General features: G+C 47.4%; 56 protein-coding genes, 4 pseudogenes and 1 riboswitch (1 of these 61 running past the window's edge). Of the genes and pseudogenes, 45 read left to right on the forward strand and 15 right to left on the reverse strand.

Features of this window, described 5'->3' with window-relative positions:
• Positions 1 to 245 precede the first annotated feature (245 nt).
• From ACIFO6_RS03005 to ACIFO6_RS03050, 10 genes are all read left to right on the forward strand, one after another.
• Positions 246 to 818, forward strand: coding sequence for a TetR/AcrR family transcriptional regulator (locus ACIFO6_RS03005; RefSeq protein WP_430038017.1), 573 nt, complete (start codon positions 246 to 248; stop codon positions 816 to 818).
• 214 nt (positions 819 to 1,032) lie between these two features.
• The gene (locus ACIFO6_RS03010) at positions 1,033 to 1,584 is read left to right on the forward strand and encodes a TetR/AcrR family transcriptional regulator (RefSeq protein WP_430038241.1); all 552 of its coding nucleotides are present in this window, start codon (positions 1,033 to 1,035) and stop codon (positions 1,582 to 1,584) included.
• A gap of 159 nt (positions 1,585 to 1,743) precedes the next feature.
• A complete protein-coding gene (locus ACIFO6_RS03015) occupies positions 1,744 to 2,967 on the forward strand; it encodes an MFS transporter (RefSeq protein ID WP_430038020.1) in 1,224 nt (407 codons plus the stop codon).
• A gap of 130 nt (positions 2,968 to 3,097) precedes the next feature.
• Positions 3,098 to 3,409, forward strand: coding sequence for a LiaF transmembrane domain-containing protein (locus ACIFO6_RS03020; protein ID WP_430038023.1), 312 nt, complete (start codon positions 3,098 to 3,100; stop codon positions 3,407 to 3,409).
• Positions 3,410 to 3,493: 84 nt separating this feature from the next.
• On the forward strand, positions 3,494 to 4,165 hold the full coding sequence (locus ACIFO6_RS03025) for a PspA/IM30 family protein (RefSeq protein ID WP_430038026.1): 672 nt from the start codon (positions 3,494 to 3,496) through the stop codon (positions 4,163 to 4,165).
• A 7-nt stretch (positions 4,166 to 4,172) separates the two neighbouring features.
• The gene (locus ACIFO6_RS03030; protein WP_430038029.1) at positions 4,173 to 4,661 is read left to right on the forward strand and encodes a PspC domain-containing protein; all 489 of its coding nucleotides are present in this window, start codon (positions 4,173 to 4,175) and stop codon (positions 4,659 to 4,661) included.
• A complete protein-coding gene (locus ACIFO6_RS03035; RefSeq protein WP_430038032.1) occupies positions 4,661 to 5,365 on the forward strand; it encodes a PspA/IM30 family protein in 705 nt (234 codons plus the stop codon). Before ACIFO6_RS03030 ends, ACIFO6_RS03035 begins: the two co-directional genes overlap by 1 nt.
• Positions 5,366 to 5,510: 145 nt before the next feature.
• Positions 5,511 to 6,158, forward strand: a complete 648-nt coding sequence (gene liaF / locus ACIFO6_RS03040; RefSeq protein WP_430038035.1) for a cell wall-active antibiotics response protein LiaF — start codon at positions 5,511 to 5,513, stop codon at positions 6,156 to 6,158.
• 15 nt (positions 6,159 to 6,173) lie between these two features.
• The gene (locus ACIFO6_RS03045) at positions 6,174 to 7,253 is read left to right on the forward strand and encodes a histidine kinase (RefSeq protein WP_430038038.1); all 1,080 of its coding nucleotides are present in this window, start codon (positions 6,174 to 6,176) and stop codon (positions 7,251 to 7,253) included.
• Complete coding sequence (locus tag ACIFO6_RS03050; RefSeq protein ID WP_044648538.1) at positions 7,231 to 7,881, forward strand: response regulator; 651 nt, start codon at positions 7,231 to 7,233, stop codon at positions 7,879 to 7,881. The genes ACIFO6_RS03045 and ACIFO6_RS03050 overlap by 23 nt, the downstream gene beginning before the upstream one ends.
• Positions 7,882 to 8,023: 142 nt before the next feature.
• On the opposite strand, the gene ACIFO6_RS03055 is transcribed toward ACIFO6_RS03050, so the two are convergent.
• Complete coding sequence (locus tag ACIFO6_RS03055) at positions 8,024 to 8,425, reverse strand: hypothetical protein (protein WP_430038041.1); 402 nt, start codon at positions 8,423 to 8,425, stop codon at positions 8,024 to 8,026.
• 245 nt (positions 8,426 to 8,670) lie between these two features.
• On the opposite strand from ACIFO6_RS03055, the gene ACIFO6_RS03060 reads away from it, so the two are divergent.
• The 3 genes from ACIFO6_RS03060 to ACIFO6_RS03070 all read left to right on the forward strand — a co-directional run bounded on the left by ACIFO6_RS03060 (position 8,671) and on the right by ACIFO6_RS03070 (position 13,069).
• Positions 8,671 to 9,435: a YwmB family TATA-box binding protein gene (locus ACIFO6_RS03060; protein WP_430038044.1), complete on the forward strand. Its 765-nt coding sequence runs from the start codon at positions 8,671 to 8,673 to the stop codon at positions 9,433 to 9,435.
• 186 nt (positions 9,436 to 9,621) lie between these two features.
• Positions 9,622 to 11,178 carry a glucose-6-phosphate dehydrogenase gene (gene zwf, locus ACIFO6_RS03065; RefSeq protein ID WP_430038047.1) on the forward strand — a complete coding sequence of 519 codons (1,557 nt, stop codon included), beginning with the start codon at positions 9,622 to 9,624 and terminating at the stop codon, positions 11,176 to 11,178.
• Positions 11,179 to 11,488: 310 nt separating this feature from the next.
• The gene (locus tag ACIFO6_RS03070; RefSeq protein ID WP_430038050.1) at positions 11,489 to 13,069 is read left to right on the forward strand and encodes a peptide chain release factor 3; all 1,581 of its coding nucleotides are present in this window, start codon (positions 11,489 to 11,491) and stop codon (positions 13,067 to 13,069) included.
• A 146-nt stretch (positions 13,070 to 13,215) separates the two neighbouring features.
• Here the strand turns inward: ACIFO6_RS03070 and ACIFO6_RS03075 are convergent, their stop codons facing one another.
• Positions 13,216 to 13,449 carry a small acid-soluble spore protein SspI gene (locus tag ACIFO6_RS03075; RefSeq protein WP_044648543.1) on the reverse strand — a complete coding sequence of 78 codons (234 nt, stop codon included), beginning with the start codon at positions 13,447 to 13,449 and terminating at the stop codon, positions 13,216 to 13,218.
• A gap of 160 nt (positions 13,450 to 13,609) precedes the next feature.
• On the opposite strand from ACIFO6_RS03075, the pseudogene ACIFO6_RS03080 reads away from it, so the two are divergent.
• The 11 genes and pseudogenes from ACIFO6_RS03080 to yunB form a co-directional block, all read left to right on the forward strand.
• A pseudogene (locus tag ACIFO6_RS03080) lies at positions 13,610 to 14,275 on the forward strand (potassium channel family protein); the annotation flags it as partial.
• Between the two features lie 40 nt (positions 14,276 to 14,315).
• The gene (locus ACIFO6_RS03085; protein WP_430038052.1) at positions 14,316 to 15,104 is read left to right on the forward strand and encodes a TrmH family RNA methyltransferase; all 789 of its coding nucleotides are present in this window, start codon (positions 14,316 to 14,318) and stop codon (positions 15,102 to 15,104) included.
• 231 nt (positions 15,105 to 15,335) lie between these two features.
• Positions 15,336 to 16,775, forward strand: coding sequence for a 6-phospho-beta-glucosidase (locus tag ACIFO6_RS03090; protein WP_430038055.1), 1,440 nt, complete (start codon positions 15,336 to 15,338; stop codon positions 16,773 to 16,775).
• A 271-nt stretch (positions 16,776 to 17,046) separates the two neighbouring features.
• Positions 17,047 to 17,877 carry a BglG family transcription antiterminator LicT gene (licT, locus tag ACIFO6_RS03095; RefSeq protein ID WP_149094648.1) on the forward strand — a complete coding sequence of 277 codons (831 nt, stop codon included), beginning with the start codon at positions 17,047 to 17,049 and terminating at the stop codon, positions 17,875 to 17,877.
• Positions 17,878 to 18,128: 251 nt separating this feature from the next.
• Positions 18,129 to 20,003 carry a beta-glucoside-specific PTS transporter subunit IIABC gene (locus tag ACIFO6_RS03100; protein ID WP_430038059.1) on the forward strand — a complete coding sequence of 625 codons (1,875 nt, stop codon included), beginning with the start codon at positions 18,129 to 18,131 and terminating at the stop codon, positions 20,001 to 20,003.
• A gap of 394 nt (positions 20,004 to 20,397) precedes the next feature.
• A pseudogene (locus ACIFO6_RS03105) lies at positions 20,398 to 20,784 on the forward strand (methylated-DNA--[protein]-cysteine S-methyltransferase).
• Positions 20,785 to 20,897: 113 nt separating this feature from the next.
• Positions 20,898 to 21,179 (forward strand): annotated as a pseudogene (locus ACIFO6_RS03110) (radical SAM protein); the annotation flags it as partial.
• A 25-nt stretch (positions 21,180 to 21,204) separates the two neighbouring features.
• Positions 21,205 to 21,822 carry a DNA-3-methyladenine glycosylase family protein gene (locus ACIFO6_RS03115; RefSeq protein ID WP_430038062.1) on the forward strand — a complete coding sequence of 206 codons (618 nt, stop codon included), beginning with the start codon at positions 21,205 to 21,207 and terminating at the stop codon, positions 21,820 to 21,822.
• Between the two features lie 19 nt (positions 21,823 to 21,841).
• Positions 21,842 to 22,027, forward strand: a pseudogene (locus tag ACIFO6_RS03120) (DNA alkylation repair protein); the annotation flags it as partial.
• A gap of 66 nt (positions 22,028 to 22,093) precedes the next feature.
• A complete protein-coding gene (locus ACIFO6_RS03125; RefSeq protein ID WP_430038065.1) occupies positions 22,094 to 23,026 on the forward strand; it encodes an aldo/keto reductase in 933 nt (310 codons plus the stop codon).
• 164 nt (positions 23,027 to 23,190) lie between these two features.
• Positions 23,191 to 23,997 carry a sporulation protein YunB gene (gene yunB, locus ACIFO6_RS03130; protein ID WP_430038068.1) on the forward strand — a complete coding sequence of 269 codons (807 nt, stop codon included), beginning with the start codon at positions 23,191 to 23,193 and terminating at the stop codon, positions 23,995 to 23,997.
• A gap of 55 nt (positions 23,998 to 24,052) precedes the next feature.
• Here yunB and ACIFO6_RS03135 read toward each other — a convergent pair whose 3' ends face one another.
• On the reverse strand, positions 24,053 to 25,156 hold the full coding sequence (locus tag ACIFO6_RS03135) for a M23 family metallopeptidase (RefSeq protein ID WP_430038071.1): 1,104 nt from the start codon (positions 25,154 to 25,156) through the stop codon (positions 24,053 to 24,055).
• A gap of 249 nt (positions 25,157 to 25,405) precedes the next feature.
• Here ACIFO6_RS03135 and lipA point away from each other — a divergent pair, with 249 nt between their 5' ends.
• On the forward strand, positions 25,406 to 26,308 hold the full coding sequence (lipA, locus tag ACIFO6_RS03140) for a lipoyl synthase (protein WP_430038074.1): 903 nt from the start codon (positions 25,406 to 25,408) through the stop codon (positions 26,306 to 26,308).
• A 24-nt stretch (positions 26,309 to 26,332) separates the two neighbouring features.
• A complete protein-coding gene (locus ACIFO6_RS03145) occupies positions 26,333 to 27,259 on the forward strand; it encodes a YutD-like domain-containing protein (RefSeq protein ID WP_430038077.1) in 927 nt (308 codons plus the stop codon).
• A gap of 109 nt (positions 27,260 to 27,368) precedes the next feature.
• Here the strand turns inward: ACIFO6_RS03145 and ACIFO6_RS03150 are convergent, their stop codons facing one another.
• Complete coding sequence (locus ACIFO6_RS03150) at positions 27,369 to 28,172, reverse strand: NAD kinase (RefSeq protein WP_430038080.1); 804 nt, start codon at positions 28,170 to 28,172, stop codon at positions 27,369 to 27,371.
• Between the two features lie 66 nt (positions 28,173 to 28,238).
• A complete protein-coding gene (gene ylbJ / locus ACIFO6_RS03155) occupies positions 28,239 to 29,573 on the reverse strand; it encodes a sporulation integral membrane protein YlbJ (RefSeq protein ID WP_430038083.1) in 1,335 nt (444 codons plus the stop codon).
• Between the two features lie 414 nt (positions 29,574 to 29,987).
• Here ylbJ and ACIFO6_RS03160 point away from each other — a divergent pair, with 414 nt between their 5' ends.
• Both ACIFO6_RS03160 and ACIFO6_RS03165 read left to right on the forward strand, forming a co-directional pair.
• A complete protein-coding gene (locus ACIFO6_RS03160; protein WP_044645421.1) occupies positions 29,988 to 30,365 on the forward strand; it encodes a globin in 378 nt (125 codons plus the stop codon).
• Positions 30,366 to 30,407: 42 nt separating this feature from the next.
• Entirely contained in the window at positions 30,408 to 31,118 is a 711-nt protein-coding gene (locus tag ACIFO6_RS03165) for a DUF2225 domain-containing protein (protein ID WP_430038087.1), read from the forward strand.
• Between the two features lie 89 nt (positions 31,119 to 31,207).
• Here the strand turns inward: ACIFO6_RS03165 and ACIFO6_RS03170 are convergent, their stop codons facing one another.
• Together ACIFO6_RS03170 and ACIFO6_RS03175 are read right to left on the reverse strand one after the other, a co-directional pair.
• Complete coding sequence (locus ACIFO6_RS03170) at positions 31,208 to 31,444, reverse strand: hypothetical protein (protein ID WP_430038090.1); 237 nt, start codon at positions 31,442 to 31,444, stop codon at positions 31,208 to 31,210.
• Positions 31,441 to 31,611, reverse strand: a complete 171-nt coding sequence (locus ACIFO6_RS03175; RefSeq protein WP_014277894.1) for a YycC family protein — start codon at positions 31,609 to 31,611, stop codon at positions 31,441 to 31,443. The genes ACIFO6_RS03170 and ACIFO6_RS03175 overlap by 4 nt, the downstream gene beginning before the upstream one ends.
• Positions 31,612 to 31,707: 96 nt before the next feature.
• Between ACIFO6_RS03175 and ACIFO6_RS03180 the strand changes: the two genes are divergently transcribed.
• Positions 31,708 to 33,495 carry a M3 family oligoendopeptidase gene (locus tag ACIFO6_RS03180; RefSeq protein WP_430038093.1) on the forward strand — a complete coding sequence of 596 codons (1,788 nt, stop codon included), beginning with the start codon at positions 31,708 to 31,710 and terminating at the stop codon, positions 33,493 to 33,495.
• 260 nt (positions 33,496 to 33,755) lie between these two features.
• Complete coding sequence (locus ACIFO6_RS03185) at positions 33,756 to 34,157, forward strand: O-methyltransferase (protein ID WP_430038096.1); 402 nt, start codon at positions 33,756 to 33,758, stop codon at positions 34,155 to 34,157.
• A gap of 123 nt (positions 34,158 to 34,280) precedes the next feature.
• On the opposite strand, the gene ACIFO6_RS03190 is transcribed toward ACIFO6_RS03185, so the two are convergent.
• Together ACIFO6_RS03190 and ACIFO6_RS03195 are read right to left on the reverse strand one after the other, a co-directional pair.
• Positions 34,281 to 34,517 carry an alpha/beta-type small acid-soluble spore protein gene (locus ACIFO6_RS03190; RefSeq protein ID WP_137060162.1) on the reverse strand — a complete coding sequence of 79 codons (237 nt, stop codon included), beginning with the start codon at positions 34,515 to 34,517 and terminating at the stop codon, positions 34,281 to 34,283.
• A gap of 90 nt (positions 34,518 to 34,607) precedes the next feature.
• A complete protein-coding gene (locus tag ACIFO6_RS03195; protein WP_430038099.1) occupies positions 34,608 to 35,573 on the reverse strand; it encodes an aldose 1-epimerase in 966 nt (321 codons plus the stop codon).
• A 458-nt stretch (positions 35,574 to 36,031) separates the two neighbouring features.
• Here ACIFO6_RS03195 and trpS point away from each other — a divergent pair, with 458 nt between their 5' ends.
• Positions 36,032 to 37,021: a tryptophan--tRNA ligase gene (gene trpS, locus ACIFO6_RS03200; RefSeq protein WP_430038102.1), complete on the forward strand. Its 990-nt coding sequence runs from the start codon at positions 36,032 to 36,034 to the stop codon at positions 37,019 to 37,021.
• A 50-nt stretch (positions 37,022 to 37,071) separates the two neighbouring features.
• Here trpS and ACIFO6_RS03205 read toward each other — a convergent pair whose 3' ends face one another.
• A complete protein-coding gene (locus ACIFO6_RS03205; RefSeq protein ID WP_016324694.1) occupies positions 37,072 to 37,239 on the reverse strand; it encodes a hypothetical protein in 168 nt (55 codons plus the stop codon).
• 121 nt (positions 37,240 to 37,360) lie between these two features.
• Between ACIFO6_RS03205 and ACIFO6_RS03210 the strand changes: the two genes are divergently transcribed.
• A complete protein-coding gene (locus tag ACIFO6_RS03210; protein WP_025686385.1) occupies positions 37,361 to 37,582 on the forward strand; it encodes an alpha/beta-type small acid-soluble spore protein in 222 nt (73 codons plus the stop codon).
• A gap of 262 nt (positions 37,583 to 37,844) precedes the next feature.
• On the opposite strand, the gene ACIFO6_RS03215 is transcribed toward ACIFO6_RS03210, so the two are convergent.
• Positions 37,845 to 38,828, reverse strand: a complete 984-nt coding sequence (locus tag ACIFO6_RS03215; protein ID WP_430038105.1) for a metal-dependent hydrolase — start codon at positions 38,826 to 38,828, stop codon at positions 37,845 to 37,847.
• A gap of 204 nt (positions 38,829 to 39,032) precedes the next feature.
• On the opposite strand from ACIFO6_RS03215, the gene cyoE reads away from it, so the two are divergent.
• Positions 39,033 to 39,977 (forward strand): heme o synthase, encoded by a 945-nt coding sequence (gene cyoE, locus ACIFO6_RS03220; RefSeq protein ID WP_430038108.1) that lies wholly within the window; start codon positions 39,033 to 39,035, stop codon positions 39,975 to 39,977.
• Positions 39,978 to 40,094: 117 nt separating this feature from the next.
• Here cyoE and ACIFO6_RS03225 read toward each other — a convergent pair whose 3' ends face one another.
• The 3 genes from ACIFO6_RS03225 to ACIFO6_RS03235 form a co-directional block, all read right to left on the reverse strand.
• A complete protein-coding gene (locus ACIFO6_RS03225) occupies positions 40,095 to 40,436 on the reverse strand; it encodes a toprim domain-containing protein (protein ID WP_430038111.1) in 342 nt (113 codons plus the stop codon).
• Between the two features lie 171 nt (positions 40,437 to 40,607).
• Positions 40,608 to 40,697: a YjcZ family sporulation protein gene (locus tag ACIFO6_RS03230; protein ID WP_430038243.1), complete on the reverse strand. Its 90-nt coding sequence runs from the start codon at positions 40,695 to 40,697 to the stop codon at positions 40,608 to 40,610.
• Positions 40,698 to 40,851: 154 nt separating this feature from the next.
• Positions 40,852 to 42,021 carry an MFS transporter gene (locus ACIFO6_RS03235; protein WP_430038114.1) on the reverse strand — a complete coding sequence of 390 codons (1,170 nt, stop codon included), beginning with the start codon at positions 42,019 to 42,021 and terminating at the stop codon, positions 40,852 to 40,854.
• A gap of 213 nt (positions 42,022 to 42,234) precedes the next feature.
• Between ACIFO6_RS03235 and ACIFO6_RS03240 the strand changes: the two genes are divergently transcribed.
• From ACIFO6_RS03240 to ACIFO6_RS03270, 7 genes are all read left to right on the forward strand, one after another.
• The gene (locus ACIFO6_RS03240; protein ID WP_430038117.1) at positions 42,235 to 42,711 is read left to right on the forward strand and encodes a hypothetical protein; all 477 of its coding nucleotides are present in this window, start codon (positions 42,235 to 42,237) and stop codon (positions 42,709 to 42,711) included.
• Positions 42,712 to 42,727: 16 nt separating this feature from the next.
• Positions 42,728 to 43,879: a transglutaminase domain-containing protein gene (locus ACIFO6_RS03245; protein ID WP_430038119.1), complete on the forward strand. Its 1,152-nt coding sequence runs from the start codon at positions 42,728 to 42,730 to the stop codon at positions 43,877 to 43,879.
• 21 nt (positions 43,880 to 43,900) lie between these two features.
• Entirely contained in the window at positions 43,901 to 45,985 is a 2,085-nt protein-coding gene (locus tag ACIFO6_RS03250) for a peptidoglycan D,D-transpeptidase FtsI family protein (RefSeq protein WP_430038122.1), read from the forward strand.
• 180 nt (positions 45,986 to 46,165) lie between these two features.
• Positions 46,166 to 48,244, forward strand: coding sequence for a peptidoglycan D,D-transpeptidase FtsI family protein (locus ACIFO6_RS03255; RefSeq protein ID WP_430038125.1), 2,079 nt, complete (start codon positions 46,166 to 46,168; stop codon positions 48,242 to 48,244).
• A gap of 81 nt (positions 48,245 to 48,325) precedes the next feature.
• A complete protein-coding gene (locus ACIFO6_RS03260; protein ID WP_404519533.1) occupies positions 48,326 to 49,075 on the forward strand; it encodes a Cof-type HAD-IIB family hydrolase in 750 nt (249 codons plus the stop codon).
• A gap of 54 nt (positions 49,076 to 49,129) precedes the next feature.
• Entirely contained in the window at positions 49,130 to 49,609 is a 480-nt protein-coding gene (locus ACIFO6_RS03265) for a DUF456 domain-containing protein (RefSeq protein ID WP_430038128.1), read from the forward strand.
• Positions 49,610 to 49,740: 131 nt separating this feature from the next.
• On the forward strand, positions 49,741 to 51,366 hold the full coding sequence (locus tag ACIFO6_RS03270) for a putative polysaccharide biosynthesis protein (RefSeq protein ID WP_430038130.1): 1,626 nt from the start codon (positions 49,741 to 49,743) through the stop codon (positions 51,364 to 51,366).
• A 28-nt stretch (positions 51,367 to 51,394) separates the two neighbouring features.
• Here the strand turns inward: ACIFO6_RS03270 and ACIFO6_RS03275 are convergent, their stop codons facing one another.
• Positions 51,395 to 52,684: a DUF2515 family protein gene (locus ACIFO6_RS03275; RefSeq protein ID WP_430038131.1), complete on the reverse strand. Its 1,290-nt coding sequence runs from the start codon at positions 52,682 to 52,684 to the stop codon at positions 51,395 to 51,397.
• A gap of 219 nt (positions 52,685 to 52,903) precedes the next feature.
• Between ACIFO6_RS03275 and ACIFO6_RS03280 the strand changes: the two genes are divergently transcribed.
• The 5 genes from ACIFO6_RS03280 to ACIFO6_RS03300 form a co-directional block, all read left to right on the forward strand.
• A complete protein-coding gene (locus ACIFO6_RS03280; RefSeq protein ID WP_430038134.1) occupies positions 52,904 to 53,248 on the forward strand; it encodes a thioredoxin family protein in 345 nt (114 codons plus the stop codon).
• A 218-nt stretch (positions 53,249 to 53,466) separates the two neighbouring features.
• Complete coding sequence (locus ACIFO6_RS03285; RefSeq protein ID WP_430038245.1) at positions 53,467 to 54,399, forward strand: COX15/CtaA family protein; 933 nt, start codon at positions 53,467 to 53,469, stop codon at positions 54,397 to 54,399.
• Positions 54,400 to 54,568: 169 nt separating this feature from the next.
• Complete coding sequence (locus ACIFO6_RS03290) at positions 54,569 to 56,335, forward strand: UbiD family decarboxylase (RefSeq protein WP_430038137.1); 1,767 nt, start codon at positions 54,569 to 54,571, stop codon at positions 56,333 to 56,335.
• Between the two features lie 55 nt (positions 56,336 to 56,390).
• Positions 56,391 to 57,110 (forward strand): Cthe_2314 family HEPN domain-containing protein, encoded by a 720-nt coding sequence (locus tag ACIFO6_RS03295; protein ID WP_430038139.1) that lies wholly within the window; start codon positions 56,391 to 56,393, stop codon positions 57,108 to 57,110.
• A gap of 131 nt (positions 57,111 to 57,241) precedes the next feature.
• Positions 57,242 to 57,381, forward strand: a riboswitch (SAM riboswitch).
• Between the two features lie 112 nt (positions 57,382 to 57,493).
• On the forward strand, positions 57,494 to 57,671 hold the beginning of the coding sequence (locus ACIFO6_RS03300) for a methionine ABC transporter ATP-binding protein (protein ID WP_430038142.1). Its footprint extends 845 nt past the window's final position; only the first 178 of its 1,023 coding nucleotides appear in the window; it begins with the start codon at positions 57,494 to 57,496; its stop codon lies beyond the right edge, outside the window.

Below are 57,671 nucleotides of genomic sequence, written 5' to 3' on the forward strand. Positions count from 1 at the left end.
CGTCCTCTTTCTGAATCGCTTGTTGGTACAAACGATTCTACAGAAAAGACGGTCTTTTTTCTACTATTTTTTGGTTATTCAACAGGCGTGGGTCAAAACATATAAAGTTGATAAATCGAACTGTTTTTCGGTTGTTCTAATATGCTTCAAGGCTTCAAAAGCACACGCTTTGATTTTTTTGCGTTTTACCCTCAAGTTTGCTGATCATCTACTTAAATGTATAATGAATGCATGAGGTGATGGAAATGGCAAGATATAAAGAATTTGAAGTTAATGAAGTATTAGATAAAGCGATACAACTCTTTTGGATGCAAGGGTACGAGAAAACCTCGATGCAAGAATTAGTCGACTTTATGGGAATTCACAGAAAAAGCATCTATGATACTTTTGGGGATAAGCATGCTTTGTTTATAAATGCACTCAAACGATACGAGGCTATTCAAAACAACAAAATGAGATTATTGGTTGACAAGCAAGAACCGGTTAAGGAATTAATTCGACAATTTTTTGAGACCACTCTACAGAAAAAAGGAGACCCCCAAGGGTGTTTCATCGTTAATTCGGGTGTGGAGTTGGGATTATTAGATCCAGAAGTTGCCTCCTTAGTTGAAGATAGCTATTCAAAAACGGAGAAGTTGTTATATAATCTCATTCTTATTGGTCAACAAACAGGTGAATTCGAAGCTCAGCTTGACCCTGAAGCCCTTTCTCATTACTTCATGAATGCTTGGTTAGGGTTACGTACGTTGGTCAAAACAGCAACCAATCAAGAGAAGTTATCGGGTATTATTAATACCACACTGAGCATTTTAGATTGAAAAGGAAAAAATATGAATCTTAAAGCCGCTGATCTGAGTAGCGAAGATCAGTGGTACTTTAACAAGGTCTTATCATACGCTTAACTACGAGGTGATGGTTATATTTATATTTTTATAGAAATGTAAATTTGACCGGTACTTTAATTGTGTAGTAGGATATTGGTACTGAAAAAACGTTTATAGTTTAATTTGGTATAAAGGATGGGGGATGAATATGAAGGAAAGGATTCTAGAAGCTTTTGTGGAGGAGACGCATGAAAGTGGATTGAAATTTACCATGGATGATCTTGCAAAAAGACTCGCTATTAGTAAGCGTACCTTATATGAGCATTTTTCGTCCAAAACACTCATTTTAGAAACGCTTATAGAGCGTACGAATGATGATATGATTCGAAAAACCAAGCAAATTGTCGAAAACGATCAATTAACCTTGCTAGAGAAGATTAAGCAGTCGATCAGGGTCATACCGCAATACAATGATTTTTATGATTTACGAATCCTGGATCAAATGAAAAAATATTATCCTGAGCATTGGAAAAGGGTGCATACCGATTTGAATGATTGGCCCCAGATCAGAGCATTAATCCAGCAGGGCATCCAGGAAGGGATTATTGTAAATAAAAACGAGGCTCTCATCATGAGACTTATTATTGATTCTATAAATTTAACGCTTGATCAGCGATTTTTTCTGGATAACAGTGTGACAGTAGAGGAGGCTATTTATTCTATTGTAGATATTTTGTTATTTGGACTGGTCAAAAAATAGAAAATAGCCTCAACAATATGTTACATATTTGAAGAGGTTATTTTTTTATAAGAAAACTGATAAAACTATTTAAGTTTTATTGTTTCCGAAAGATAAGGTAAGCAAGTTTAAGAAATGATAAATAATAAAAAGATACACAGGAAAAGGAAGGATTGAAACATGTCTATGCTGACACGAAATCGAGGAGCTATGCTGTTACTGATGCTTAACATCTTTTTGGCATTCATGGGGATTGGATTGGTTGTTCCCGTATTACCTAAATTTATAAGCGAGCTGGGAATGAATGGTTCCTCGATGGGACTGATGGTCGCGTCTTTTGCCCTGACGCAACTTTTGTTATCACCATTGGCGGGCAAGTGGTCTGATCGTTATGGACGTAAAAAATTGATCGTTTCGGGTATGTTTATTTTTATGTTGTCCGAGCTTGTTTTTGGACTGGCTAGTTCGGTACCTACCTTGTTTGTAGCTCGAATCATGGGCGGAGCGGGGGCCGCACTGCTTACTCCTTCTATTATGGCGTATGTCGCTGACGTGACCTCATTCGAGGAAAGAGGCCGGGGAATGGGGATGATTAACGCAGCGATTAACACTGGGTTTATTATCGGACCAGGCATTGGTGGTTTGCTGGCCACTTACGGAATACGTATTCCCTTTTTTGCAGCCGCGGGAGCTGCGGGGATAGCCGCTATCTTGTCTTTGCTAGTGCTGCCCGAATCCTTAAGCAAGGAAAAGCAACGGTATAATACAGAGCTTCCACGGCAAAAGGAAAACCTTTTGCAGCAATTTGCCAAGTCGTATCGTTCTCCTTATTTCATGGGATTGGTCATTGTGTTTGTGGTTGCTTTTGGGCTGGCTAACTTTGAAACGGTGTTCGGATTGTTTGTAGATCATAAATATGGTTTTACGCCAGTGGATATTGCCATCATTATAACCACAGGTTCCATTCTGGGTGCAGTTGTCCAAGCGACTATATTTGGCTGGATTATTAATCGTTTTGGCGAGAAAAAGATCATTCATATCTGTCTGGCTGTTGCGGGATTATTCATTTTTTTGACACTGTTTGCCGAGCAGTACGCCATGATTATGTTGACGACTTTTATCATTTTTCTGGCCATGGACATTCTTCGTCCAGCCGTAAGCACATCCTTATCACGGCAGGCAGGGGATGAGCAGGGGTTCGTGGCTGGAATGAACTCATCTTATACAAGTTTGGGTAATGTGATCGGACCACTGATTGCAGGATTGCTGTTCGATGTTCATATTAACCTGCCTTATATGGTTGCAGCTATAGCGTTACTGGCTTGTCTCGTCCTTTCACTACGCTCTAAGCAAGCGGGTGAGCAACACCCAGCAGCCCGTGCGTCAGAACAACATAGAGGGTGATAGCCGCAGGTCTGTATGCACCCCCGACTTAGGTCTAGGTTCAAAAACCGTCTGGGGTCCGTTTTGGCGAACTGCGGATCAGCGTACAATAAGGACATAAGCAAGACACAGTGAAAGGCGGTGAGAGATGATGAGAGTTAACAAAGGCAATGGGTTGGCTATTGTACTGATTGTATTGGGTTCGATTATGCTGCTCGGTAAGTTTACTCCATTTTTCGGTTACTTTGTAGGACACTTGATCGGTTACTTAATCCCGATAGTGATGATCATGCTAGGTTACTACGGTGTGAAAAGAGGAAATGTGGTCTTCGGATGGATTGTGCTTGTAATCGGGGTACTGGTTTTACTAGGCAAGCTGTCATGGCTTCTGGGGCCACTGCTGGCAATTGGGTTAATCATATTCGGTGTTTCACTGCTGAGTGACCGCAGAAGACGTTACTGAGATTGATGGATTCACGGGTAATGTGAATTACAGAAACGAAGTATGAAGATATGAAAATACGAAATGTGAAAGGAGAAGACGCAAATGAGTGTGTTTCGTAGAATGCGTGATATTACCGTAGCGACCTTCAATGAGCATTTGGAACAAAGCCAAGATCCGATACAACTGATTGACCAGTTCTTATATAACACCCGCGAGGATATTGCCGAAGCGGAAAAGCTTCATCAGCAATACGCAGTGCACACAAGACAGATGAAGCAACAACTGGATCACGCAGTGTCCATGCAGATTAAACGGGAGGAACAGGCGCTGCTGGCTTTAAAGGCAGATGAAGAACACATTGCAAAGCTGGCCCTTCAGGAAAAAATGCTGTACGCAGAAAAAGAAGAGCAGTATGGAGAACTGTGGGAGCAGAGCCGTGAATCGCTACGTGAATTGGAGCATCAGCTAAATACCTTAAAAACGGAATATCAAACGGTAAACAGTAAACGCCAGTATTATGCGGCACGTGTACAAACGTTGAGACTCCAGCAGCAGATGAACGAACGGGCAGGTACATACGGTGGACGAAATGTTCCCCGAATGTTCAACCGCTTGGAAGATCGGGTAGCCGATATGGAAGCAGAAACGCTGAGCTTGCGTGATTTGCGGCGGGGAGAAGGCGGTCACACGCAGGATGCCCATGGCGGCGAATCGCTGCTCGAACAAGAGTGGGCGAGACTGAAGAGCAAGCTGAACAACAGCGGGAAGGAGTAAGTTGATTATGACCCGAATTTACCGATCAAACCGGGATAGAGTATTAACAGGTGTATGCGGCGGTCTTTCTGATGCAACAGGGATGGACTCAACTTGGATTCGTATTCTGGTTGTGATCAGTTTCTTTATTACAGCAGGAACCACGTTTATGATTTATGTGATTGCGGCGCTGGTTATCTCCAAGGAGCCGAGATCCCCTTATGATGGAGGATTTGGTCCCAACAGCGGGCCTTACAATCAACAGGATTCACGCTATTATGGCGGGAACAGCACCGGTTCACAGTATGGACCGGGAACTGGTTACAATCAGGGCGGAGCATACGGTAATCCGAACCAATCTTTTGGTCAAGATGCCCGTCATTCATCCAAATTTAACACAGGTCCTAACAGTGATCTAGATTCCATGATGGAAGATATCGAGAAAAAAGCAATGAAAAAAGAGTTGGCAGAGTTACGCAAAAAATTAGAGCAATTCGAGAAGGGAGATCGTAAATAATGGGAATCTTTAAAAGAATGAAGGATATGACAAGAGCATCGGTGAATGAAGTGCTGGATAAAGTGGAAGACCCGATTATTATGCTAAACCAATATCTGCGTGATATGGAGGCGGAAATTCACGAGGCAGAAGTAACGGTTGCCAAGCAAATGGCAAATGAAAGTCGCATGAAACAGCGCTTGGAGGAAGCAGTAAGAGTATCTAATGAGCGTGAACAACAAGCAGAATCCGCATTGCGGAACGGCCAGGAGGAAGTAGCACGCAAGCTGCTAGGCGAAAAGATCTATTTTACACAAAAACAAGATGAATACCGCGACCTGCACTCGCAAGCCGAGCTTCAAGCCAAAGAATTGGTGCAGCAGCTTCACGACATGAAGGATGAGTTCTACAAAATGCGCAACAAGCGCAATGAGCTGGTATCTCGCGCTCAAATGGCAAAAGCCAAAAAACAAATGTCGCAAATCAACAGTCTGCACACGATTGAAAGCGGATCTGCTTCGCTGGGCTTTCACCGCATGGAAGAAAAAATCATGCAAATGGAAGCAGAAGCTGACGTACTGCGTGCCCCTTACCGTCAAGCTCCGGGAGAAGCGTATGTCAATCCGGCAGAGGCTGAAAAACAGTTTAAAGTGGATGAGCAGCTTCAACAGCTCAAATCCAAAATTCAAACGGGTGCTAAACCAGTAGATATAAAGAAGGACTGACTACTCGAAAATAAGACATTATGATATGCTTTATGGAATGGACACTGGTCAATTATAGTGCTCAATCTGTATGGCTCGGAAAAGCCATTTGGCGGCTTGTCGCGCCACTATGGCTTTTCCTTCCTGTATATAAAGGGGGTGCAGCATGGAGAAAAGGAAATCAGTCTTGGCACTGGCAGGTATCGCAATCGGGATTATCATTTTATTCGGTCAGTGGATTGGCTTCCTCTCCGTGATTGCACTGATCCTGATGTTGGCAGGAATATATAAGATTCGTAATTCCAAAATCAAAAAGGGCTATAGAATGCTCGCAATCGGGGCAGGGCTACTCGTACTGGATCATCTATTCCTTTTTGTGCTAGTAACTATAGGGTCGCTAGCTGTATTTTATTCACGTTCAAGAAAGCTGCATAAGGGTCAAAGCTCGATATTCAAGCACAATTTTATATCCAATCATAAATGGGACGAAGTGCCGTGGAGCTTGCGCAGCACAAGTATATGGCATGTAGTTGGGGATGTGGATGCTGATTTGACGTTGGCACTTCCGGAAGAACGTGAGTCCGTTATATTTTTGCAGGGGATCTTCGGTGATATTGACATCACGCTACCGGATAATTACGGTGTAGAGGTGGAAATGTTCGTGTTGTTCGGGCAGATTCAATTTGACCGTGATCATGAGGCGGGTATGCTCAATCGTCTGGTTTGGAAGTCACCCAATTATGCGCAGAGTGAATATAAAGTGAAGTTTGTCATTTCGTATTTGGCGGGCGATGTGCGTGTCCGATTTTATTGATCAGGAGGAGCCGGGATGAATCATAAAAAAACGTCCAACATGGTAACCCGCAGTATGGGTGAAGGTATCCTCCTGTGTGTTGTTGTGGGCGTAGTTGTTTTTTATATGCTGTATACATATGGATATGTGAAGTCGTTCCCAACCTGGGGAATGATATTGAAATTTGTGGGAGCCGTCGTCATGGTACTGATTGGCACCGGGGCAATATACGGTTTTTATGAGAGCTATCGCTTCAAAAGCAGGCTGGAAAAGCTGCGGGAGACGCTGCTGATGTGGGAAAAGGGGACCCCTGCCCGGGAGCTGCCGCCACTGGGTCATGATGAGTTGGGCAGGCTGGGTGAGCAACTGGAGCGAATCGGGCACAAATGGCAAGAGCAGGTTACTTCTTTGCAACGCCTGTCCACCAACAATGCACAGCTGGCAGAGCAGGCCAGAGTGACCGCGATTGTCGAGGAAAGGCAGCGATTGGCGAGGGAGCTACATGATGCAGTGTCGCAGCAATTGTTCGCCATTTCGATGACGGCGACGGCTGTAGGCAGGACGCTGGATAAGGATTTTGACAAGGCGCAGCGTCAGGTTGCATTGATTGAAGAAATGTCCTCGGTGGCGCAATCCGAAATGAGGGCGTTACTGCTTCATTTACGACCTGTTTATTTGGAGGGCAAGCAGCTGGAACAAGGATTGCGTGATTTGATACAGGAATTGCAGGCCAAGGTTCCCATGGAGATTGATTTTGAGATGGAGAGCGGAGTGCAGTTGGTTAAAGGTATTGAGAACCATTTGTTTCGCATCGTTCAGGAAGCTATGTCTAATACGTTGCGTCATGCCAAAGCAAGCCGCATGGAGATTCGTATCGTGCAACGCCCGGATTCCGTTCGGTTAACGATTAGGGATAACGGAATTGGATTCGAGCTGGATGATAAAAAGCAGACTTCGTATGGATTGTCCACGATGCAGGAGCGGGTCAGCGAGATTGGGGGAGCTATCCAGTATATAACGGCTCCGGGGAAAGGAACACGAATTGAGGTATCGGTGCCGGTTATAAATGATGAAAGCGGAAGGAACGATGATCATGGAAACGGAATTGCCGATTAGCGTACTGCTGGTAGACGACCATGAAATGGTGCGGATTGGTCTGGCGGCGGTGTTGGGCACGGAAGAAGGCATTGAAGTGGTAGGCGAGGCCGGAAGCGGGGAAGAAGGCATACGACTGGCTACGGAATACAAGCCGGATGTGATTTTAATGGATCTGGTTATGGACGGCATGGATGGAATTGAGACGACTCGCCAAGTGACACGCCTGCTTCCAGAGACGAAGGTCATCGTACTGACGAGTTATTTGGACGATGAGAAAATGTATCCTGTTATTGAAGCAGGCGCGTTCAGCTATCTGCTCAAAACCTCCCGTGCATCCGAGGTTGCGGATGCGATCCGTGCAGCGGCACGCGGACAGTCTGTGCTGGAATCACAGGTGGCTTCCAAGATGATGAACCGATTTCGCCAGCCGCAGGCTGAAGCGCCTGCGCATGCGGAACTGACGGATCGTGAAATGGAAGTGCTCCGGCTGTTGGCACAGGGTAAATCCAATCAGGATATTGCAGATGAGCTGATCATCGGGATCAAGACAGTGAAATTTCATGTCACGAACCTTCTGGCCAAGCTGGGGGTAGAGGACCGCACACAGGCGGCAATCTATGCCTACAAAAACGGATTAGCGGAGTAACGTGTAGAACGGACTGATACTATGAAATACCAAAGAATGGAGCCATTTTACGCTGCTGAACAGGTTCCAAATTAAATAGGTGAATACAACGAACCGGAGACTGCGGCAGCTCTCCGGTTTTTTTCGAACCTTAAAACGGTATTTAAATAAGTAAGAACAGAAAGGCGATTAAGGCCAAATCCAGCGCAAGTCCGGCTCCGTATCCATATCCACGATATCCACCATAGGGAGGGGATGGACTCAGCGGCTCCCTGGGGGGATTGATTAAGCTGCTTATTTTGGCAGAGGAATTTGCTTTGTTTTTAGGATTTCTTTTTTTCTTTTTGGAGCATATCTTCTTGGCTTCTTGTTTTCCCTTGTTAATATAGTTTCCGGCATAGAGACTATTAGAAAAGGAGGATGGATATCCGTTCAGCATCAGCTTACCTTTGCTACACCCGCTGAGAATGCCAATATGTCGTGTACCGTCATGCAGAACAGCACAGACCAGACGTCCACCGTGAGGTGCCACCTTGGCTTCATTTACAGGATATATGGGAAACATGATTTCACCTCTTTCTGAATAAGGTACGTTGTGATCATAGTCTATTCTCATGGTGCCTATAATGTATGGTCAAACACCCAGCAGGTGAACGAATATTTTTAAAAGATGTGCTTTTGCTTCTTGCGTGTATAAAACCTCTTGCAACGGGAAAGCTATTGATAGATTAATAGAATCCAAGCCAGCCGAAAAAAACACCCAGAATGTGCCTCCAGGAATCGGATGCTAGTGGAGCGGGAGGAACCATGATGTTAAAAGCAGAGGTCATCCAAAAAGGGCTTGTCGCTATCGCGGTGTTCGGAATGTTGCTGTTACTGGTAGGCTGGCGTTACGGGACGTTTCAGGCTACCGGATATGATTCCCTTAAGGCAGAAACGGACTTGCGCTCTGTATTGACCGTCTCGGATCAGGCTCCTGGTACACTGGATAAGCTGGTTGTGAAATGGCAAGGTAATTGGACTTCTTACGGTGATGATCCGGCAGCCATGGCGGACCGGATAGCCGATCAACTGAATATTCCCGCCGTAAGCAAGGTTGAGGAAAATGGACACACGGTGTATCGATCTGTTGGCAGAAGTGGAGAACTGAAAATCCGCTTAAACGTGATGGAGCAGCTAGCTGGTCAATGGTATACGGTCGTTCAGCTGGAGAGTAGCCATGCAGGACGTGAGCAGTTAATCCGGCTGCATAAGCTTTGTGCTGAACAATTGGCGGCTGTGGGAGTACAAGCAGTATGGAATACATCCATTCAGCATTCGCTGAAATCAAATGAGCCCGTGGACCAACTGATGAAGCTGACAGAGACACGTTTAGCAGGAAGCTTGTCCATAAAGGCAAAAGAAAGATATACAGATGCGACGACGGTGGCTGTATCCTATGAAGCACCGAAGCTACCTCTGGCAGTTCAAAGTGGTGAGCATCAGGTGCATATGCAGATGGCTGTGCATGAAGATGAGGAGCATCAGGATACTCGTATTACGATCGGTTTTCCGCTGATTACGATAGAATACTGACTTATAAGGTAAATTTATGATTCATCGGATAGCTTATCCATGCCGAATATGCTAAAATGTCATCAAATCTTCAGTTCCATGTTTGTCGAAAATCAAGTATGATCTTGAATAAGTATACACAATACTACATGCGGATTTCGAGGGCTGTGGAAGCGGAATCTTGTCATGGGAAGAATGAGGTACTTCATGGCTGACATACCTAATAATGAATCTGTTGTGATGCAAGGCGCTGTGTTATTTATTTTTGGTGCTACGGGCGATTTGGCCCGCCGCAAGCTTTTTCCTGCGATCTACAGCTTGTACCGCGAAGGGAAGCTGAGTGAGGATTTTGCCGTTATTGGCGTAGCGAGACGCCCTCGCACAGAGGAAGAATTCCGTAATGACCTGTACGCTTCGATACAGGAGTTTAGCCGTTACAAGGCAGAAAACGATCAAGAATGGCAGGCATTTGCCGAGCATTTTGAATATAAATCACTGGATATCAACAATGTCGAAGGGTTTCATGAACTGAAACAGCAGACAGAGACCATAGAGAAGAAATTCAGCATTCCGGGGAACCGCTTGTTTTATTTGGCCTTGGCCCCTGAACTGTTTGGAAGCGTATCGAAGAGCCTCAAAGAAGGCGGTATGATGGATGGCAAGGGCTGGAATCGTCTTGTCATTGAGAAGCCGTTTGGTTATAATCTGGAATCTGCGCAAGAACTGAATGTTGAAATACGCGAAGTATTTGAAGAGGAAGAAGTTTATCGGATTGATCACTATCTTGGTAAGGAAATGGTGCAAAATATCGAAGTGATCCGCTTCGCAAACGCCTTCTTTGAACCATTGTGGAATAATAAGCATATTTCCAATGTGCAAATTACGCTTAGTGAAACCGTGGGCGTAGAGGAACGCGGGGGTTATTACGATCATTCCGGCGCTCTGCGGGATATGGGACAGAACCATATGCTGCAAATGCTGACGATGATTGCAATGGAGCCACCGAGTCGTTTGCTCCCTGAGGATATCCGTGATGAAAAGGTGAAAGTGCTGCGTTCGCTGCGTCCTTTTGAATCCGCAGAGGATGTGTTGACTAATGTGGTACGTGGTCAATACACGGAAGGAAGCTATCGCGGTCAGCAGTTGCCGGGGTATCGTGAAGAGGACAAGGTTGATCCACAGTCGAGCACAGAGACTTATTTTGCTTCACGCGTATTTGTGGATAATTTCCGTTGGGCAGGGGTTCCTTTCTACATTCGTACCGGCAAACGTCTTCCTGTAAAGACAACCGAAATCGTTGTGGAATTTAAGAGCATGCCTACGAACGTATATCTTGGTCAAAAGCATAAGCTGGAACCGAACTTACTCGTGATCCGGGTGAATCCGATGGAGGGCATTTACATCAAGATTAATGCCAAGAAGCCGGGTTCGGAATCGGATATTGAACCGCTGGCTATGGATTTCTGCCAAAGCTGTATGGTCGGCATCAACTCACCTGAGGCTTATGAACGGTTGTTGATGGACGCGATTGAAGGGGACTCTACGTACTTTACGCGTTGGGATGAGGTTGCGACAGCATGGAGATTCGTGGATCGGATCGCCAAAGCATGGCAACAAGCCCCTGATACGCTGGAAACTTATGCTGCAGGCTCATGGGGACCGGAAGGAGCTCATAAGCTGCTGGAGCAAGATGGCTTCAAATGGTGGCCGGTCAGCGGCCAGGATGAAGATAATGTCATCTGGCGGGTAGGCGGCACTCAGTAATCCAGATAATTGTTCAGCATCCCCCTACGTCCTGTTCAGGATGTAAGGGGATGCTTTGCGTTCGGAGTGTGCTATAATAACTTAGTCTCAGGTTTTCGGTTTGCAACTGATTATACGTTAAAGGCAGGCTAAAACATGTAAATAGATCGAATTTATAATGAATATGGTAACGGAGTACGCCGAATACTGGATCTAACGGTAAAGAAACCAATAGCACCAATGAATTTACGATAACAGGCGTGCATCATGGCCTTTTTATGAATAGCTTGAGCAGGAACGCAATGGATTTGATCATGAAGGGATATGTGAAATGAGTAAAACACTGGATATACTTCAACAGGAAGTCGACAAACGACGCACGTTTGCGATTATTTCTCACCCGGATGCGGGGAAAACGACACTGACGGAGAAGCTGCTGCTGTTCGGGGGCGCGATTCGTCTTGCCGGTTCAGTTAAAGCGCGTAAGGCAAGCAAGCACGCCACGAGTGACTGGATGGAAATTGAAAAGCAGCGGGGAATTTCGGTCACATCCTCAGTTATGCAATTTGATTATAATGGACATCGCATTAACATTCTGGACACCCCAGGTCACCAGGATTTTAGTGAAGACACTTATCGTACATTAACAGCAGCGGATAGCGCAGTCATGCTGATTGATGTAGCGAAGGGTGTGGAAGCGCAAACGATTAAGCTGTTTCAGGTTTGTGCCAAGCGTGGCATTCCGATTTTCACCTTCATTAACAAGCTGGACCGTGAGGGACGCAGTCCTTTTGATCTGATGGAGGAGCTGGAGCAGGTGCTCGGCATCCGTTCAGTGCCTATGAACTGGCCAATTGGTACAGGACGTGAGCTGTGTGGTGTCTATGACCGTGTCAAAAATCAGGTCGAGCTGTTTCAGGGAGACGACCATTCCACGATCAGGGTACAAAAAGTGGAGGATTACAATGATCCAATCATTCGCGAAATGGCGGGTGAGTATTTGCATGACCAATTGTGTCAGGATCTGGAGTTGCTTGATGTTGCGGGTGACCCTTTTGACATGGAGAAAGTACAGCGCGGGGAATTAACGCCTGTATTCTTCGGTAGTGCGATTAATAACTTTGGAGTTCAAACGTTTTTGGAAAACTTTCTTCAGCTTGCTCCCAAGCCGGAGCCGCGTCACAGTACAGCGGGGGAAATCGAGCCGACGAACGAGAAATTTACCGGCTATGTATTTAAAATCCAAGCCAATATGAACCCGGCTCACCGTGACCGCATCGCATTCCTGCGTATTGTGTCTGGTAAGTTCCAACGGGGGATGAGTGTTAAGCATGTACGGATGGGCAAGGAGATTAAGTTGTCCCAACCACAGCAGTTTCTCGCGCAGGACCGCGATATTGTCGAGGAAGCTTTCCCGGGCGATATTATCGGCTTGTTTGATCCGGGTATTTTCCGTATTGGGGATTCACTCAGTCAAGGTGGAGAGGTTGTATTTGATGAGTTGCCGACCTTCTCACCTGAGATTTTTGCCAAGGTAACGGTGAAAAATGCCTTGAAGCACAAGCAGTATCTGAAGGGTATTGACCAGTTGACCGAGGAAGGTATGATTCAGGTGTTCCGTACGGTAAGCTTTGACGATACGCTGCTGGGCGTTGTTGGTCAATTGCAATTTGAAGTATTTGAGTACCGCATGAAGGGTGAATATGGAGTTGATGTACATCTTCAGCGTATGCCATTCCAGTTTGCACGCTGGATTGTGGATGATCAGATTGATCCAAGCAAATTCCGTATTAACTCTACGCTGGTGAAGGACAAGAAGGGCAATTATGTTGCCTTGTTCGAAAATGAGTATGCAATGCGGACAGCTATAGAGAAAAATCCTACAGCCAAGTTTTTGGAGATGGCTCCATAAGATTTGGATTTGAGAAGCAGGACAGGAATGAAAGCTGTTATTTGATCTGTACAACGAATAGTCCACTCGGTGTTACGGCGAGTGGACTATTCTCGTATACGGTCAGTAGGATGAAGCAGGATTGAACAAAAGCTTGAAGATAGGACTCAGGTTAGCGGGACGGGCTTGATTTTATCAAGCTGCTCATGTGCTAGGTGGACAAACTCTTGTTGCTGAGTCTGGTTCATGTGCTTCCATGCCACCTCAAGAATGACACCCAATCCGGGCAAAGCGGCCTCTGGTCCATCCACTGACCCGATAATCATATCGGTAAGATCAGCTTCTGATTTGCCGTGAACTTTGTGAACAATGGCTTGTCGTAAATCCAGTGTAATGGGCATGTGTACCTCCCGTATGTTTGTAATTGTTGTCGGGTGTATTATGGCTTGGGCTGCTGCCCGGTATACATGAAGAAGCATTTGGCATAAGCATGTCAAATTTATGTTTTTGGCGCGTTATGCTATACTATGACGGACAGTATGGTGATCGGGAGGTAAGGAAGGAATGGCTAAGAAGCAGTATGCGGTAATCGGCATGGGTCGTTTTGGCTCCAGTGTTGCCACTGCATTGAGCGAAATGGGCTTTGACGTGCTGGCGATTGATTCGGACGAACAGCGCACACAGGAAATGTCGAATATTGTGACACATGCGGTATCTGCCGATTCGACGGATGAAGAAGCGTTACGAGCACTTGGTATCCGTAATTTTGATGTCATCGTGGTGGCGATTGGCGAAGATATACAGGCAAGTATATTGACGACATTAATCCTCAAGGATATGGGAGTGCCAGCTCTGATCGTAAAAGCGCAAAATGAATTGCACGGGAAAGTGCTGCAAAAGATAGGCGCGGATAAGGTGGTTTATCCCGAGCGGGACATGGGGTTACGAGTAGCCCATCATTTGACGTCCCCGAATATTCTGGATTATATTGAGCTGTCCAAGGATTATAGTATTCTGGAGATAAAAGCCGCAGATTCCATGATAGGAAAAAATTTGAAGGAACTTGATATACGCGCTCGTTTTGGCTGTAACGTGATGGCGATTCGCCGAGATCAGGAAATGAATATCTCCCCTTATGCTGAAGATCGGCTGGAGACGGGGGATGTGCTTGTTATTGTAGGCCACAAGGATGATTTAACCAAGCTAGAGCTGGCTTTTGCAATGTAATGATACATCATTTATTTATTAAGGAACGGACGGATAACGAATGGAAATCATTTCACCGAACAATACACGTGTAAAGGAATGGGCACAGCTGCTGGAAAAAAAACATCGCACCCGGCAGCATAAATATATCGTCGAGGGCATTCATCTGGTGCAGGAAGCGTTGCGTTCTAGCGTGGCTGTGGAAAGCGTTGCCTATGATTTGGACAAGGGCATTCCTGCCGAGCTGAATGGCCTAGACCAAGCAGACCAGCCGGTGGAATGGGTTCCCGTGTCGGCGGCGGTCATTGCCAAATGCACCGATACGAAGACACCGCAGTCCGTCTTTGCTATCGTGCGCAAGGAGGAGCGCGGCGCATTCCCGGTGTTGCTGGAGCAACCGAATGCGCTGGTGATGGTGCTGGACGGGGTACAGGACCCCGGCAATGTAGGCACCATCATCCGTAGTGCGGACGCCGCAGGAGCCGCAGGCGTCATTCTGGGTCACGGCTGCGCCGACCTGTACAACCCGAAGACGATCCGCTCTACGATGGGATCGCTTTTTCACCTGCCCGTGATTGAGGGCAGTCTGGAGGAGCTTTTGCCACAGGCCAAAAGCAAAGGTGCCCGACTGATCAGCACCTCGCTGGACGCAAGCCTGTCGTGTTATGCCGTTGATTTGCGTGTTTCCGCTTGGCTTGTTATTGGCAACGAGGGGCAGGGTATTTCCGCATCCACCGCACGTATGGTGGATGAATCGGTGTTCATTCCGATGCAGGGACAGGCGGAATCGCTGAACGCGGCGATGGCTTCTACGGTGCTGCTTTTTGAGGCGATGAGACAGCGAAGCTAGTGGAAATAACTAAATATTTGTCGATTGTAGCATCAAATGAATTTGACAGGCTTCCAAATCTTTGTTAGAGTTTCAATCAAATACGTATAATCTTTTCATGGGATGTTACCGTTAGGGCATAACCTGAACCGGCTTGTCTACACTACACGTGTATCTGGGCTAGTTTGGGTTTTTTTATTTCTCCAAACCCTTTCGGCTTTCCCCCATCACACATTTGGAAGGAGAACGTTTATGTCCAGCTTTGTTTTTCCGAAAGACTTTTTATGGGGTGGCGCTCTTGCTGCCAATCAGGCCGAGGGTGCTTATCTGGAAGACGGCAAAGGATTGAGTCTGGTGGATCTGTTGCCGACTGGAGAGAAGAGAAGAAGTATCATGCAGGGGAATGTTCCCTTGCTCACTCCGCTCGAAGGCGAATTCTATCCTTCCCACGAAGCGATTGATTTTTACCATCGCTATCGTGAGGATATTGCGTTATTTGCGGAAATGGGTTTCAAGGCGCTGCGTGTTTCCATTGCATGGGCCCGTATTTTCCCAACGGGAGAAGACGCCACGCCGAATGAAGCCGGGCTACAATTTTACGATGACCTGTTCGACGAATTGCTTAAACATGGCATCCAGCCAGTGGTTACTCTCGCTCACTTTGACGTACCGGTCAATCTGATTGATAAATACGGAAGCTGGCGAAGCCGAAAACTGGTTGCTTTGTTTGAAACATATGCCAAAACAGTATTCGCCCGTTACAAAGATAAAGTGAAATATTGGATGACGTTCAACGAAATTAACATGCTGCTCCATTTGCCGTTTATTGGTGCCGGGCTTGTATTTCAAGAAGGTGAAAACGTCAAACAAATTCAGTACCAGGCTGCACATCACCAGCTTGTTGCAAGTGCATTGGCTGTAAAAGCGTGCCACGAGATCATTCCAGACGCCAAGATTGGCTGTATGCTGGCTGCCGGCAGCTTTTATCCGTATACGTGTAATCCCGAAGATGTTTATCAAGGAATGGAAAAAGACCGCGAGTCCTACTTCTTCATTGACGTGCAGTCACGCGGGGAATATCCTGGTTATGCGAAGCGCTTCTTCAAGGATCATGGACTCTCCATCGAGATGGAACCAGACGACTCGGATATTTTGAAGCATCATACCGTTGACTATATCGGATTCAGTTATTATTCCAGCCGGACGACCAGCACAGACCCGGAAGTTGTCAAAAACATGACGAGCGGCAATGTGTTTGGCTCCGTATCCAACCCGTATCTGGACAAGTCCGATTGGGGCTGGACGATTGATCCGAAGGGGTTCCGTATCACGGCAAACCAATTGCATGACCGCTACCAAAAGCCCCTGTTTGTGGTGGAAAACGGCTTTGGTGCCAACGACGTGGTCTCTCCTGAAGGAGAAGTCAATGACGATTACCGGATCGACTATTTGAAGCGGCATATTGCGGAAATGGGCGAGGCTCTTCAGGATGGGGTTGAGATTATCGGTTATACGAGTTGGGGCCCTATTGACATCGTCAGCGCTTCCTCGGGAGAGATGAAAAAACGCTACGGCTATATTTATGTGGACCGGGACAACGAAGGCAACGGCTCGCTGAACCGGATTAAAAAGAAAAGCTTCCACTGGTACAAAAACGTAATTCATTCCGATGGCGAGAATCTGGGAGAGTAACGTCCCACAAGAAAATAGATCGGACATCCCGAAAATAATGGGGATTTCCGGTCTTCGTTTCTTGGGTGAAAGCGTTGACAATCTCCCGTCTTCGGGCTATACTTGACGCAATTCCATCATTTTTAGGATTGTTACTGCAAAGGCAGGCAAAACCTAAGCCATCAATAAGCGGATTTTACAGTCTTGTTTATTTGTTGAGCTTCGGTTTTTTTTGTTTGCCAGAAACAGGATGGAACAGGAGTGGCTCTTGCTGGCATATGGGGGGATTTAGATGAAAATAGCAAAGGTCATCAACAACAATGTAATCAGTGTCTACCAGACAGACGGTACAGAACTCGTGGTGATGGGTCGAGGGGTTGCTTTTAAGAAAAAGCCTGGAGATAAAGTAGACGAAACCAGAATTCAGAAAGTATTTGCCCTGAAAAACAAGCAAACGTCCGACAACTTCAAAATGCTGCTGCGTGAGGTTCCGCTAGAACTGATTGTGATTGTGGAAGAGATTATCAATGACGCCAAGCACAATTTGAATAAAAAGCTGAACGAAAATATTTATGTTTCCTTGACTGACCACATCAATTTCGCCGTTGAAAGATACCAGGAAGGATTGGAGATCAAAAACGCGTTATTGTGGGAAGTCAAGCAGCTGTACAAAGAAGAATTTGCGATCGGTCTGAAAACGCTGGAACAAATTAAACAAAAGCTCGATATTGAATTGCCTGTGGACGAAGCGGCTTTTATTGCGATTCACATCGTGAATGCCGAAATGAACGAGGAAGTTATCACCACTATGAGTATTACAAAATTTATGCAGCAAATTATCAATATTGCAAAATATCATTTTAAGGTCGATTTTGACGAGGACTCTCTGAGTTATTTCCGCTTTATTACGCATCTGAAATTTTTCGCCCAGCGTGTGTTTAAGGGGAACCACTACGAAAACAACTACGATCATTTGTATGACATGATCAAGGAAAAGCACAGAGACGCGGCTGCTTGCACGGAGAAAATCGGAGCTTTTGTGGAAAAAGAATACAACCACGAATTGACGAACGAAGAAAAGCTGTATCTGACCGTGCATATTGAGCGGGTGGTCAACAGATAAGCTGGACTTTTCCTGCAAACAGGATATAGAAATATATGACTAAATATTTTTATTGACAGATAAGGTTGATTAATTATATTATGAGAACAACAGGAATTAAATAAATTTTAACTGGGATTGTTACTGGTTATGCAGGCAAAACCTAAGTCATGAAAAATTGCGGGACAAAAAGCGCCCACCATTTTTCAAGGCTTAGGTTTTTTGTGCGCCTAAATACGTAAAATGCCCATTAGAACATGGAGGTGTCTAGCATGAGTTATGAAAAATTGGCTAAGGAAATTGTTGACCTGGTAGGTGGTGAAAAAAATGTGGTATCCCTCGTACACTGTGCCACCCGCTTGCGTTTTGTGCTAAAGGACGAGGCGAAAGCGGACAAAGAAAAACTGGAGAAAACTGATGGAATCATCACGGTTAAGCAGAGCGGTGGTCAGTTTCAGGTCGTAGTCGGTAACAAAGTACCAGAAGTATACAGTGCTATCAGCAAGGTATCCAACATTTTGGACGAGTCCAAAAAAGATGAAAAACCTGCTAAAGCCAACAAAGGCTTCGGTGCCATTATAGACGTTGTTTCCAGCATTTTTGCACCGCTACTCGGAGTCATGGCGGGAGCCGGTATTCTGAAGGGCCTGCTGCTTATTGCCAGCAACGCTGGATGGCTGACACCAAAGGACACTACCTACATTATTCTGCTGGCTGCCGCGGATAGTCTGTTTTATTTTCTGCCCCTCCTGTTAGCGGTTACAACGGCCCGGAAATTTGAAGGTAACATCTTCGTTGCCCTGACGATTGCCGGAGGATTGCTTTACCCGTCCATCGTCACGTTGAAAACGGAAGGTACACCTACTGACTTTTTCGGTATTCCCATTGTCATGATGAGTTATTCGTCTACGGTTATTCCCATTATTATTGCTATCATTGTCATGAGCAAGCTGGAAAAATGGTGTAACCGGTTGATCCATGAAAGCGTCAAAAATTTTATTACGCCATTGATCCTGCTCGTGATTATGCTTCCTCTGACATTGATCGTGTTTGGTCCATTCGGGGTCTACGTGGGCAACGGCATCGCAACTGGACTCATTGCCGCGTTCGGCTTCAGCCCGTTGTTGGCTGGCGCAATCATGGGGGCTTGCTGGCAAATTCTCGTTATTTTCGGCGTCCATTGGGGTCTCGTACCTGTATTCATTAATAACATTGCTGTGAACGGAAGAGACGGAATCAAGCCTTCCGCTGCGGCCTCCATCTTCGCCCAAACCGGTGCTGCGTTTGGTGTCATGCTGAAAACAAAAAATAAAAAGTTGAAGACCTTGGCGGGTTCCGCTACGCTTACCGCATTGTTCGGTATCACAGAACCAGCCGTCTATGGAGTCACACTTCCGCTGAAACGTCCGTTTATTGCAGGTATTATCGGCGGTGCTATCGGTGGTGCAATTATCGGCCAAGCGGGAACGCAAGCATTCGCTTCCGGCGCGCCGGGACTGCTGACATTGCCCATCTTCTACGGCCCCGGCGGACAAGGCTTCCCGGGACTGATTTTAGGAATTTCGGTATCGTTTCTGGTTTCGGCCATTTTGACCTATATTTTAGGATTTGAAGATCCGATAGAAGAGGAGGAAACCACTGACAATTCGGCTAAAGAATCCACTCCTAAAGCTGCTGTTTCTAATGAAGAAGTACTTAGCCCGATTGAAGGAACTGTGGTTGCTCTGTCGGAGGTTCCCGATCCTGCATTTGCTTCGGAAGCTATGGGTAAAGGTATCGCCATCCAACCGACAACGGGCAGAGTTGTAGCCCCGTTCGACGGAACCATAACTGTGGCGTTCAAGAAAAAGCATGCGCTTGCGATTGTTTCGCACCATGGTGCAGAAGTTCTGGTTCACGTCGGAGTAGATACGGTTAAGCTGGACGGTAAACATTTTACTTCCCATATCAAAGAAGGCGATCAGGTAAAAGCAGGGGATCTGCTGCTCGAGTTTGATGTTGAGCAAATCAGGGCAGAGGGGTATCCTACAATTACGCCAGTTATCATTACGAATTCTTCCGAATATACTGAAATTTTTCCAATCCCTCAAGGGCAGGTAACGGAGCAGGCCCCGCTGTTGAAATTGTTCGGAGGTACAAATGAGTAAGAGGGAATTGCCTGAATACGTCTGTTGAATAACCAGAATAAGTGATTTGTGAGTTGAACAAGCCGCTCTTTTCGGGATTAGTAGGATACGAACCTATAACCGAAGAGGCGGCTGTTTTATGCTGAAAAACGATAAAACATCATGACGTATCCGCTGGCTGGCACGCGTAAAGGAGACATTCCAGAGGAGGACTAGGTGATGTGTAAGATCAAGGTGGCTCCGATGGAGTCATCTTTTTTCGTTATCTTGCCTCTACATTCCAAGAGGGGTACATATGTTCACTGTTTGGTTTATAATTTAAACATTGATATGTGGAGGCTGCATCGCAAATGAGAGGTGAATACAGGCTACACGCCTTTGCAATATCGCCACCTTAAATCAGAACAATTACAAAATGGAGGTATACATCATGTTAACCCACGAGGATTGGAATTTATATATTGCAGCTATACCGGATGGAGTATGTTACGTAGGTTCACCCGATAAACCTTTAGAGGAATTGACTTTGTGGGCAGGAAGCCGATTTCCTGGCAGTCCATTGGTTGAAGATGATGAGGTCTTGCAGCCCTATGCCACAGAACTACTTTTGACTTTCGGGGGACTGTGTTTCAGATAGTGGTCTGGAACGCGCTGTTGTTCGGGCGGTAGGGGCTGCTATCGGTGCTAACCCGATTCTGGTCACCGTCCCATGCCATCGAGTCATCGGCAAAAATGGTGCTTTAGCCGGATAGCGTGCGGTTTGGACATGAATGTAAAGCTTTTGCAGCTTGAAAGAGGTTAACCATAAAAGCACATCATATATACAAATCCCCCAAGACCCTTCTGAATAAAGGAACAGGTTTCTTGTCGGGGTATACGCACTCGTTAAAAATCGACCTGTTGCTCCAACTATAGGATCGCGTACGGGTGAGCATGACGGTAGAAACAGACCTCGAAGATATACGCATGCATTTTACGCCGGATGCGCCCCCTATTCAGGCCCGTTTCAAGACGCTGCAACTGTTAAAAGAGGCAGGAGTACCAACGCAAGCCACAATCGCTCCGCTGCTTCCAAGCAGCGAACATTTTGCGGACAAGCTTTTGCCACTGGTCAACCGTATCTGTATTGATGATTATTTTAGGGGAGACGGCGTGGGGGAACTTCTTTATGTGAGCCGTGAAGGATTTGAGCCCTGATTGGGTGCAGAGGGGGAAGCTGAGTGTGCAAACCGTAATCACGAAAAATTTTAACTATGGAGAAAAGGAAATCAATTATCTGAAAAGCGTGGATACCGTACTCGGTACAGCGATGACGCAAATGGGCAAGGTCGAGCGAGTGATTATTCCCGATCTGTTCGCTGCGCTTGTTCATGCGATTGTGGGACAGCTTATTTCTGCCAAGGCGGTTCAAACCATATGGGCAAGAATGCAGGAGAAGCTGGGTGCGATGAATTCGGAAAATATAGCGACCCAGTCGGTTGAAGCTATTCAAAGCTGTGGTATAACGATGAAAAAGGCGGCTTGTATCCTGAATATAGCCCAAACGATAGAGCAGGGCTTGTTGGATTTGCAGGAATTATATGAGCTCACCGATACAGAAGTGATTCAAAAACTGTCCTCGTTGCATGGGATCGGCCCGTGGACGGCTGAAATGATGCTGATTAATTCCATGGAGCGCCCGGATGTCGTCAGTTGGGGCGATATAGCTATTCGACGGGGAATGAAGAGGCTGTATAATCTGGATACACTCACCAAGAAGCAATTTGAGGAGTACCGCCGAGTCTATTCGCCTTATGGTTCGGTGGCCTCTATTTATTTATGGAGTATTTCATTTCGTTAAGGATCAGGGAGTGGGGACTGTGGAAATGACAATCAGAGAACAAATACTATCATATGTCGATTCAGATTTTCAGAAATTTACGGCGGCATTGATTCCGAATATTGATAATGTGCTGGGCGTACGTCTGCCGGTACTACGTAAGCTGGCTCAGGATATTGCCAAGGGCGATTGGCGTCTCTACCTTGAAACCGCTGAAAGTGAACATTAGCTTTGCTTTTTTTGGAATCCAATATTAAAATGGAAGTAACTTTCGAAAAGGAGATGACGTGAATTGGCAGAGCAAGTGCGTATTGGCAAAACAGATCTATATGTAAAACCAATCGGTTTGGGTGCAAATAAGGTGGGAGGACATAATCTTTTTTCCGGCTTGAACGATGAAACGGGCAAAGAAGTCGTTCGTACCGCTTTGGACAACGGCATCAATTTTCTGGATACGGCTTTTATTTATGGACCCGAGCACTCAGAGCGGTTGATCGGTGAGGTGCTGAAGGAGCGTGGTAAGCGTGATGAAGCTGTCATTGCGACCAAGGGGGCACACAAATTTGTGAACGGAGAGGTTGTTGTTGACAACTCCCCTGCTTTTTTACGTGAATCTGTTGATTCCAGTCTGAAAAGATTGCAAACCGATTATATTGATCTGTTCTATATCCATTTCCCGGATGAAGCTACGCCAAAGGCAGAGGCTGTCGGAGAATTGAAGAAGCTCAAGGACGAAGGCAAAATCAAGGCCATTGGCGTATCTAACTTTTCCATTGAACAACTTAAGGATGCGAATAAGGACGGCTATGTAGATGTGCTTCAATCTGAATATAATTTGCTCCAACGTGAAGCGGAAAAGGAACTGCTGCCTTATACCAAGGCCAATGGCATTTCGTTTGTACCTTATTTCCCGCTGGCTTCTGGATTGCTGGGCGGTAAGTATACGAAAGACACAACCTTCACAGACAACAGAGCGAAAAGTCCATTGTTCCAGGGAGAGGCATTTGCTCGTCATTTGGACAAAGTGGAGCAGGTACGGCAGATTGCTAATGCGTTAAATGCAGAGGTCGCTCATGTTGTGCTCGCATGGTATTTGACCCGCGATTCGATTGATGCCCTCATTCCAGGAGCGAAGGGGCCGGAGCAGGTGCTGGCGAATCTGAAAACGCTGGATGTTCAACTGAGCCAGGCGGATATTGAAAAGATTGACCGTATTTTTAAATGATTTTTTTAAAATTCATAATTCAGGATTTTGCAAAATCCTGACTTAAGAGTCACATCGGAGATTATATATTAGCCACCAAAAGGAACTGCCGGACGGGCAGCTTCTTTTTCGTGTACCCCTCGCATATCCTTGTAGGGTAAGCTCATCGCTGCGGGGGGATCGGGATGAAGAGAAGACCGCATTGGTATAGCAGACCCAACAGAAGAGGACACGGTGGACGCAGAGTATGGCTCATTGTGGGGCTGATACTGCTGGTAGGAATCGTACAGATTGCCTCTTATGTGGAGCAGCATTTGAAGCCGCCTATGATGCATTTGGCAAAAGTGCGGGTGAAGCAAATGGCGACGGAGGCCATTAATTCAGCGATTACTGCGCAGGTGGAGCAGGGGGAGACCGCAGATAAACTGGTTGAATGGAGAACGGATGCGCAAGGGAAAACCTCCGGCTTTGTTCTGAATTATGCGGAGCATATGAGAATTACTTCGAATACGCTCAAGGCAGTCAAGGCAACGATGGACAGCATGAGCCATTTTGATGAGAGGGTTCCAATCGGTCAGGCATTGGGCAGTCCGCTGTTGGCAGCCTATGGTCCGAAGGTTCCACTCAAGGTGGAGCCGCATGGAGCGATCAAGGTAGATTTAAATACACGCCAGCAGGATGCGGGCATCAACATGATTTTGGTGGAAGTGTATATTCGGATTACGACGGAGGTGTCCGTCGTGATTCCTTTTGAAATGCAGCCTCAGATTGTGGAGACGGAAATTCCGGTGTCTTATTTGCTCGTGGTAGGCAATGTCCCGATGTACTACTATGATAATCAGGGTAAGCCTGTTGGTAAAAATGGAGCCATCGCCCCGAATTTGGCGTTGCCGCCACATTCGATAGAGACAGGCGGTGCTGCGGATTCCGGCATAGAGAATGTACCTCAGATGCAGCAAGACGAACCCACCACTTCATCTCCAACGCCATAAACGAAGGCAAGGGGTGAGAGGACTTGATTGTTGTATATGAAAAGCAAAAGGGACCTTATGTGGAGGTCCCTTTTGCTTTACTGGTTTTGAGCGCTTTGCGCTCCGTTTGCTCCCATTGTCTTAATAACGGATATGGATCAAAGGACCAGTCCATCCAACCGTTGTCCCGGTATATGCCGTAGTGCAGATGTGGCGGGAATTTACCCTGAGTACCGGGCTTGCCGTAACCCGAGCTTCCGACCCAGCCGACAATCTGACCTGGCTTGACAATGTCCCCGTTGTGAACGGTCTTGTCAAAGCCAGAGAGGTGCGCATAGTAGTGATAGCGGTTGCTGAGATCCCGAATCCCGATTCGCCATCCACCGAACGGATTCCAGCCTTTCATTTCCACTACGCCGTAGCAGGTACTGCGAACCGGAACGCCATAGCCAGCGAATAGGTCTGTTCCTTCATGAATGCGGTAACCGCCCCAGCTCCGACGACTGCCCCAAGTGCTGCGATAGCTATAAATGCTGCCCAAGGGAAGCGGGAAGGCTTGTTTGCCAAGCTCCAGCTTTCCATATGTTCGATACAGTTTGGCGAACTGCTGTACCCTTTGAACGGCGCGGCTGTTGTGGTAATATTCCCATACCGCAATGGAAAACTCATCCTCTGTGCTTCCATATTTACCGAGATAAGAGGCGATGCTGAACAGCAAGTCCCTGTCATCATCACGGTTAGCAATTCCGTCACCCGAACCGTCCTGCCCCAACCCGGAAAAAAAAGAAATGGAACGTGGATGCCGATCCTCGGGATTAGGGTTCATCAGACCGGACCAGACGGGGCTGGTGACAAAGATACCTGTGACTCGCTCCGCATGCTTGCGATCCTTGGGATGCGCAATCGTAAGCGTGCGTTCATACTGGTCGATAGCGGCCAGCCTATACCACGGAATCCCTGTCAAGGCTTCGACAGAACGATATAGAGCAAGCCTGAACGTATACAATGATGACTGGGAATTTGGAGTAGCAACATGTGCTTGCTGAATGCTCTGGGATGATGGTTGTAAAGGTTTGGCCAAGGCCTGAGCAGGAAGCGGACAGGCCATTGTCAATGTAGTAGCGCATAACAGCAGCGGCAACAGGCGAACAGCGCGGACTGTACGTTTAGGGTAAGGCACGTGAACCAACCTCCTTATAAGAGAGCTTGACAGCCCCCGTAGATTACAGGCCCGCATCCAACGGCAACGATACGGGCGCTTTGGTTTAGATTGAGCCATATCCGTCGCTTTTATCCATATAAGGATTTTACTTTTTCGGCATCAAAGTCATATCAAAAAGGGAACAATGAATGGAGGTTTTTCCATGGCTTTCATGTTATAATGTATGGCAATGACAGCCCAAGCTTATCAGAAAGAAGGTCTATGCCATTGTCTAGAAAAGTGAAGGAAGCCAAGCCCGACTGGATTCGTATTAAACTCACGACAGGCGATAACTATCAGGAAATCAAGAGCATGATGCGTTCCAAGACATTACATACCGTATGTGAGGAGGCGCGATGCCCTAATATATATGAATGCTGGGCCAACAGGACAGCTACATTTATGATTTTGGGTGATATTTGTACGCGTGCGTGCCGTTTTTGCGCAGTGAATACGGGAATGCCTACGGAACTGGACTTGCAGGAGCCTGAACGCGTCGCGGAAGCGGCTGAAAACATGAACTTGAAACACTGTGTCGTAACCAGTGTGGCCCGCGATGATTTGAAGGATGGGGGAGCTACTATATTTGCAGAAACGGTGCGGGCGATTCGCCGCCGTTTGCCTTTTTGCAGCGTAGAAGTGTTGATTCCCGATTTTATGGGCGATATCGAATCACTGCGTATAGTCATGGATGCCAAGCCAGATATTTTGAATCATAATATTGAAACGGTGGAGCGGACGTCCGATAAAGTTCGGGCCAAGGCCAAATACCATCGCTCCCTAGAGCTTCTTCAACGTGCAAAGCAATTAAACCCGTCCATCCCTACCAAATCCAGTATCATGCTGGGTGTCGGAGAAGAGTGGGACGAGATCTTACAAACCATGGATGATCTGCGTAAAGTCGATTGTGATATTATGACAATTGGACAATATTTGCAGCCATCCGAGAAACATTTGTATGTGCAAAAATATTACCCACCGGAAGATTTTGCGAAGTTAAAGGAAGAGGGATTACAACGGGGGTTCAGCCACGTCGAATCAGGTCCGTTGGTCCGCAGCTCCTACCAAGCGCATGAGCAGGTGAAGTCTGCCGCTCAGCATAAGGAAGAAGGCGCCCTTTCGCAGGCTTGATCCGGGAAAGGCGGTCAGATTAGTTTGTTTCATATCGGTGGTAAAAACTATGAAGTGTTGCAGGATCACAAGAACGGGTGGAATCCCGAAGCTTTTCGTGATCGGTATAGTGAAGTGCTGGAGCGCTATGATTATATTATTGGTGATTGGGGTTACAATCAGCTACGTCTAAAGGGTTTTTACCGTGACGGGCATCCCAAGGCCAACAAAGATACATCCATAGCAGTACTGGACGATTACATTAATGAATATTGTAATTTCGGTTGTGCTTATTTTGTGCTGCTTAAGAGCCGCGAAGTGCTCGGCAAGAATGAAAACAATGATGAATCCGTTTCCCCGGATCATCAACAGCTGGCAGAACCTCAAGCGGAACCAATGGAAACGGTTGGAGCCGGAGAGCCGCAAGAAATGCTGCAACGCGCAGTCGGAGAAGAACGTGAATGGCCGGAGCCAAGTCGCGAGTTCAGGGAAACCGAGAAGCTGCGAGTGGAGCAGCCGCGTGAAGCTCAGGATATTCGGGACTCAGGGGAGTTGCAACAGCGGGAACCAAGGGAAGTCCATGAACCGCGTGAGCGACAGCCACGGGAATTCCGTGAAAGTCGTCCGTCCAGAGAAGGACGTGAAGGGAATCGACAGCGTGAGCCACGAGAAGTACGTGATTCGCGTCAGCCGAGAGAACCGCGTGAGACGAAGGATGGACGACTTTCCGGTGAAGGGCAGCAAGCCCGGGAACCACGGAAACAGCGTAATCAGCAAGGGAATTTTGAGAAGAAGGAATCCCGTGGCCCACGCTATGAGCGTCAACCGAAGGAAAACCGGGAGGGACGGCAAGTCCGCGTCTCACGTGATTCTGGAGGTCAGCGTCAGGCGCAGCCTGCTGCCAAAGCCGAAAGAGCTGAGGGAAGCAAAAAGAATAAAACATTCACAGTTCCACAACAAAACGGTTCCTGAATTTCAGGAGCCGTTTTTGTTTACTGGTAAAAAGTTCAACTATGGATTGAGTTGGCTCTTTTTACTTGTACTGGTTTTTCAGTTCTATGTGTATTCGAAAGCAGCTTGCCTAATTAAGAAAGGCAATGCGTACCCGATCCCAAAATGGAAAGGGACGATAACGAGCGAAGCTGACTTTGTGACTAGAGACCTGACAACGAACAGAAATCAAATCATCCACAGGGAAGTTCAGATGATCTACCGTCAACAGAAGACGCTGATCTTTTCTTGAAAAAATATCACAATGATGGTGCTTGGGTAGCAACAATGGCGAACCAAGTGTCCGATACACCCGGTTATTAATCGAAGCAATCTCAGTTAACTGCAACGCTTCAATGGTGGGGTGAACCATAGCTCCGCCGAGTGCTTTGTTATAGGCAGTCGTACCTGAAGGGGTAGAAACGCATATTCCGTCTCCACGGAACATTTCGAAAGTGACATCGTTAATATCCACTTGTGCAACGACAGTGCCATCGACCCCTTTTAACGTAAATTCATTCAACGCAATAAAAGAAGCATTTCCCGACTTCTTGTGAATCTCCAGTTCGATCAATGGATACTTGACGATTCTCGGTTTAAGCGGCCCCTCAGATCCGCCTTGGCTCATCAGGTGGATTAGCTCCTCCAGCTCGTCCGCACGCCAATCGGCATAAAAGCCCAAATGACCGGTATGTACACCAACAAAGGCTATATCCGAAAGTCGGTCAATGAAGGTATGAAACGCATGAAGCATAGTACCGTCGCCTCCAATAGACACGACGATTTCCGGCGATTCGGCATCCAGCTTGAAATTCTTTTCTTGGGCAAGACGGTGAAACTGCTGACTCAAGTCCATGGAGTGCTGATCCCCGCGATCCAGAACATAATATCTCAAGATGAAAAGCTCCTTTGTCATGGGTATATACCGATCATAATCAATTATGAGCAAGAACACAATCGTTCATTCCCTGGGCGCTCCCCTTAGACGTGCCAATAAGCGGCTTGTGCCTGCACTCAACCAAGAGAGACAGAGCATAGCTATCAGCAGGCAGGTAAGGAATAGCAGGCTATGCCACAGCATAGTAGATGAGAAGCCGGGAGACCAGGTGATAACGTATATCGGAGAAAAGACCGGCGAGCTTCCCTGACCCATGAGCGGACGCCATAGCATGAGAGCCAGCAGAGCAGAGATGATGCCATGCGCAGCCCGAGCCAGCAAAAACGGCAGGTACCGGAGATTTGTCGTATTCAAAATACTCGCGACCTGTGCATGAACCGATAGTCCGCCCCAGGAGAGCACAAAGGCTGCTGCGGCTACCTTGAACGGCAAAGCTGCTCCTGTGGCTTCACCAGCGGCTTGTGACCCTAAAGTGACTTCGAAAATACCACCTACAATGGAATCTGTTAATGTAGGAGGAAGGTCGCAGGCGGACAACAAGCTTGCTGTAAGCAGACGAAGCCCACTCATTAAACCAGAGTTCGTCAAAGCTTCCAGAATGGCGCAGAAGAATACAACCAGTCCTCCTACGACAATAATAAGACGGAGGGAGGAAGCAATGGCTTGACGGAGCAGGTCCCCAAACGGACGACCATCTTCCAAGCGTGCTGTATGCATAGCAAGTAACGCTTGACGCAGTCGTCCGTGTCGTTGCGCAGAAGACGCATCTAACTTGGCATTTGGAGCGACAGGGAGGGATGTTGGTGTAGGCTGCACGGTGTGGTCTGCTGTGGTTGCAGCAGACTGGGGACGGTTGCCATGAGTATCAGCGTCCCCCGAGCGGGAACCGTGAAAGCGCATGAGCAGGCCGATGATCAGCACGCCACCATAATGGGCAGCGCCCAGTACGACTGCAATTTCAGGTTGATGGAAGAAGCCGACGGAAACGGCACCGATCAGGAATATCGGATCTGAGGAAGTTGTAAAGGCGACCAGCCGTTCTCCTTCGATACGGGTGATCCATTTTTGCTCCCACAGCTTGGCCGTTAATTTGGCTCCAATTGGGTAGCCGGATGCACAACTAACAGCGGCGACAAAGCCTCCGCAACCGGGTACACGGAACAAAGGCTGCATGAGCGGGTCCAGCAGTGTACCTATAAAATGAACGATGCCAAAACCGAGCAGCAGCTCGGAAATAACGAAAAACGGGAATAAAGACGGAAACAGCACGTCCCACCAAATGGCTAGACCACGAAGTCCGGCATTCAGAGAAGATTGCGGGTGCGCCGCCATAAGTATAAATAGGATTAGCAGCATAAGAATGAGCAAAGGGAGTGAGTAACGGCGGTATAGCGTCATAGAGGCCCCTCCTTTGGAGTTCTACCACTATTTCTATGGACGAGGATGGAAAAAGAGTACTAAATAGTCAAGAAAGCGTTTGCGAGAAATACTGTATTTTTGTAAAGATTATGTTAAAATTAAAAAAACAACGATCCATAACCTTAAGGATGGAGTGATCAGGATGAGTATCGTTGCTGGTCTGCTCGTATGTGCTTTTGTGTATGTTATTCGTGCCTCTCTCGTCCATCCCGGTGAAGAGGATTGGCGAAGTTATTAGCTGTGTTTGTAGAATGGCTGACCTGTTTGTAAGTCGTGCAAGCCTGTCTGTATATGTGAAATGATAAGATGACGCTTATTCTTAGCGTCATTTTTTGTTTTTTGTTATAATACGGGTGTATATTTATTACCATAGCACAGAAAGTTGGGGGAAAAGTGAATCCTAGCCTGAGCATTTATGACAATCTTGGGGGTGCGGAAGGTGTTCGTGCTATTATTGAGGCCTTCTACCCGAGAGTTTATAAAGATCCGTTGTTAAGTCCGTTGTTTCCTGAAGACATAGAGTCGGTCAAGGAAAGACAGTATATGTTCCTGAGCCAGTTTTTTGGCGGACCGTCCCTGTTTTCAGATGCTTATGGTCACCCGATGTTACGCGCCAGACATATGAAGTTTCCCGTAACGGAGGAGCGAGCAGAGGCGTGGTTGTCCTGTATGGCGGGTGCGTTAACGGATACAGGCATTGAGGAGCCGCTTCGTTCATTTATACTTAACCGATTGTCCGGTCCTGCGCATCATTTTGTAAATACCCCGTGAGCTTGCGGGGATTGCCGAATTTTGGAGAGGGTTGTAAAAACATTGGAAATTGAACCGTTATATCAGATTAAAATCTCTTGTCCTCTTTGTGAAGAAGAATTTCAGACATCTCGTGTCAGACCGAGCCTAAAGAAGGCAATTCGTACGGATTCAGACTTCTGCGCGTATTACAAGAATGAAAATCCCGATTTTTATGTCGTACGGGTTTGTCCTCATTGCGGATTTACCTCAACAGAGCATTCTACTGTTCAGTTAAGCGATCAGCAGAACAAGCTGTTTAAGGGAAAAATTGGTAATCGATGGCAATCTCGTGAGTATGGCGGACATCGCAACTGGGAAGAGGCGCTGGAAACGTACAAGCTGGGTTTACTGTGTGCGCAGGTCATTGGGGAAAAGGAACGGGTGATAGCAAGCTTGTTACAGCATATCGCGTGGATGTACCGATACCAGGGAAACGAGGAGCAGGAGCTTCGGTTTCTAAAGTTTAGTCTGGACTCCTATATTCGAGTCTATGAGCTGGAAGGTGTCGGGGCGAATAATGCCAAGCTTCTCTATCTGATTGGAGAATTGCATCGACGTACAGGCAACTTTAACGAAGCGGTTCGCTGGTTTTCACGTGTCATTAATGACAAGAAGATTATGGACGCGGCTATGATCCGGGCTTCCCGTGAACAATGGGCTGTATTGAGAGAACAAATGCTGGCTAAGGATATTCAACTGCCGGAGGAAATGCAGGACGCAAGCTCCTCCTGATAAAAAAGGTGTGCACTATGGCCGGTTCAGGCTCATGGTTCACACCTTGTTTACAAAAAAAGGTTATTCTTTTTAATACTGCTCATGAATTATTGATGGCGTAGGGTGGTATCTGACAGCAGATAATCGTTGTCACAATCCACCAAAGTAATTCTGTTGTGGCAGCATGGAAACACAAGCAGCTTTTTCATACCTTCATGTATGAGCTCAAGCTCTTTGGGCTTTAGGGGTAGCAGGACGTTCTCATGGTCGCAAAACGGACAATATTGTACATAAACGTCTCCCATGACAATGTCATAAGGCCAGGTTTTGTGAAAAGGAATCATGATTTGTCCGATTCACCGCCGTTCGGGTCAGCGGTTTCTTCTTTGGCCAGTTCGGCCAGCTTTTGCATCAGAATATGCTGGGGTGTATGCATGAGATGTTCCAGCGGAATGCCGAGCTTTTCGGATAATTTCACAGCCGTTTCCGGCGAAATTTGTAAAGGTCTCATCCTGTATTCCTCCCAATTGTAGTGATTTTACCATCACGATGTAGCTTTATTGTATATGAAACCACATGATTCGCAAAAAAGAAAGGTGGAACTGCTATGAAAACACCATTGAAGCAAACATGGGATTTGGAATCCATATTTAGTGGGGGGTCTTCCTCTTCCTCATTTAAAGCATTTTTGGAGGAACTGGAGAGTAAGGTTCAGCAATTGCAGTCCCAGCTTAAATCAGCCAAAGTACCGCAAACGGTATTGGATACCGAGCGTCTGGATAGTGTGCTGAGTGCTATGCAAGAGCTGTTTAACGGAGCATCGCAAGCAGGTTCTTTTGTTTCCTGTCTGACTGCTCAGAACCAACATGACAAGCAGGCTGTGGAACTGGGCGCACGCATCAATACGCTATATGCACAGGGGAAAAGTGCTTTGGTTTCATTCCAGAACTTGCTGGCACAAACGAGTGAGGACATTTGGCAGAAGTGGATGGAACGGGAAGCGATTAAACCGATCTCTTTTGTCCTGAATGAATACCGGAACGAGGCTCGTGAGAAAATGGCACCTGAGCTGGAAAGTCTGGCATTGGATTTGGCTGTGGACGGCTACCACGGTTGGGGTGATTTTTATGACACGATTGTCAAAAATATGACGATCCCTGTTCCAGAGAATGGGGAAATCGTAAATCTGTCTGTAGGGCAGGCTGCCAACAAGCTGGATGAACCGGATCGTAGTGTACGTCAAGAAGTGTTCACACGTTGGGAAGAAGCATGGACCAAGGTGGAGGACTATTGTGCGGATACGCTTAATCATCTGGCAGGCTTCCGCCTCAAGCTGTATGAAAATCGGGGCTGGACGGACGTGCTCAAGGAGCCGCTGGAAATCAGCCGCATGTCGGCACAGACGCTGGATACCATGTGGCAGGTCATTAATGAAACGAAGCCTGTACTGGTTAAATATCTGGAGCGGAAGGCGAAGCTGCTGGGCCTGGAGAAACTGTCGTGGCATGACGTTGAGGCCCCACTGGGAACGTCCACTACTAAAATTTCATACGACGATGCAGCTGGAACGATTGTTGAGCAATTCGGTAAATTCAGTCCAAGAATGGCTGATTTTGCCCAAATGGCTTTTGAGAAAAGCTGGATTGAAGCAGAAGATCGTCCGGGCAAACGTCCTGGCGGATTCTGTACTTCCCTTCGTCTTAGTAAAGAGACCCGTATTTTCATGACCTACGCCGGATCGCCTTCCAACGTTTCGACACTGGCCCATGAGCTTGGACACGGTTATCATCAGCATGTGATGAATGAAATGCATCCATTGAATCAGAATTATGCAATGAATGTGGCCGAGACGGCTTCGACGTTGGCAGAGCTGATTGTATCGGATGCTTTGCTGGAGGCTGCGGAGGGGCAGGAAAAGGTGGCTTTGCTGGAGGATAAAATTCAGCGTGGCGTAGCCTTTTTCATGAATATCCATGCCCGCTTTTTGTTTGAAACCCGTTTTTACGAGCTGCGAAAAAAAGGGGTCGTAGGAGCGCAACAATTGGGAGAATTAATGGAGCAAGCACAGCGTGAAGCGTTCAGTGGTGTTTTGGATGAGGCTCATCCTCATTTTTGGGCCTCCAAGCTGCATTTCTATATTACGAACACTCCATTTTACAACTTCCCATATACGTTTGGATACATGTTCAGTGCCGGGATTTACGCCTTTGCGAAGAAAAATTCAGATGGCTTTGCCGATCAATATGATGCCTTGCTGCGTGATACGGGTCGCATGACCGTGGAAGAATTGGCCTCCAAGCATTTGGGCACTGATTTAACACAGGCTGACTTCTGGCGTAATGCCGCTCAAGTCACAGTTCAGGATGTTGAGCAATTTTTGCAAATGACGGAATAACGGTTATACACTCCAAACAGGTCTCCCGTAAGGGGGGCCTTTTTTGTGATTCTTGCATAATATGAGGGATAATGTCGTAATATGTCGAATTAGAGTTCGCATTACCTGTTGGCGAAATTTAAATTGATGGATATACTTAGAAATTAGTTATAAATGCCCATTTATGTTGTTTATGATTGTAACGTTAAAAAGCTTCGCATATAATTGAGTCATAAGACCTATTAACGGTTTTGAAACAGGTATATAGGGGGATTTTTGTAATGGATGAAGTAGGTAAATTGTCGTTAGCAAGGCAGATGGATATCATTTTTAAAGAGCTGGATGATGAATTGGCAGGTTTGTCGTCAGGAACTGTATTTGTACAAATACGTAACAACGTGGTTGGTAAATTTGGTATTCGTCATAATCCGATTGCAGGTAAGGGAGGTACCTTTGGTGCGGTGGAGCCAGGGCTGTCTGTAGATCATCGGGCGGACTTCCGTCGTATGGCGCTGGATACACTAAATCACAAGCGGAGTTGGACTCATGGTGAAATTGCTTTCGATTTTGCCGTCAGACAGGGAACCATTCTGGTGGATGCTACGCTGGAATCGAATTATAACATGGCGAATCTCATGATCCGTTATAACAAGCCTACATACCGAGCGGCTAATTCGGAATAATCATCCATAGAAAAGGGTAAAGAAAGGGCGGCCTTCCTGGGGAAGACCGCCTTTGTTATATGCCCGCCTTATCGCATTTTAGTTAAATGCGTAAACGGAATGCTTCATGTGGAATAATGACGCTTATTGACCTGAACGACCTGATAATTGCTGTTCGGCCAGCTGTACCAAGCGTTTAGTGATATAACCCCCCAGAGAACCAGCCTCACGGGATGGCATGTCACCATAATAACCGTCTGCCGGAATGGTAATGCCCAGCTCTTGTGCAGCTTCGTATTTCAATTGTTGCAGTGCATTGTTGGCTTGAGGTACAACCAGGTTGTTGCTACGGCGTCCTCTGCCTTGATTAGCTTCATACATGTGTAGTCACCTCCTTCGGCTGTGATGAGGTTATTATGCGACAGAGTTATGAAAATATGCGCCGAAGGAAGGAAAATGAATAGAGGGAAATTACGGATATATCATATGAACCTGAGTTTTCAGGTTAATGGACTGCTGAGGCTCCAGTCGAATCAGTCCGCTCGTTCCTACAGGATCGTGCATATTGGGTGCATTAGGCAACAAAGTATAAGGCTCGATGCAAAAATACTGATCGCATTCACCCTTGGTATACAACACCCAATACTTAAAGTATTGCTCATCTGCTGTGTACCGAATCTGATAACCGTCATCACGGGTCAACAGGGCCTCAGCAGGTCCCTCCGATGCTCGCAGCAGCGTATCCAGATTCGTTCCTTTCAGGGAAAGTCCCGTAGAGAGCGTCTCCAAGTCATTTAAAGGGGTGATTGTACCTGTTGGAAGCTGTTCAGCGTCTTGCTCATATACGCCGTTCACAGGCAGCTTCAGGCGCCAGCGCTCAGGCTCTCCGTCCACCATAAACCAGGTGTGGTATCCCAAGCCGAACGGGGCTGCTTTGTCACCCAGATTCGTTACACGCAGCGTTTGACTCAATACAGGTCCCTGCAAGCGGTAAGTCATCTCCAGCCGTAGGGGAATAGGAAACTGCTCCATCCAGTGCGGATCACTTTCCGTCAACAGCTCGGTGGTCACGCTGCAACCTTCCTCATCTTCTTCAATATCACTGCAACGCCAGGATTGATTACGATGCAGCCCGTGTATATGATTGTCGTTGGCCGTATTCCGATCAAACTGATAGGGAACACCGTCAAACTCGAATTGTCCTTTGCGGATTCGGCCGGGAGGGATCAGAATCGGCAAGCCAAAATGATACGGCTTTTGCAAATAAAAGGCCAGTTCTTCCTCGCCAGGACGCCGTACGATATCCCGATCCAGCTTCAGATCACGCACTGAGATAATATTATTCCCGAGACGGGGGATCATCGTAACTTCCAGCTCAGGGCTATGTAAAACATACGTGTCGTAACCATTCCAATGTTCTTTGGTCACTTGTTTCATATCCATGCTCCTTTGTCCACTATAATCGGTTGAAGCTTCGTGTCATTATGATAACAGATTTTTGCTCGCAGGGTACAATCGTCATTTGACAATTACAGGATGCGGAATTATCATAAATGTAGTTTACAATGTAATGACATGGATAACGCGATGATGAGGACAAGTAAGCCTTCGCATACGCTCTTCAGAAAGCCGGTGGTAGATGCGAACCGGTGAGCCTGCACTGCTGAATGGACCTTGGAGTGCCATACAGAACAGGAAGCATTCTTCCTCAGTATGACGGCCGCTTGCTCCCCGTTAACGGAGCTATAAGATTGCAAGCAGCCACGGGGCATGACTCCGACAAGTAACAGGCTGAAGACAATGAATAAGGGTGGTACCACGGTCTCGCGTCCCTTGAGGATGCGGGGCCTTTTTGCGTTCAATTGTTTCAATAAATTTCAGGAGGAATGATGAATATGAAGACTGTACTTTCAGGCATTCAGCCCAGCGGGAAGCTTACTTTGGGCAATTATATCGGTGCAATGAAAAACTTTGTCAAGCTGCAAGAGGATCATCGCTGTTACTTTATGGTCGTAGACCTTCATGCTATTACGGTGTCCCAGGACCCAGCTCAATTGCGTGAACAGTCGGAGGCTGTGGCGGCATTATTTATTGCAGCAGGTATTAACCCCGAGCAATCCAACGTCTTTTTACAATCCCATGTACCTCAGCATGCGGAGCTGGGATGGTTGATGACAACCCTGACCCATATGGGCGAGCTGGAACGCATGACCCAGTTCAAGGACAAATCGGCGGGTAAGGACTCGGTAGGTGCGGGCTTGTTCGTATACCCAGCGCTAATGGCAGCAGATATTTTGCTTTACAATGCGGATTTGGTTCCGGTAGGTGAAGATCAAAAGCAGCATCTGGAGCTTACACGCGATTTGGCTGGTCGTTTCAATCACCGCTACGGAGATTATTTCACTGTTCCAGAGCCGTATATCCCTGAGGTGGGCGCACGAATTATGTCATTGGATGATGCCTCCAAAAAAATGAGCAAAAGCAATCCGAATGCGGGCAGCTATATCGCTCTACTGGATGAACCGAAGGTCATTCGCAAGAAAATCAGTCGCGCTACCACTGATTCCGGTAGTGAGGTTAAATATGACCCGGCAAGCAAACCTGAGATCAGCAATCTGATGGGAATTTACAGCCAGTGTACGGGCCTGTCGCTTCAGGAAGTACAGAATCGCTATGAAGGTCAAATGTACGGTACGTTCAAAAAAGAGCTGGCAGAGGCGGTTGTAGCCACCCTGGAGCCTATTCAACAGCGTTATCGTGATATCCGGGAATCCGGTGAGATTGGACGCATTTTGGCCCAGTCCGCAGAGCGGGCGCAAGAAGCGGCTGAAATCACGCTGGCTGCGGTCAAAGAACGTATGGGGTTTTTGCCCCGCAAGCGCTAAGACAAACCGCAGACCAACGCAATCAGGCGTTTGACAGGAATGTGAATGTCTCAGGAGCGACGTTGTCTGGCCTTGATAACAAAGCCCCAGCCGATGTTGCCGACAGAGAGAAGGCCCAGTAAAATGGCAAGCCAAGCGGAATAACTGATGGATATGGCGGCTGCCGTCAGTAGGACAATGGATGATACGGCGAACCACAGTGATAGACCTTTGCTCATGGAAAAAACCTCCAGCTTTCGAATGTTGAATTTTAGGAATAAGCAGGTGTAAGCGAGCCATAATAATCTTGCAAGCTTGCAATGAACCTCACTCACACAAGAACTGAAAGGAGATTCAAATATGAGCAGACGTCGTTCAAACAACCTGCAAGTACCGCAGGCCAACGCCGCTTTACAACAATTAAAATATGAGGCCGCTCAAGAACTCGGCATCACAATCCCTCAGGATGGTTACTACGGTAACGTCGTTTCCCGCGAAACAGGCTCTCTCGGGGGATACATCACGAAAAAGCTGGTCCAACAAGCAGAGCAATCCTTGTCGGGCAGTGGCCGTATGCAGTAATACACATAAACACTCCATCTTGGAAGCTGTATTATGAGCAACTGTGATGAAGGAAATCCGGAGCAATCATGCTCCGGATTTTTTTGCGAGCATGGCTTATGACCATTGTGAATCACACAAGTCCGCTTCGTCAAGAGGGCGCTTTCATCAGCTCTTTATGGAGGGATGGTTTTTTCGGTGAACGGCAAAAGAACAGCAAGCTCCAGGATCAGGGGAGACTTGCTGTTCTTTTGTCATTCGCGTTGCTTGTTGATATGCTTTTTTAATTCGTATGCAGGGAGAGACGTTTCTGCATCTTTTCATGGCTGAGCCAGCCGATGTAGCTGTTGATCAGTCCAAACTGCTTATCCATAGCGACCACAGCCACGAAGGGATATTGCCTTCGATGCCGATACCGAACATCCGCCCAGCGTACAATGTAGCCCCATTCCAGCTCTTCCACCTCCGCAACAGCAAAGGAAGAAAAATAGCGAAATGCCTGCACGTCACGGTAGGATTTGGATGCTTCTACGGCCGGATGTGTGGACGGAACCGCATGTTTTGTCCAAAACAGATGCTTTCCGTTCAGTCCACCAATGTCATAACTTCCATTCTGATGAGCTTTTACCACATGCCACCGGTTCCAAGAAACCGTGGGAATGATATAATAGATATCGTCCGGCTGACGCTTGGTGTCCATATCACCTACCGCATTTCTGGTACGGAAATGACTCCAGGTGCGCCAAATATAGTACAGGCCTGTAATGATGTACAACGTAATAAATAAGGGAGCTGGTGAAACCAGTCCAGTGATCCACAGTAGAATAGCAGCAACATGGGTGCCGAATATGAAGGGATCAAAGATGTGAATAATATTCCATGATATCCATTTAGGTGTAAACGGTCGAAATGCCTGTGTCCCGTAAGTATTGAACAAATCTACAAACACATGCAGGCAGACAGCAATCGTGACCCACAAGGCGACATGTTCGATAGATACATCCCTGAAAATAAGAGCAATTAATCCCGTTATAGACAAGATCCATACCAACCAGAAAGGGATGGAGTGCGACAGTCCACGATGATTGCGGATGTAGGCTGCATTGTTTTTTAATCGCAGCAAGGTGTCAAAGTCTGGTGCCTGTGACCCTACGACCGTGGCGAGCAGTATGACTCCCGCCAGCTTAGGATCTGCGGCGACGGCTGGATCAGTGTAGGCCAGCCCGGCCAACCCGATCCCCATGACAAAGTGTGTGGCTGTATCCATATCTGTCGCTCCTTTTTGTATTGTATCCTGTACTTATTACTACCCCAATTTACTGTAAACGATCAGCAAGCTTGATTCGTTATCGAAATTGTGAACGTTTTGTGCGTTTTCTGTCAAACTTTTTATGGAGACTATATGATAAAATTTATATCGGAGTTCAACTTACTCCCGAATTCATACATCTCAAAGGGGGAGTTACTCACTATGGACAATATTAGTTATAAGGCTACTTCAGATACCGCTACCTATTCGGTTAAATCCAAACCACCCGGTAAGGCGGGGACATGGAAAGATTTTATAACAGTCACCAAGCCAGGCATTCTCCGCACTAATCTGGTTGCGGCATTTGGCGGTTTTTGGTTGGCCTCACAATGGGACGTTGACTATATAAAGCTGATTCTGACGTTGCTAGGTACCATGCTGGTTATGGCGTCTTCTTGTGTTTTTAACAACTATTTTGATCGTGAACTGGATTTGAAAATGGAGCGTACACGCAATCGCTCACTGCCAACAGGGCGTTTGACTCCCACAACGGTATTGTCATACGCTATTACTTTAGGTGTTGTCGGGCTGGCTATACTGTTCTTTTTCTCTGGTGTCAAGGCAGGATTGCTCGGTGTACTCGGTATGTTCGTATACGTCGGTATTTACACACTTTGGCTGAAACGATCATCCACATGGAGTACATCCATTGGCGGTATTTCGGGCGCAATGCCTCCTGTGATCGGCTATGTGGCCGCTTCGGGTCGTATTGACATGGGCGCATGGCTCTTATTCGCCCTTTTGTTCCTATGGCAGCCGCCTCATTTTTGGGCACTTGCAATCCGCAGGGTCGAAGAATACCGTGCAGCAGGATTTCCGTTGTTGCCTGTCGTGAAAGGTATTCACCGTACTAAAATTCAAATGATTCCATATATCGTGTTGCTGATTCCGGTTCCGATCCTGATGTATGCTTATGGATATGCTGGAATGATTTTCATGATCGTTTCCGTATTGCTGTCCGTGCTCTGGGCCTTTTATGCCTTTAAAGGTTTTACCATTAAAGAAGAAGAGACGGATTCCTGGGCTAAAAAAGTATTTTTCTTTTCCATTAACCATCTGACACTCAGCTTTCTGCTGATGATCGTGGATACGGTTCACAAGTTCTAAGAGAAGATATTTTTAAAAATTTTATTGCTGTGTAACATTTAGCTGTCCATCAGGCTTAAAAGCGGCCTGGCGGACAGCTTTTTTTGTGAATAGTCTTCATGACTAGGGTGGTCATAACTACGGAACTGGCGGGTATAAAATATACTCTTCCAGTCCTGCCTTTTCCAATTGGGCGATCACATATTCATCTGGTGTGCCTTCTACTCCTGCGTATCCTTTGCGGGTATACATATGATGCGCATCTGGAAAAGAGTCGGCAAGCACACCACGTATTTTTTTGCCTGAGCTGTCATTGTCCATAAATAAGTATATTTCGTCATGCTTGGCCTGCTTGCGGAGGGACTCCAGTTTTACTGAGTTTAGCGTGCCGAAGGTGCATAAGAGATGAACCTCGGGATCAAGTAAACGACGAAGTTTACTGCGGTCATTTTTCCCTTCAACGATAACGGTAATCGTCATCTTGCTCACCCCCTGCTTAAAGCCTGTGCTCGAAATTCCCCGGGAAATGAAAGAATATGTCTATAGTGTAGCTCCAAACAGGGTTCTCATGCAAAAAAAACAACAAAACAGCCTGCCGAGAGTGGCAGGCATGGGTACAGGGTGGCATGATAGGGCAATTCAGACATTAAATTAAATCCAGCAAGTACGGAGAATAATGACGAGCAGGATATAAAGAACGAGAATGGTGCCGGTCGAAGTCCCAAATCCACCACAAGAAATAGGGCTCACAGGATGACAGTGGCTCACGGAATGCACCTCCCTTCATACATAAATGTTCAGTCAAACCAGTCTATGTTGATGAGGGCTTTAGGTACTGTGCATTCGCCTTCTTGTAAGGTACTTTGGGCGTTAAAGGGGGAGCATCTCAAGCGATCTAGGAATGATACGGTCCTGGGGCAGACAGCGGCGGTGTCGGGAATAACCGCTGAATGGGAATGAACAGCAAGCCGGTCATTAAAATCAGAAAAGCGATAAAAAAAGGTGAAAAATGAACGGGGAGCTGCCCGGCAAGCACTGGTCCGGCAAAGGAGCCGATAGACGTGGCAATGGATTGCAGTGCAAAGGTTTTGCCCAACCTTTCTCCTCCAAGCCGTATAAAGAGTGAGGCCAAGGCTGGAAACGTAATGCCTTTGGCTGTTCCGAGTATAAAGAGTACGACTCCAATCACAGATTCGGGTAAGGTAGCAAGGGCATAGAAGCTCAGAGACATCAGTATGATGCCGCAAATCAGCCGGATCATCGGTGAATACTTGTTCAGAAAAAGCAGACTGAGTGTGCAAAGCGCTCCCAGACTGATAATGGAAAAGAGCAGTCCCGTGGACATCATGGACGCAGTGCCATTGTTGCGTAACGGGATTTCATAAAATAAAATGCCTTGTGCGCACGCCAAAACAAAAGGCACAAGCAGGTAGCGCCAATTGAATGGTAAAAGCGGCTGCGCTCCGGTCAATGGGGCGGGTGCTACTTGCCCATCAGACAATTGAGCCTGGAGAGCAGGTGCCTTTTTAGGCAAAGTAAAATAAGCCATCAGTCCTGTGACCACGAGAATGATGCCGAGGGAACGGAATGTCTCGCTAAAGCCAAAGCTGGCTACAATGAACGCGCCTGCCGCTGGAGACAGGACAGAGGCTAACGTGTGAACTACGCCATGTCCCGACATATATTTGCCCTGCGTAACCGGATGATCGGATAGCTGGGCGAGCATAGTCATGCAGGCCGGGGACAAAAAAGCCAGCACAAAGCCGCTGACTGCACGAAGAAAAAGCAGCTCCCACGGCGTATGAATGTACGCCTGAATAATCAGGATGAGCCCTGCGGCTGTCAGACTGAACATAATATATCGGCGGCTACCGTGCTTATCTACCCTTGGCCCCGCCATTAAATTACCGGGCAGATGGGTCAGGGAGTATATGCCCAACATCCAGCCGATAAAGGTGGGCGCAGCGCCCAGAGAGATGGCGAATGGTGTGAGAATAGGATATTGCGCGTGCAGATCAAAAAAAGCGATAAATAAAAACAGATACAGCCAGAGGGCTGTTTTCAAGTGGACGACCCCCTTTCCCTAAATAGACTTTCTATGCTGCTATGTGGCATGAGCTCATTCTAAGTTGTACGCTGGAGTGGACGAACATAGACCCTTTTTGTGCGGACAAGGGGCGGAAAAGAGCTAAGCTGACAGGGCGTTATGTAATCATGTATAATTACAGAGACGATTTTACAATTCGAAAGATGCAGTTGAAAACGGGAGTGTAGTGAAATGGATAAGAGTGTCTGGACAGAATTTTTAAAACATAATTGGCAGATCGTTCAGGATAACTGGCTCTATATATTAATTGGGCTTGTCCTAATGCTTGTCATATTGAAGATTGTGAGAACCCTTGTTAAATGGCTGCTTGTCATTGTGGTGGTTGTGGGCTTGCTAATCTACAGCGGTATTTCCTTTGATCAGGTTGGCAAGGTAGTTACCCAGGCGAAGGATGATGCGATTAACAAGTTTCAGAGCGAGGCCTTGAGCATGATGATCAAGGAAGGACGGGATGCGAAATACAGCTCTAACGGAGACGGTACCTTTTCGGTAACCAGCTCCAACTTGGAGGTAAAAGGCCCGTTCGATGGTGATAAGGTCAAGGTGTGGTTTCAAGGCATGCCGCTGGGCGAGTGGAGCATGAGCGACACCGTCAAGAAATATATCGAAAGTGCGAAAGGCTCGACTGTAACACAACAGTCGCCGTAAAGACAGGGGGAGCATGATGAAACCATCCTGGCTGGAGCCTGTCCTTCATTGGAATGGCGTGACGGTGTTGTTGATCGCTATCGTTCTTGTGTCGTTAATACAGGGCTGGCGGCGGGGAGCTTCCAGATCTGTAGGTGCTCTATTCGGTCTCATTGTGGATGGCATACTGACCGTTGCCGGAATTTTGTGCTCATTAGGGCTGGCTATGTGGCTTTCACCGAAGGTGCAGCAATGGCTGGCCGCTTATATGGAGCATTTGCCACAACGGGGACTGAGCGGAATTGAGCAATTTTATTATACGCTTGTAGCAGGGCTTGAGGGCTTTCCGCTGCTGCGTTTTGCCGTATTGTTCATGCTCAGCTATGCTGTCGCGCAATTTGTGCTGCGTGCGATTTATGTGATGGTAGTGGGTGGCAGATCGGATAACTCTCTACGTGAGCATGAAAACAAATCGGGCCTTTTCAGCAGGCTGGCGGGGGCCGGGATTGGTACCCTCATCGGCGGAGCGCGCGCAGTGATGGTCATAGCCTTGCTGTTTATAGGTGTAAGCTTATACCCAGACAGTGGATTTAGCAGCTATGTCCAAGCTTCACCGATTTATAAACAAGGAGCGCAATCGGTTATTGAACCTTTGTCCGGCACGCTGATTAAGGATAAGCTGCCCGTATTTACGCAGGCTGTCACCAAGGAATTGAACGGCATTTTGCAGCGTAAATATGAAATGATCGACCGGGATATACCGAACGATATTGAGCAGGCCGCGACCAAGATTACAGAGGGGGCAAGCGGCGATGAGCAAAAAGCCAGAGCGTTGTATCAGTGGGTAGGCACGCGTATTAGCTATGATTACGGCAAGGTGGACGCCTATGAGCAGCGTGGTGACTGGCATGAGCAGACTCCCAGAGATACGTTTGATACACGCAAGGGTGTCTGTATTGACTATGCCCGCCTCTATGCGGTGATGGCCCGTTCTCAGGGGCTTCAGGTCAAGGTGGTGACTGGGCTTGGTTACAACGGGCAGGGAGGCTACGGTTCACATGCCTGGAATGAAGTGTACTTGAGTGGGCAGCATCAGTGGGTACCGTTAGACCCGACCTGGGCACAGAATGGAGACTGGTTTAATCCGCCTGGTTTTGCCCAAACACATATCAAGGATAAAGTGATTTAAAAAAGGAGTGGAAAAGGGCACATGAGAAAGATGGACAACGAGCAAGGAAAAGACAACGAGACGTCCGACCGAAAAAGATTCAGCTTCCGGATCAATCTGTTCTTTTTCAGCTCGTTCATTATATTTACGGTCATTATCGTAAGACTGGCGATACTTCAATTTGTGGAGGGCCCTCAGCTTAAGCAGCAGGAGGCCAGTAATGTTACCAAAAATGTACCGCTTACGCCGATTCGCGGAACGATTTACGATTCAACCGGGCAGAACAGGCTGGCATATTCTACACCGGTACAATCGCTGTATATCACGCTTTCCAAGAACTACAGTGATAGTATGGAAAAATTGCGGGATAATGATAAAAAGCTGTTGCCTGAGCTGGAGAAGATGACGCAAAAGCTGGCGAATCGGTTTGCCAAATATGGCGATAAAAACGAGCCCAAAATGACGGCAGCGCAAATTATGGATGCTATGGACCGAAACTATCAACGGTTTAGCGGTTTTACGCCCCGCCTGATTAAAACCAATCTTAATAAAGATGAAGTTGCCTATTTCATGCAGCATAAAAGCGAGTTTCCAGGGTTAGATGTTGTTGAGGAAACTGTACGCCATTATGATCCTGATACGGTGGCTGTCCAAACAGTGGGCTACATTAAAAGCTATAAAAGTGCCCGTGAAACGTTGGATAAATATAAGAATATTCAAAAATCCATGTCAGCTGAAAATGACCCGGGTCTCATTTATATGGATAACGAATCCGTTGGCTTTGACGGATTGGAATTTCAATATCAGGAACAGTTACGAGGGAAAAATGGCTACAAAACGGTCCCGATTGATCCGCGTAATATGCCGGAGGGTGTAGATTCCGTTACTCCTCCGCAGAAGGGAAACAACATTTATTCCACCATTAACAAAGAGATTCAGGTTAAAACAGAAACCGCCATTATGGATCAATTAAGATGGTTGCATTCCCATGCTGTATCTGGCAAGACTCATCCTTATGCCAAAACAGGCTTTGCTGTAGCCATGGAAGTGGATACTGGTAATGTGGTAGCGATGGCCAGTATGCCGGATTATGATGCGAACTATTGGCAAACCGGAAATATATCATCAGATAACTACAAGAAAATTCAAAATGTATATTTGAATGGTACTATACGCTCCTTCGGCTCCGGTCAATCGGGTCAACATCCAGAGTCGGTTGTATTGCTCGGTTCCACGATCAAACCGCTATCTGTGTTGGTGGGCTTAGAGGAAGGTCTATTCAGTACATCGTCCTATTATCAGGATACGGGTGCTGCTTATTTTGGACGTAACAATTCGTCTCGGGTACGTAACTCTTCGGGTCATGTGTATGGCGGACTGGACCCGGCATCTGCTATTCGACATTCCTCGAATGCATTCATGGTCGATATGGTAGGCAAAAGACTATACAACAAATACATTAATAATGCCAAGGAAGATCAAGGTGTGAATGTATGGGACCGTTACATGAAGGAGTTTGGACTAGGTGTGTCAACGGGGGTAGATTTGCCAATGGAATATCCTGGGTTAAGAGAGTATGGACCTAGAAGCAAGGAGTCGTCACTGTCCAAGTTGGCGTATGCTTCTTTTGGTCAGCAAGGGAAATATACAACGCTCCAGCTTGCACAATATACAGCCGTGTTGGCTACCAAGGGCAAACGAATGGAGCCACATTTGGTCAGTCAAATTAAAGATACCAATGGAAATGTAGTCCAAACGATTAAGCCGAAGGTGCTGAATGAAGTGAAATTCCCGGATGCTTACTGGAATGAAGTCATACGCGGGATGGCTACAGATGTCAGTGCATTTAAGGGTTTCCCGTATGACTTCGCCCGCAAAACAGGTACATCTCAGCAAAGCGTAGGCGGAACACTGAAGGATAACGGGGTATTCATTGCCTTTGCACCACGAAAGAATCCCAAGCTGGCTGTAGCAGTCATTATTCCCGAAGGAGGTTTTGGCGCGACGAGCGCTGGACCTGTGGCGCGTAAAATTTTCGATGCCTACGACGAAGTGTACGGTCTGGACGGTGTACCGAAGAAAAAGGATGCTACAGCATCTGATCCCAATGCAGTCAAACAGCCATAATATAGTACTACGTAACAATTCATTAAAGCTTCTCTCGGCCTTTGTGCTAAGAGGAGCTTTTTTTATGATCTTTATCCGTTTTCTTACAAAATTGTAACCACCAAATTCATCATTATTTCCCGCTATTATGGTAGGATCAGGGATATGATAACCCGGTGAAAGGAGTAATGACCTGCTAATATGGACAGAGGCAGTTTGGATAAGAAGTTTTCATTCAAAAAGAAAAGCCATGAAGAAAATGAAGAGGCACAAAAAAAGCGGACGGTTTTTCGGACTAATCTTCTTTTTTTCAGTGTTTTTGTGTTATTTGCCATTATCTTTACCAGACTAGCGGTCTTACAGTTTGTGCAATCGGCAGAACTGAAGGAGCAGCAGCAATCCGTAAATACGAAAAATGTCCCGTTAGCCCCGAGACGCGGCACGATTTATGACTCTTCGGGTCTCGTCAAGCTGGCGTATTCTACTCCGGTACAGTCGCTGTATGTGACCTTACCCAAGGATTATAGCAAACGAGCAGAAAAAGACCGTAAGCCGGGAAAAAAGCTGCTCCCCGAGTTTAATGCTTTTGCTGAAAAGCTTGCTGTCAAGCTGAATGAGTTAGGAAGTACAGAGGGCGAGCAACTTGATGTAGAGAAAATTAAGGAACGGCTGGACAAGGACTACACTCAATACAGGGGCTTTACTCCGCGCCTGGTCAAATCTGACTTGAATCGGGAGGAAATCGCATATTTTTTGGAGCATCGGCAGGAGTTCCCCGGGATTGAGGTTGTTGAAGAAAGTGTGCGCCATTATGACCCGGATCGGGTGGGGGTGCAAACGATTGGATATATGTACAAGTTCAAAGGAGCGCGAACCAATCGGCCAAAGTACAAGGAGCAATATGAAGCCAATTCGGAGGTCCAAAGACCCGAACAGGTTTACTCGGAAAGTGAGACCGTCGGATATGATGGCTTGGAGCTTCAGTATCAGGATGAGCTGAGAGGAAAAAACGGCTATAAAACGGTAGAGGTAAATCCGCGCAGCATGCCGGAAGGCATAGAATCCATTACTCCTCCGAAAAAAGGATACCATCTGTATTCCACCATTAACAAGGAAATTCAGCAAAAAACGGAACAAGCGATTGTTGATCAGCTTCGTTGGCTTCATACCCATCCGGTATCGGGTAAGCTCCACGGCGATGCCACTACCGGCTTCGCTGTAGCGATGGAGGTCGAGACAGGGAATGTCGTAGCGATGGCCAGTATGCCGGACTATGACTCCAATGTATGGAAAACGGGAAGTACATCGCCTTCGGTATATGACGAAATTCAGCATAAAATGGGGAACGGAACGATTAAATCCGTACCTAGTGGAAAAGCGGGTCCGCATCCAGAATCTTCGGTGCTGCTGGGTTCAACCATTAAACCCCTAACCGTGCTGATCGGGTTGAAGGAACACTTATTTTCTCCGGGACAAACTTATCTCGATACGGGGAGCGCATACTATGGTAAAAATCGATCCAGTCGGGTCGGTAATTCGAGTGGACATGTATATGGTCCTCTGACACCTAGCAAGGCAATCGAGTTTTCGTCGAATACTTTCATGGTGGATATGATCGGCAAGCCGCTGTATGACAAATACGGAAGTAATGCAGGGATGCATCAGGGGATTGATGTATGGGACAAGTATATGAAGGCATTTGGATTAGGCGTACCGACTGAAGTCGATCTGCCAGGCGAGTGGGCAGGCAGGCTTGAGTATACGAGCAAGTATGAAAGTGCGCTGACACGCTTGGTACAGGCTTCCTTTGGTCAACAGGGGAAATACACGGCGATGCAGCTTGCCCAGTATACAACCGTGCTGGCAACGAAGGGCAAGCGTATGCAGCCGCATTTGGCCAGTAAAATTGTAGATGATCAGGGCAACCTCGTGCGTGAGTTCAAGCCCAAGGTGCTGAATGAGGTCGCTTTTTCAGATACGTACTGGAATACAGTGATTCGCGGTATGGCTACGGATGTTAAAGCATTTAACGGGTTTCCGTATGATTATGCCCGTAAAACGGGGACTTCCCAGCAGGTGGTGGGACGTGCGGTTAAAGATAACGGGGTGTTTATTGCTTTTGCTCCGCGTCAAAATCCGAAGCTGGCCGTAGCAGTCATTATTCCTGAAGGGGGCTTTGGCTCGACGAGCGCTGGACCTGTGGCACGTAAAATATTTGACGCTTATGACGAGGTTTACGGGTTGGATGGTACACCAAAAAAGCCACAGGCAGCGAAGTGAGGACTTGATTCTTTTGTGGGCTTCTCTTTTTCATGGTAAAATGTCGTTGGACATAAGGGACATACAGGAGGAAGAGAACCCATGGGAGAAAACCAATATAAATACAAGCTGCTTGCGCTCGACATGGATGGAACTTTATTGAACGACAATCATGAAATTACGCTGGAAACGATCAACTGGATTAACAAGGCGATTCAAGAGGGGATTCACGTGTGCTTGTCTACCGGACGGGCGGCGATGCATGCTTTGCCTTACGGGCAACAGCTCGGTCTGGATACGCCTATGGTAACGGTAAACGGCAGCGAGGTATGGAAATCCCCGCATGAACTGTGGCGCCGTTATTTGCTTGATAAGGAGCTAGTTCGGGAAATGCACCGGATTGCTGTAGAAACCGGGTCCTGGTTCTGGGCATACTCCACTGAGGAATTATTTAACAGAGATCGTTGGCCAGATACATTGGATACACAGGAATGGCTTAAATTCGGTTATAATACGGAAAATGACGAAATTCGTCATCAAATTTTGCTCAAGCTTCAGGACATGGGTGGACTTGAAATTTCCAATTCATCCATGACGAACTTGGAAATCAACCCGGCTGGTATATCGAAGGCCAGTGGGATTGCTGAAGTATGCGATTTGCTTGGAATTACAATGGAACAGGTAGTCGCTGTGGGTGATAGTTTGAATGATTTGGCTGTGATTCAAGCGGTTGGACTGGGTGTTGCGATGGGTAATGCACAGGATACGGTAAAAGAAGCGGCTGATCTGGTCGTAGCTTCGAACAATGAAGATGGCATCGTTGAAGTTATCCGCGATTATGTACTTGTCTAAGAGAACGAATGATGAAGCATATGGGATAATTATTGGACGAGAAGGAGGGAGCCAATGGACATTGTAGGCTGGATTATTATCGTTGCGCTGTTCATTGTTGGCATGGCCGGGGCGGTATACCCCGTATTGCCAGGGGCGCTCGCCATCTATTTTGCATTTTTTGTGTACGGCTGGTTTTTCTCGTTTGCTCCATATAATGTATGGTTTTGGATCATACAGACACTAATAGTAGTTGCACTATTTGTTGCAGATTATGCCGTCACTGCGTGGGGGGTCAAACGATTTGGCGGCTCGCGTCTGTCCACGATCCTTAGTACCATCGGCATTATTATCGGCCCTTTTGTGATTCCGGCATTTGGTCTGATTTTAGGGCCGTTTATTGGCGCTGTGCTGGGTGAACTAATGAGCAAGGCCCCGCTGGATCGAGCGATTAAAGTGGGCTTTGGTTCTGTATTAGGGCTGTTTACCAGCACCGTGATGAAAGTAATTTTACAGCTTGTCATGATTCTTGTATTCTTGATTTGGGTGTTCTAGCTTAACATCCTATGTTTGTGATTTGCAGAGACAGAATCGACATGCGGCTCCGCACCGGTGATGGCTCAGGCCATGACTGCTTTGCGGAGCTTTTGCATGCGTGTCAACAGCAAGAAAGAAGGGAACGCATTTTGTCCAATAAAGAAACATTTCTAAGAGGCACGCTTATTTTGGCCGCTGCTGCGCTGGTGGCGAGAGTGCTGGGTCTGGTGCAACGTGTTCCGTTAGAGCATCTGCTCGGTTCTGTGGGGAACGCCTCGTTTACGATTGCGAACAATGCTTATTTGATGTTGCTCACGGTGGCTACAGCAGGTATTCCAAGCACGTTGAGCAAAATGGTCTCAGAACGCTACGCGCTGAATCGGCCTTCGGAAGCACGACGTGTGTACCATGCGGCGTTGCTGTTTGCCGCGGCGGCGGGCATTATCATTACGGTGGTGCTATATTTTGGTGCGCCTTATTTTGCCGAGAAAGTGGCAGGGGTTCCGCAGTCGGCTTTGGCTATTCAGGCATTGGCACCAGCCTTGCTGCTGTTTCCTGCCATTGCCATGATGCGTGGGTACTTCCAAGGGCGCGGTAACATGACCGCGGGCGGTATTTCACAAATTGTGGAGCAAGTCGCACGGGTGGCTACTGCAATTTTACTCGCTTTTATTATTTTGAAGCTCGGTTATGGAGATCGCGAGGTTGCGGCCGGGGCATCCTTCGGGGGGGTCATGGGAAGCTTTGGCGCACTGGCAGTCATGCTGTATTACACGGTGAAAATGCGTCGCCAGGATCGACAAGAGCAATTCCAGGAGGAAAGCTCCGCACTGCCGATGATGCGCATTTACAAAGACATTTTTACGCTGTCTATTCCAATTGTATTGTCTTCTTTGACGGTTCCGGCCGTTAACTTTATTGATACGTCGATTGTGGTTAGACTGCTGTCCGTCCAAATCGGCTTGGAACAGGCGACCACCCAGTTGGGTTATTTGGGAGCACGTGCTCAGAGTGTGGCGGGGATTCCGCCGATTTTGGCTATCGCGCTCAGTCAATCGCTCATTCCGATCATTTCGGCGGCCTTTGCCCGCAAGGATGAACAGCATTTGCAAAATCAGATGACGCTGGCCTTGCGGATCTCTATTTTGACCGGAATGCCGATTGTGCTGGCCTTGTGTGTAACCGCCTATTCCATCAATGGTTTACTGTTTAGCTCGCTTGGAGGCAGCGGGATTATCGCTGTTCTGACACTTGGAACGATATTCCAGATCACGATGATGACCTCCAACTCCATATTGATCGGTATGGGCAAACCACGTATTTCAATGGTTAATGTTATAGTCGGTATCGTGGTTAAGCTTGTGGCGAGCTGGCTGTTGGCTGGCTGGCTTGGAATTTACGGCATCATTGCCGCAACCGGATTATGTTTCCTCGTGATTACGCTACTGAATTTGCGTGTGCTTAAAGGCATCGTATCCTTCTCCATCATGGGCCGTCGCTGGGCAGGCTTTCTGACCGCAGTCGTGCTCTCGGGAGTCATTGGATATGGTGTGAATGAGGCTTGTATTCTGCTGGTTCATATCATGCCTGCACGTGTGGCCTTCTTCATCGCATGCTGTATTGCCGGGGCGGCTGTACTGGTATGCTATCTGGTGCTGTTGGTCCTACTACGCGTACTGCGTCGGGACGAGCTGGGTAACTACCCGCGTGTGCTGCAAAAGGTACTGCGTCCACTGATGCGTCTCCAGCGTGAGTCTACAGGGCAACGAGGCTAAAAGAAGTATAGGCAGCCCTCCAGCTTTTTTAGTGAAAAGGCCGCAGGCTGGCATGAACGTCATGGGCCATCGCTGTTTTTTGGATGCCATGGCGGTGCTCATGCCGCATGGCAAATAACAGCGGTCGCTTGGGTTCGCTGAGATGCCCAAGCGTGGATCCGCCCTGAAACCAGTCGTAACGGGGGATCGGATCATAAGCGGTATCCGACCAGACGGCGTTCAGCTCGGGGCTGTACAGGCGTTGTCCTTGTGGCAGCCATTCATGCGCCAGGAGCGCTGCACTCTCTTCAGGGGAGCGCAGCGCTTTTTGTTTGTCCGGAGTGAACAGTCCCGGCCAATAGTCTCTGCGTGAGCCAGTGTGGGGCACGCTGGTAGCGAATGCTGTTACTTGGTCCAGTACCTGCTGGTGTCCGAACAGCGTGGCATACAGGCTTTTACCAAAGCCAATCCGTTCATCCAGATGGCCAAAGCGCTCCATTACAAGTCCGGCGAGCCCCCCGTTTAGTCCGAGTGGAAATATGATCTGATTCAACTGGAGCCAATCGTGCAAATAAAAGCCCCGCTTGTGCGTCACAAATTTTTGGAAATACGGATCTTTCACCACCCGGCCTTCAATATAGTTTTGTTCATTGATGATCAGGGCTACGCTTAAGAGAGAGCTGTCCCGCCAAGCCCAGAAACGTTCCCAGAAGGGTCTCATGAATGGTGATACATGGAAATGGGGCAGCAAATGGAAGCAGCTTCGGCCCAGATGACGGCTGTGCATGTATAGTTGCAGCTGCGGGTAGGCGTCCTGAAAAATAAGGGCATTGCAGCGCTCCAGCAGCCGATATAACCATTCCTTTTCCTGTTCGCCGAACAGACTGTCGATCAGCCCCCCCTTCAAATCGGTCATGTTATAGCCACCATTGCGAGAAACCAGGTGAGCCAGCAGCGCCCAATGTAACTCGGGATAGCCATGATAGCACTCCAGGTAAGCGGCTGTACGGGTGATGTTGCTACGATTTTCCTGTGCCGTATCGTTCTTGATCCGCTCGACCAGCTCGCAGTCCGTTTCACATAAGGGCATATTCAGAGAAGAGGGACGGGATGCAGGTCCATTCACCAGCATCAGCGCCTCGGCTTCATCCATGGCGGCCTGTGCAGTATGGTAATCCCACGGTAGCTCACGTAGCGGATAGCGCAGCTTGCGGGACTCGGTCCAGGCCGCCCGCGTGCCTTCCCATGCTTCCTCCGCAGCACGTGGTACGGAACCGAGCAGCTTTAGCCCACCATGAAGCTGACGTGATGCCACATGGAACCATTCGGTGAGAGACATACTTGATAACCTCCTTTCAATGATGAGAACACTCCGTACCCGTTAAGTATACGGGGATGCTCTAAGTGTGTTCTTAAGTTATATGATTAGTATGTCTCGATGGCAGGGCTTCCAATCGGTGATACGGGAATAATAGGGGAGTGTGCAAAAGCGCCGCTTGGCGTTACAATAGGGAGCACAAACTCTTGTATACAAACAGAATTCAAGGAGGAATTATCCATGCAAAAGATCGTCTCTCATGAAGACTTTAATAAGGCAATATCCGCTTCTGGCGTAACGGTGGCTGTGTTTAAGGCGGACTGGTGTGGGGATTGTCATTTCATTGATCCGTTCATGCCTGATGTGGAACAGGAATATGCAGACAAGCTTACATTCATTGAGATTGATGTAGAGCAGGCGGAGAGCGTTAGCCAGGAGCAAAATGTACTGGGTATTCCCAGCTTTATCGCTTACAGTGAAGGCCGCGAGCTGGTGCGTCTGGTGAACAGATTGCGTAAATCCCGTGAGGAAATTGAGCAGTTTTTGGACCGGGCTGTGGAAGTACACGCCAGCTTGGCTAAATAATTGATGTTCTGCATGGCATAAGGGTTTCGAGGGGAATTGTATTCATAAGGGCATTTCAGAGAGCCGCTTCCTTCCAAAGGGGGCGGCTCTCTAACGGGACACGTTCACATTTTGTCAACAAAGCGCGTATGTCAAGGAACGATATATCAGTTATAATTATTTTAAGTGATCATTTCACAACATATAACGATAATAAATATTTTATCTGGAAGGATATGGTGAGCTCGTTGAACAACAAAATTAGAATATTAAAGTGGCTTGCACTCGTAACATGTATTGTCATGTTTTTGGCTACCTTTGGCGGAGGTGTCGTGACGCGGACCGATTCGGGACTGGGTTGCGGTCGGGAGTTCCCGCTTTGTAATGGTAAGCTGGTTCCGGCACATACGGTCGCATCCATTATTGAGTTTACTCACCGCTCCGTCAGCACGATGGCCGGGCTGCTTTCTATCGCCTCTTTTGTTGGCTTTCTGCTGTATATGAAGCATCGGAAGGATTTGCAGCTGTTCTCGTTGTTGACGCTACTATTTGTCATTATACAAGGAGCGATGGGGGCTTTAGCTGTGGTCTTTTCCCAATCCGCTCCGGTCATGGCGCTGCATTTTGGCTTTGCCCTGATCGCCTTTGCCAGCGCGACTATGATGACATTGGGAGCCTGGAAGGAGCATGCGGATTCGCGCTTCAACCCGCGTTTGCCCACCGTGCCTGTCAACCGGGGCTATCGTAATTTTATATGGTTGTCGACGATCTATACGTATATTGCGGTATACTCGGGCGCACTGCTCAGTCACTCGGTCATTCAAAAAGTTGTAAATCTCGGCGGTATCATATCTCCGTTGTTGCTTCACCAGCTTACATCTGGATTGCTGTTTGTGGTCATTTTGGCCGTGGGGCACTATTCTTATCGCTATCACCCTAATCATCGGGATATTCGTGTACTGGGTGTCGTTGCGGTGGCATTGATTATGCTTCAGGTCGTTATTGGCATTAGCCTGTTGTACGTCACCAGACCGGAAATTTACATGTTTGTGGTACTGGCACACATGCTGGCCATTGCAACGCTGTTCTCCATCTTGTGCTACATGAGCTACCGTGTGTGGCAATTGTCACCGGACCGCAACATCGTTCGGACACACACACAGCGTACCTAAGCAATTCGTTTGTGATGAACGAAGCTGTGATGAATGCAACGGATATTTTGCCCAAGAGGCGCTTAAGCACGTATAATAGCATATAAGGATTTTGCAAAATCCGGTATAAGAAACAAACCTGGCCCGCGAGTTACTCGAGGGCTTGATTTGCTTAGGAGGAATCGTCCAGTTGATCTACCAGAATTTGCGTCAATTTATTGAAGCGCTGCGTAAAGAAAATAATCTTCAAATTATAGAAGCACCCGTCGATCCTTATTTGGAGCTGGCCGAGATTCATCGGAGAGTTATTGAGGAAGAGGGACCGGCATTGCTGTTCACCAATGTAAAAGGTACCCCGTTCCCTGTAGCCAGCAATCTGTTTGGCACAAACCGTCGTGTGGACATGGCCTTTGGCCCTCGCCCGGAGCAATTGATGGATGCGATTGTAGGGGCGACCAAAACTTTGCTTCCACCCACACCCAAGGCTTTGTGGAATGAACGTGGGCTGATTAAGGACATGCTAAAAGTAGGGCTGAAAACGGTATCTCATAGCGAGGCTCCTATATTGGGAGTTCGCCGTACGGATGCTCCGCTGGCTCCACTCCCAAGAGTGACGAGCTGGCAGGACGACGGGGGGCCGTTTATCACGCTTCCGCTCGTATATACCGAGAAGCCGGGTCAGTCCAAGGATCATAATTTGGGCATGTATCGTATCCAGATTTATGATGATCAGACGACCGGGATTCACTGGCAAATTCATAAGGGCGGCGGCTTTCATTATCATGAAGCTGAGCTGCGTAATGAGCCGTTGCCGACAACCGTTATTATCGGCGGGCCACCAGCCCTGATTGCGTCCGCGATTGCTCCGGCACCGGAAAATCTGCCTGAGCTGCTGCTTGCCTCGCTCATTATGGGCGGCAAGCTGCCGATGACGGAGGACCCGCTCGGCGGTCACCGGATTCCGGCAGAGGCCGAATTTGCGATCAGTGGCTATGTGCCACCTCACGAACGTCGCCCGGAAGGGCCGTTTGGCGATCATTTTGGCTACTACTCCTTGCAGCATGATTTCCCTGTATTTCATGTCAAGCATATGCACCACCGCAAGGATGCCATTTATCCAGCGACCATTGTAGGTAAACCACGGCAGGAGGATTACTATCTCGGAGAATTTTTACAACGTCTGCTGTCACCTGCCTATCCGCTTGTGATGCCTTCCGTCAAGTCGCTGTGGGCATACGCAGAAACGGGCGTACATGCATTGGCAGCGGCAGTTGTGCGTGAAAGCTATTCCCGTGAAGCGCTGGTCTCAGGCTTTACCATTTTGGGACAGGGCCAATTGTCGTTAACCAAATTTCTGATGCTCACGGATCGGGTGATTGATTTATCCGACTTTAACCTGCTGCTGGAAACCATTCTGGAGAGATTTAATCCAGCGACAGATTTGTTTATTTTCAATCATACGTCTCACGATACACTTGATTACACGGGCCGTAAGCTGAATCATGGCAGTAAAGCGATCCTGATGGGTGTAGGTGAGCCTATACGTGAGCTGCCCCGCGCCTATGAAGGAGGCGACCTGCCGAGTATTCGCGAGATTGAGCCGTATTGCGGAGGCTGTCTCGTCGTATCCGGTGCGTCCTTTGAGCAGGAGCCTGAGCTGGCTGCGCGGGTGCTGGAGCGTTTGGCTGCGGGTGAGCAGGAATGGCCGCTTGTCTTTATTGTAGATGATGCCAAGGAAGTCGTTCGCTCACAAGCATCATTCCTGTGGACGGTGTTTACGCGATTTAACCCGGCTACGGATATGTATGCAGACAGCGAGGTGCGTTTGCATCATCTGAACTACAAGCTGCCGATTGTGGTGGATGCACGCATGAAGCCGGGCTACCCGGATGAAGTGCTGCCGCGCGAGGATATTGTTAAGCTTGTAGACCAACGGTGGACGAGTTATTTCGCTTGACGCCCTCTAACCAACCCAACAACCGGATTTTACATTCATAAAAGGAGGCGTGAGCATGATACGCAAGCTGCTAGGCGAGCCGCCGCGTGTGGATAAGGGCATCCTGCTGGATGCAATGAACAGCATGTCAGACATGCTAAAAGTGCTGGAGCGGCATATTCAGGCCAGCGGAGATCCGACTCATGATTTTCGCAAGGCGGATATTTTGACACGCGGCCTGATGTCATCTTTGGATGAGCTGGAGCAGAGCCATCATGCTGCCGCCTTTTTCCGAACGAAAGTGAAGGCCGGATATGCCGAGGATATGAGCGTTGATGAAAAATCGGATTACGCGCTGTACGTATTCTTTTATAAGGATGGGTTTGTGAGGGTATTTTCCATTTTGGATAAGCTCGGGAATTGGCTTAATGATCTGTATGATCTGAAAACAGGCGAGTATAAGCCGCATTATTCTTATTTTACCGTGCTGCGGCAATTCAGGTATTTGAAGATGCATCCTATAATGACCGACAATCTGAATGATATTAAGGATTCATATACCAGTGCCATTAATCGGCTGCGCAAGCGGCGTAACACGGAAATACACTATATGAATACGGAAATGCAGGATGATCTCTGGCAACGGCATCGTGCTTTGTATGGCAAGATACAACTGGAGGATTTGGATCATCATCTGGAGGATTTAAAGCAAGGTCTGGAGATGGTGATCCGTTCCTTGGCAACTGCCTTTCGTTATACGGTGAAACAATGGGAGAACCGGGAAGCTCGCCCATAATTATGTGAGAAAATATCCTTTGACAAAGCTATGTAAACTATCTATACTGAAATCTAGTTTCAGAAAAACGCTTGAATTATGATTTTAAATATAAACTTAACGGACAGCTAAAGCTGGAGTTTAACATATTTTTCTTATCCAGAGAGGTGGAGGGACTGGCCCGATGAAGCCCGGCAACCCGTTCTTTCCCGGTGTAACGCACCGGGAGGGGACATGATGGTGCTAATTCCTACAAAACCGCTAGAGTTATAGCGATTTTGGCAGATGAGAAAAGGTTCGCATAGCGGGGCCCTTTTCATTCTGTGAAAGGGGCTCTTTTTGTACCATCATAGAGATGAACGTCGCTTAAAAGGGTAAGGAAGATTGAAGGGGGTCGCAGCACGTTGATAGAGCTTAAGCAATTAACCAAGCATTATGGCAAAGGCAGCCGACGCGTCAGTGCGCTATCCGGTTTGAATCTTTCCATAGAGCGTGGTGAAATATTTGGAGTCATCGGTCATTCCGGAGCGGGCAAAAGTACGCTGATCCGCTGTATTAATGTATTGGAACGTCCGACCTCGG

The sequence above is a fragment of the Paenibacillus sp. NRS-1781 genome, assembly GCF_050467745.1.
GTDB lineage: Bacteria > Bacillota > Bacilli > Paenibacillales > Paenibacillaceae > Paenibacillus > Paenibacillus terrae_A.

Coding starts and splice junctions, on each gene's coding strand:
- ACIFO6_RS03005 (WP_430038017.1), top strand. CDS start 246: ATGGCAAGATATAAAGAATTTGAAGTTAATGAAGTATTAGATAAAGCG.
- ACIFO6_RS03010 (WP_430038241.1), top strand. CDS start 1,033: ATGAAGGAAAGGATTCTAGAAGCTTTTGTGGAGGAGACGCATGAAAGT.
- ACIFO6_RS03015 (WP_430038020.1), top strand. CDS start 1,744: ATGTCTATGCTGACACGAAATCGAGGAGCTATGCTGTTACTGATGCTT.
- ACIFO6_RS03020 (WP_430038023.1), top strand. CDS start 3,098: ATGAGAGTTAACAAAGGCAATGGGTTGGCTATTGTACTGATTGTATTG.
- ACIFO6_RS03025 (WP_430038026.1), top strand. CDS start 3,494: ATGAGTGTGTTTCGTAGAATGCGTGATATTACCGTAGCGACCTTCAAT.
- ACIFO6_RS03030 (WP_430038029.1), top strand. CDS start 4,173: ATGACCCGAATTTACCGATCAAACCGGGATAGAGTATTAACAGGTGTA.
- ACIFO6_RS03035 (WP_430038032.1), top strand. CDS start 4,661: ATGGGAATCTTTAAAAGAATGAAGGATATGACAAGAGCATCGGTGAAT.
- liaF (WP_430038035.1), top strand. CDS start 5,511: ATGGAGAAAAGGAAATCAGTCTTGGCACTGGCAGGTATCGCAATCGGG.
- ACIFO6_RS03045 (WP_430038038.1), top strand. CDS start 6,174: ATGAATCATAAAAAAACGTCCAACATGGTAACCCGCAGTATGGGTGAA.
- ACIFO6_RS03050 (WP_044648538.1), top strand. CDS start 7,231: ATGGAAACGGAATTGCCGATTAGCGTACTGCTGGTAGACGACCATGAA.
- ACIFO6_RS03055 (WP_430038041.1), bottom strand. CDS start 8,425: ATGTTTCCCATATATCCTGTAAATGAAGCCAAGGTGGCACCTCACGGT.
- ACIFO6_RS03060 (WP_430038044.1), top strand. CDS start 8,671: ATGTTAAAAGCAGAGGTCATCCAAAAAGGGCTTGTCGCTATCGCGGTG.
- zwf (WP_430038047.1), top strand. CDS start 9,622: ATGGCTGACATACCTAATAATGAATCTGTTGTGATGCAAGGCGCTGTG.
- ACIFO6_RS03070 (WP_430038050.1), top strand. CDS start 11,489: ATGAGTAAAACACTGGATATACTTCAACAGGAAGTCGACAAACGACGC.
- ACIFO6_RS03075 (WP_044648543.1), bottom strand. CDS start 13,449: ATGCCCATTACACTGGATTTACGACAAGCCATTGTTCACAAAGTTCAC.
- ACIFO6_RS03085 (WP_430038052.1), top strand. CDS start 14,316: ATGGAAATCATTTCACCGAACAATACACGTGTAAAGGAATGGGCACAG.
- ACIFO6_RS03090 (WP_430038055.1), top strand. CDS start 15,336: ATGTCCAGCTTTGTTTTTCCGAAAGACTTTTTATGGGGTGGCGCTCTT.
- licT (WP_149094648.1), top strand. CDS start 17,047: ATGAAAATAGCAAAGGTCATCAACAACAATGTAATCAGTGTCTACCAG.
- ACIFO6_RS03100 (WP_430038059.1), top strand. CDS start 18,129: ATGAGTTATGAAAAATTGGCTAAGGAAATTGTTGACCTGGTAGGTGGT.
- yunB (WP_430038068.1), top strand. CDS start 23,191: ATGAAGAGAAGACCGCATTGGTATAGCAGACCCAACAGAAGAGGACAC.
- ylbJ (WP_430038083.1), bottom strand. CDS start 29,573: ATGACGCTATACCGCCGTTACTCACTCCCTTTGCTCATTCTTATGCTG.
- ACIFO6_RS03170 (WP_430038090.1), bottom strand. CDS start 31,444: ATGATTCCTTTTCACAAAACCTGGCCTTATGACATTGTCATGGGAGAC.
- ACIFO6_RS03175 (WP_014277894.1), bottom strand. CDS start 31,611: ATGAGACCTTTACAAATTTCGCCGGAAACGGCTGTGAAATTATCCGAA.
- ACIFO6_RS03180 (WP_430038093.1), top strand. CDS start 31,708: ATGAAAACACCATTGAAGCAAACATGGGATTTGGAATCCATATTTAGT.
- ACIFO6_RS03185 (WP_430038096.1), top strand. CDS start 33,756: ATGGATGAAGTAGGTAAATTGTCGTTAGCAAGGCAGATGGATATCATT.
- ACIFO6_RS03190 (WP_137060162.1), bottom strand. CDS start 34,517: ATGTATGAAGCTAATCAAGGCAGAGGACGCCGTAGCAACAACCTGGTT.
- ACIFO6_RS03195 (WP_430038099.1), bottom strand. CDS start 35,573: ATGAAACAAGTGACCAAAGAACATTGGAATGGTTACGACACGTATGTT.
- trpS (WP_430038102.1), top strand. CDS start 36,032: ATGAAGACTGTACTTTCAGGCATTCAGCCCAGCGGGAAGCTTACTTTG.
- ACIFO6_RS03205 (WP_016324694.1), bottom strand. CDS start 37,239: ATGAGCAAAGGTCTATCACTGTGGTTCGCCGTATCATCCATTGTCCTA.
- ACIFO6_RS03210 (WP_025686385.1), top strand. CDS start 37,361: ATGAGCAGACGTCGTTCAAACAACCTGCAAGTACCGCAGGCCAACGCC.
- ACIFO6_RS03215 (WP_430038105.1), bottom strand. CDS start 38,828: ATGGATACAGCCACACACTTTGTCATGGGGATCGGGTTGGCCGGGCTG.
- cyoE (WP_430038108.1), top strand. CDS start 39,033: ATGGACAATATTAGTTATAAGGCTACTTCAGATACCGCTACCTATTCG.
- ACIFO6_RS03225 (WP_430038111.1), bottom strand. CDS start 40,436: ATGACGATTACCGTTATCGTTGAAGGGAAAAATGACCGCAGTAAACTT.
- ACIFO6_RS03240 (WP_430038117.1), top strand. CDS start 42,235: ATGGATAAGAGTGTCTGGACAGAATTTTTAAAACATAATTGGCAGATC.
- ACIFO6_RS03245 (WP_430038119.1), top strand. CDS start 42,728: ATGAAACCATCCTGGCTGGAGCCTGTCCTTCATTGGAATGGCGTGACG.
- ACIFO6_RS03250 (WP_430038122.1), top strand. CDS start 43,901: ATGAGAAAGATGGACAACGAGCAAGGAAAAGACAACGAGACGTCCGAC.
- ACIFO6_RS03255 (WP_430038125.1), top strand. CDS start 46,166: ATGGACAGAGGCAGTTTGGATAAGAAGTTTTCATTCAAAAAGAAAAGC.
- ACIFO6_RS03260 (WP_404519533.1), top strand. CDS start 48,326: ATGGGAGAAAACCAATATAAATACAAGCTGCTTGCGCTCGACATGGAT.
- ACIFO6_RS03265 (WP_430038128.1), top strand. CDS start 49,130: ATGGACATTGTAGGCTGGATTATTATCGTTGCGCTGTTCATTGTTGGC.
- ACIFO6_RS03275 (WP_430038131.1), bottom strand. CDS start 52,684: ATGTCTCTCACCGAATGGTTCCATGTGGCATCACGTCAGCTTCATGGT.
- ACIFO6_RS03280 (WP_430038134.1), top strand. CDS start 52,904: ATGCAAAAGATCGTCTCTCATGAAGACTTTAATAAGGCAATATCCGCT.
- ACIFO6_RS03295 (WP_430038139.1), top strand. CDS start 56,391: ATGATACGCAAGCTGCTAGGCGAGCCGCCGCGTGTGGATAAGGGCATC.